This is a genomic window from Reyranella sp. (assembly GCF_044224635.1).
Lineage (GTDB): Bacteria > Pseudomonadota > Alphaproteobacteria > Reyranellales > Reyranellaceae > Reyranella.
Genome location: NZ_JBGAKA010000010.1, coordinates 57090 through 112973, shown reverse-complemented (window position 1 = coordinate 112973; position 55884 = coordinate 57090). Strand labels below are relative to the sequence as shown.

General features: G+C 66.3%; 55 protein-coding genes and 2 pseudogenes (2 of these 57 running past the window's edge). 20 read left to right on the top strand and 37 right to left on the bottom strand.

All coding sequences use genetic code 11. The annotated features are described in order from the left end of the window. The 5 genes from ACILR9_RS12070 to ACILR9_RS12050 form a co-directional block, all read right to left on the bottom strand. Positions 1-374 carry the beginning of an aldehyde dehydrogenase family protein gene (locus tag ACILR9_RS12070; protein ID WP_395710173.1) on the bottom strand. The gene continues 1123 nt to the left of window position 1, outside the view, so the window shows 374 of its 1497 coding nt (coding positions 1-374); the start codon lies at positions 372-374; its stop codon lies off the left edge, out of view. A 29-nt stretch (positions 375-403) separates the two neighbouring features. Further along, a complete protein-coding gene (locus tag ACILR9_RS12065; protein ID WP_395710172.1) occupies positions 404-1807 on the bottom strand; it encodes an aldehyde dehydrogenase family protein in 1404 nt (467 codons plus the stop codon). 242 nt (positions 1808-2049) lie between these two features. Continuing rightward, complete coding sequence (locus ACILR9_RS12060) at positions 2050-2883, bottom strand: extracellular solute-binding protein (protein ID WP_395710171.1); 834 nt, start codon at positions 2881-2883, stop codon at positions 2050-2052. After that, complete coding sequence (locus tag ACILR9_RS12055; protein ID WP_395710170.1) at positions 2880-4091, bottom strand: DUF2325 domain-containing protein; 1212 nt, start codon at positions 4089-4091, stop codon at positions 2880-2882. The genes ACILR9_RS12060 and ACILR9_RS12055 overlap by 4 nt, the downstream gene beginning before the upstream one ends. Before the next feature lie 369 nt (positions 4092-4460). After that, entirely contained in the window at positions 4461-4868 is a 408-nt protein-coding gene (locus ACILR9_RS12050; RefSeq protein ID WP_395710169.1) for a hypothetical protein, read from the bottom strand. Positions 4869-5006: 138 nt separating this feature from the next. Here ACILR9_RS12050 and ACILR9_RS12045 point away from each other — a divergent pair, with 138 nt between their 5' ends. From ACILR9_RS12045 to ACILR9_RS12035, 3 genes are all read left to right on the top strand, one after another. After that, the gene (locus ACILR9_RS12045) at positions 5007-6437 is read left to right on the top strand and encodes an aldehyde dehydrogenase family protein (RefSeq protein ID WP_395710168.1); all 1431 of its coding nucleotides are present in this window, start codon (positions 5007-5009) and stop codon (positions 6435-6437) included. Positions 6438-6554: 117 nt separating this feature from the next. After that, the gene (locus ACILR9_RS12040) at positions 6555-6956 is read left to right on the top strand and encodes a winged helix-turn-helix domain-containing protein (RefSeq protein ID WP_395710167.1); all 402 of its coding nucleotides are present in this window, start codon (positions 6555-6557) and stop codon (positions 6954-6956) included. A gap of 103 nt (positions 6957-7059) precedes the next feature. Further along, positions 7060-7464: a hypothetical protein gene (locus ACILR9_RS12035; RefSeq protein ID WP_395710166.1), complete on the top strand. Its 405-nt coding sequence runs from the start codon at positions 7060-7062 to the stop codon at positions 7462-7464. On the opposite strand, the gene ACILR9_RS12030 is transcribed toward ACILR9_RS12035, so the two are convergent. The 8 genes from ACILR9_RS12030 to ACILR9_RS11995 form a co-directional block, all read right to left on the bottom strand. After that, positions 7458-8222, bottom strand: coding sequence for an ABC transporter ATP-binding protein (locus tag ACILR9_RS12030; RefSeq protein WP_395710165.1), 765 nt, complete (start codon positions 8220-8222; stop codon positions 7458-7460). The two genes, ACILR9_RS12035 and ACILR9_RS12030, sit on opposite strands and share 7 nt — an antisense overlap. Positions 8223-8224: 2 nt before the next feature. Next, complete coding sequence (locus ACILR9_RS12025) at positions 8225-9226, bottom strand: FecCD family ABC transporter permease (RefSeq protein WP_395710223.1); 1002 nt, start codon at positions 9224-9226, stop codon at positions 8225-8227. A gap of 28 nt (positions 9227-9254) precedes the next feature. Continuing rightward, positions 9255-10298: an iron ABC transporter substrate-binding protein gene (locus ACILR9_RS12020; RefSeq protein ID WP_395710164.1), complete on the bottom strand. Its 1044-nt coding sequence runs from the start codon at positions 10296-10298 to the stop codon at positions 9255-9257. After that, on the bottom strand, positions 10295-10795 hold the full coding sequence (gene tsaA / locus ACILR9_RS12015; protein WP_395710163.1) for a tRNA (N6-threonylcarbamoyladenosine(37)-N6)-methyltransferase TrmO: 501 nt from the start codon (positions 10793-10795) through the stop codon (positions 10295-10297). Before tsaA ends, ACILR9_RS12020 begins: the two co-directional genes overlap by 4 nt. 26 nt (positions 10796-10821) lie before the next feature. Next, on the bottom strand, positions 10822-11031 hold the full coding sequence (locus ACILR9_RS12010) for a molybdopterin-binding protein (RefSeq protein WP_395710162.1): 210 nt from the start codon (positions 11029-11031) through the stop codon (positions 10822-10824). 100 nt (positions 11032-11131) lie between these two features. Next, positions 11132-11710, bottom strand: coding sequence for a VOC family protein (locus ACILR9_RS12005; protein WP_395710161.1), 579 nt, complete (start codon positions 11708-11710; stop codon positions 11132-11134). 141 nt (positions 11711-11851) lie between these two features. Continuing rightward, a complete protein-coding gene (locus ACILR9_RS12000) occupies positions 11852-13660 on the bottom strand; it encodes an AI-2E family transporter (protein ID WP_395710160.1) in 1809 nt (602 codons plus the stop codon). Between the two features lie 49 nt (positions 13661-13709). Next, complete coding sequence (locus ACILR9_RS11995) at positions 13710-14759, bottom strand: putative zinc-binding metallopeptidase (protein ID WP_395710159.1); 1050 nt, start codon at positions 14757-14759, stop codon at positions 13710-13712. Here ACILR9_RS11995 and ACILR9_RS11990 point away from each other — a divergent pair. Then, entirely contained in the window at positions 14758-15180 is a 423-nt protein-coding gene (locus ACILR9_RS11990; RefSeq protein WP_395710158.1) for a hypothetical protein, read from the top strand. The two genes, ACILR9_RS11995 and ACILR9_RS11990, sit on opposite strands and share 2 nt — an antisense overlap. A 78-nt stretch (positions 15181-15258) precedes the next feature. On the opposite strand, the gene ACILR9_RS11985 is transcribed toward ACILR9_RS11990, so the two are convergent. The 3 genes from ACILR9_RS11985 to ACILR9_RS11975 form a co-directional block, all read right to left on the bottom strand. Beyond that, on the bottom strand, positions 15259-15987 hold the full coding sequence (locus tag ACILR9_RS11985; protein WP_395710157.1) for a hypothetical protein: 729 nt from the start codon (positions 15985-15987) through the stop codon (positions 15259-15261). After that, positions 15984-16376, bottom strand: a complete 393-nt coding sequence (locus ACILR9_RS11980) for a phage holin family protein (protein WP_395710156.1) — start codon at positions 16374-16376, stop codon at positions 15984-15986. Before ACILR9_RS11980 ends, ACILR9_RS11985 begins: the two co-directional genes overlap by 4 nt. A 482-nt stretch (positions 16377-16858) precedes the next feature. Beyond that, positions 16859-16996, bottom strand: a complete 138-nt coding sequence (locus ACILR9_RS11975; RefSeq protein ID WP_395710155.1) for a hypothetical protein — start codon at positions 16994-16996, stop codon at positions 16859-16861. Between the two features lie 126 nt (positions 16997-17122). Between ACILR9_RS11975 and ACILR9_RS11970 the strand changes: the two genes are divergently transcribed. After that, on the top strand, positions 17123-17278 hold the full coding sequence (locus tag ACILR9_RS11970; protein ID WP_395710154.1) for a hypothetical protein: 156 nt from the start codon (positions 17123-17125) through the stop codon (positions 17276-17278). Positions 17279-17425: 147 nt separating this feature from the next. Here the strand turns inward: ACILR9_RS11970 and ACILR9_RS11965 are convergent, their stop codons facing one another. The 3 genes from ACILR9_RS11965 to ACILR9_RS11955 form a co-directional block, all read right to left on the bottom strand. Beyond that, positions 17426-17641, bottom strand: a complete 216-nt coding sequence (locus ACILR9_RS11965; RefSeq protein WP_395710153.1) for a NepR family anti-sigma factor — start codon at positions 17639-17641, stop codon at positions 17426-17428. A 144-nt stretch (positions 17642-17785) separates the two neighbouring features. Further along, positions 17786-18376, bottom strand: coding sequence for a sigma-70 family RNA polymerase sigma factor (locus ACILR9_RS11960; protein ID WP_395710152.1), 591 nt, complete (start codon positions 18374-18376; stop codon positions 17786-17788). A gap of 101 nt (positions 18377-18477) precedes the next feature. Further along, the gene (locus ACILR9_RS11955) at positions 18478-18945 is read right to left on the bottom strand and encodes a sigma-70 family RNA polymerase sigma factor (RefSeq protein ID WP_395710151.1); all 468 of its coding nucleotides are present in this window, start codon (positions 18943-18945) and stop codon (positions 18478-18480) included. A gap of 151 nt (positions 18946-19096) precedes the next feature. Between ACILR9_RS11955 and ACILR9_RS11950 the strand changes: the two genes are divergently transcribed. From ACILR9_RS11950 to ACILR9_RS11935, 4 genes are all read left to right on the top strand, one after another. Beyond that, positions 19097-19294 (top strand): CsbD family protein, encoded by a 198-nt coding sequence (locus tag ACILR9_RS11950; RefSeq protein WP_395710150.1) that lies wholly within the window; start codon positions 19097-19099, stop codon positions 19292-19294. 129 nt (positions 19295-19423) lie between these two features. Next, positions 19424-19657: a glycine zipper family protein gene (locus ACILR9_RS11945; protein WP_395710149.1), complete on the top strand. Its 234-nt coding sequence runs from the start codon at positions 19424-19426 to the stop codon at positions 19655-19657. A 195-nt stretch (positions 19658-19852) separates the two neighbouring features. Further along, positions 19853-20647, top strand: a complete 795-nt coding sequence (locus ACILR9_RS11940) for a response regulator (protein WP_395710148.1) — start codon at positions 19853-19855, stop codon at positions 20645-20647. A gap of 12 nt (positions 20648-20659) precedes the next feature. Further along, positions 20660-21916, top strand: a complete 1257-nt coding sequence (locus ACILR9_RS11935; protein ID WP_395710147.1) for a sensor histidine kinase — start codon at positions 20660-20662, stop codon at positions 21914-21916. Positions 21917-22094: 178 nt separating this feature from the next. Here the strand turns inward: ACILR9_RS11935 and ACILR9_RS11930 are convergent, their stop codons facing one another. The 7 genes and pseudogenes from ACILR9_RS11930 to ACILR9_RS11900 form a co-directional block, all read right to left on the bottom strand. Further along, a complete protein-coding gene (locus ACILR9_RS11930; protein WP_395710146.1) occupies positions 22095-22226 on the bottom strand; it encodes a hypothetical protein in 132 nt (43 codons plus the stop codon). Positions 22227-22591: 365 nt separating this feature from the next. Beyond that, positions 22592-24552: pseudogene (gene ligD, locus ACILR9_RS11925) on the bottom strand (DNA ligase D). Positions 24553-24701: 149 nt separating this feature from the next. Beyond that, entirely contained in the window at positions 24702-24872 is a 171-nt protein-coding gene (locus ACILR9_RS11920) for a hypothetical protein (RefSeq protein ID WP_395710145.1), read from the bottom strand. Between the two features lie 451 nt (positions 24873-25323). Next, positions 25324-26742 carry a sodium:proton antiporter gene (locus ACILR9_RS11915; RefSeq protein WP_395710144.1) on the bottom strand — a complete coding sequence of 473 codons (1419 nt, stop codon included), beginning with the start codon at positions 26740-26742 and terminating at the stop codon, positions 25324-25326. Then, positions 26739-28001, bottom strand: a complete 1263-nt coding sequence (locus ACILR9_RS11910) for a M20/M25/M40 family metallo-hydrolase (RefSeq protein ID WP_395710143.1) — start codon at positions 27999-28001, stop codon at positions 26739-26741. Before ACILR9_RS11910 ends, ACILR9_RS11915 begins: the two co-directional genes overlap by 4 nt. Next, on the bottom strand, positions 28001-29236 hold the full coding sequence (gene hutI, locus ACILR9_RS11905; RefSeq protein ID WP_395710142.1) for an imidazolonepropionase: 1236 nt from the start codon (positions 29234-29236) through the stop codon (positions 28001-28003). The genes ACILR9_RS11910 and hutI overlap by 1 nt, the downstream gene beginning before the upstream one ends. A 199-nt stretch (positions 29237-29435) precedes the next feature. Next, the gene (locus ACILR9_RS11900; protein ID WP_395710141.1) at positions 29436-30044 is read right to left on the bottom strand and encodes a DUF1989 domain-containing protein; all 609 of its coding nucleotides are present in this window, start codon (positions 30042-30044) and stop codon (positions 29436-29438) included. A gap of 81 nt (positions 30045-30125) precedes the next feature. Here ACILR9_RS11900 and ACILR9_RS11895 point away from each other — a divergent pair, with 81 nt between their 5' ends. The 3 genes and pseudogenes from ACILR9_RS11895 to ACILR9_RS11885 all read left to right on the top strand — a co-directional run. Further along, positions 30126-31175, top strand: coding sequence for an HAD family hydrolase (locus tag ACILR9_RS11895; protein WP_395710140.1), 1050 nt, complete (start codon positions 30126-30128; stop codon positions 31173-31175). Continuing rightward, on the top strand, positions 31172-32128 hold the full coding sequence (locus ACILR9_RS11890; protein WP_395710139.1) for a formylglycine-generating enzyme family protein: 957 nt from the start codon (positions 31172-31174) through the stop codon (positions 32126-32128). The genes ACILR9_RS11895 and ACILR9_RS11890 overlap by 4 nt, the downstream gene beginning before the upstream one ends. Before the next feature lie 20 nt (positions 32129-32148). Then, positions 32149-32343, top strand: a pseudogene (locus ACILR9_RS11885) (arylsulfatase); the annotation flags it as partial. Positions 32344-32437: 94 nt separating this feature from the next. Here the strand turns inward: ACILR9_RS11885 and ACILR9_RS11880 are convergent. Beyond that, on the bottom strand, positions 32438-32815 hold the full coding sequence (locus ACILR9_RS11880) for a hypothetical protein (RefSeq protein WP_395710138.1): 378 nt from the start codon (positions 32813-32815) through the stop codon (positions 32438-32440). 370 nt (positions 32816-33185) lie between these two features. Between ACILR9_RS11880 and ACILR9_RS11875 the strand changes: the two genes are divergently transcribed. Together ACILR9_RS11875 and ACILR9_RS11870 are read left to right on the top strand one after the other, a co-directional pair. Next, positions 33186-33857: a TetR/AcrR family transcriptional regulator gene (locus ACILR9_RS11875; RefSeq protein ID WP_395710137.1), complete on the top strand. Its 672-nt coding sequence runs from the start codon at positions 33186-33188 to the stop codon at positions 33855-33857. Continuing rightward, positions 33824-35044, top strand: a complete 1221-nt coding sequence (locus tag ACILR9_RS11870; protein ID WP_395710136.1) for an MFS transporter — start codon at positions 33824-33826, stop codon at positions 35042-35044. The genes ACILR9_RS11875 and ACILR9_RS11870 overlap by 34 nt, the downstream gene beginning before the upstream one ends. A gap of 45 nt (positions 35045-35089) precedes the next feature. Here ACILR9_RS11870 and ACILR9_RS11865 read toward each other — a convergent pair whose 3' ends face one another. The 5 genes from ACILR9_RS11865 to ACILR9_RS11845 form a co-directional block, all read right to left on the bottom strand. Then, positions 35090-35890: a DUF2182 domain-containing protein gene (locus ACILR9_RS11865; protein WP_395710135.1), complete on the bottom strand. Its 801-nt coding sequence runs from the start codon at positions 35888-35890 to the stop codon at positions 35090-35092. Next, entirely contained in the window at positions 35874-36497 is a 624-nt protein-coding gene (locus tag ACILR9_RS11860; protein WP_395710134.1) for a DUF1326 domain-containing protein, read from the bottom strand. The genes ACILR9_RS11865 and ACILR9_RS11860 overlap by 17 nt, the downstream gene beginning before the upstream one ends. 76 nt (positions 36498-36573) lie before the next feature. Beyond that, a complete protein-coding gene (locus ACILR9_RS11855) occupies positions 36574-37344 on the bottom strand; it encodes a gamma-glutamyl-gamma-aminobutyrate hydrolase family protein (RefSeq protein WP_395710133.1) in 771 nt (256 codons plus the stop codon). Positions 37345-37398: 54 nt separating this feature from the next. Then, positions 37399-38271 (bottom strand): urea carboxylase-associated family protein, encoded by an 873-nt coding sequence (locus tag ACILR9_RS11850; protein WP_395710132.1) that lies wholly within the window; start codon positions 38269-38271, stop codon positions 37399-37401. Between the two features lie 4 nt (positions 38272-38275). Next, on the bottom strand, positions 38276-39421 hold the full coding sequence (locus ACILR9_RS11845; RefSeq protein ID WP_395710131.1) for an acetamidase/formamidase family protein: 1146 nt from the start codon (positions 39419-39421) through the stop codon (positions 38276-38278). A gap of 169 nt (positions 39422-39590) precedes the next feature. On the opposite strand from ACILR9_RS11845, the gene ACILR9_RS11840 reads away from it, so the two are divergent. Further along, positions 39591-40766, top strand: a complete 1176-nt coding sequence (locus ACILR9_RS11840) for an LLM class flavin-dependent oxidoreductase (protein WP_395710130.1) — start codon at positions 39591-39593, stop codon at positions 40764-40766. A 235-nt stretch (positions 40767-41001) separates the two neighbouring features. On the opposite strand, the gene ACILR9_RS11835 is transcribed toward ACILR9_RS11840, so the two are convergent. Next, the gene (locus ACILR9_RS11835) at positions 41002-41907 is read right to left on the bottom strand and encodes a LysR family transcriptional regulator (protein ID WP_395710129.1); all 906 of its coding nucleotides are present in this window, start codon (positions 41905-41907) and stop codon (positions 41002-41004) included. A gap of 21 nt (positions 41908-41928) precedes the next feature. Here ACILR9_RS11835 and ACILR9_RS11830 point away from each other — a divergent pair, with 21 nt between their 5' ends. After that, on the top strand, positions 41929-43473 hold the full coding sequence (locus ACILR9_RS11830; RefSeq protein ID WP_395710128.1) for a sulfatase-like hydrolase/transferase: 1545 nt from the start codon (positions 41929-41931) through the stop codon (positions 43471-43473). 22 nt (positions 43474-43495) lie between these two features. Here the strand turns inward: ACILR9_RS11830 and ACILR9_RS11825 are convergent, their stop codons facing one another. Beyond that, positions 43496-49576 carry a DUF4214 domain-containing protein gene (locus ACILR9_RS11825; RefSeq protein WP_395710127.1) on the bottom strand — a complete coding sequence of 2027 codons (6081 nt, stop codon included), beginning with the start codon at positions 49574-49576 and terminating at the stop codon, positions 43496-43498. A 283-nt stretch (positions 49577-49859) separates the two neighbouring features. On the opposite strand from ACILR9_RS11825, the gene ACILR9_RS11820 reads away from it, so the two are divergent. Continuing rightward, positions 49860-50834: an aldo/keto reductase gene (locus tag ACILR9_RS11820; protein WP_395710126.1), complete on the top strand. Its 975-nt coding sequence runs from the start codon at positions 49860-49862 to the stop codon at positions 50832-50834. Positions 50835-51003: 169 nt separating this feature from the next. Here ACILR9_RS11820 and ACILR9_RS11815 read toward each other — a convergent pair whose 3' ends face one another. The 3 genes from ACILR9_RS11815 to ACILR9_RS11805 all read right to left on the bottom strand — a co-directional run bounded on the left by ACILR9_RS11815 (position 51004) and on the right by ACILR9_RS11805 (position 54373). Continuing rightward, a complete protein-coding gene (locus tag ACILR9_RS11815) occupies positions 51004-52140 on the bottom strand; it encodes a cupin domain-containing protein (RefSeq protein ID WP_395710125.1) in 1137 nt (378 codons plus the stop codon). 176 nt (positions 52141-52316) lie between these two features. Further along, entirely contained in the window at positions 52317-53594 is a 1278-nt protein-coding gene (kynU, locus tag ACILR9_RS11810) for a kynureninase (RefSeq protein ID WP_395710124.1), read from the bottom strand. Then, positions 53591-54373, bottom strand: a complete 783-nt coding sequence (locus tag ACILR9_RS11805; RefSeq protein WP_395710123.1) for a tryptophan 2,3-dioxygenase family protein — start codon at positions 54371-54373, stop codon at positions 53591-53593. Before ACILR9_RS11805 ends, kynU begins: the two co-directional genes overlap by 4 nt. 98 nt (positions 54374-54471) lie before the next feature. On the opposite strand from ACILR9_RS11805, the gene ACILR9_RS11800 reads away from it, so the two are divergent. The 3 genes in view from ACILR9_RS11800 to ACILR9_RS11790 are tightly spaced (at most 8 nt apart) and all read left to right on the top strand, a layout consistent with a single transcriptional unit that may run on beyond the window. Then, positions 54472-55191, top strand: coding sequence for a GntR family transcriptional regulator (locus ACILR9_RS11800; protein ID WP_395710122.1), 720 nt, complete (start codon positions 54472-54474; stop codon positions 55189-55191). A gap of 8 nt (positions 55192-55199) precedes the next feature. Then, positions 55200-55562: a TIGR04076 family protein gene (locus ACILR9_RS11795; RefSeq protein WP_395710121.1), complete on the top strand. Its 363-nt coding sequence runs from the start codon at positions 55200-55202 to the stop codon at positions 55560-55562. Further along, positions 55559-55884, top strand: partial view of an aldo/keto reductase gene (locus ACILR9_RS11790; protein ID WP_395710120.1) — the 5' end (the start) only. Its footprint extends 754 nt past the window's final position; the window shows 326 of its 1080 coding nt (coding positions 1-326); its start codon is at positions 55559-55561; its stop codon lies beyond the right edge, outside the window. Before ACILR9_RS11795 ends, ACILR9_RS11790 begins: the two co-directional genes overlap by 4 nt.

Genomic DNA, 55884 nt, shown 5'->3' with positions numbered 1-55884 from the left:
ATGCCCAGCGCGCGCTGGCGGTTGTTGCGCGTGCGGCTGATCGGGCCACCCATGTCGAGCGTATCGAGCGCCGCCAGCTCCTCGAGGTGCTGATCGACCAGGTCGGCCAGGCGCAGCAGCAGCATCTGACGTTCCGCCGGCTTCCACTTGCTCCACGGGCCGGTGAACGCCTTGCGGGCAGCCGCGACCGCCCGGTCGATATCCTCGGCATCGCCTTCGGCGACATTGGCCAGCAGCTCGCCGGTCGCTGGGTTGCGCGTCTCGAACGTCTTGCCCGACGCCGCCGGCACCCATCGGCCGTCGATCAGCATCAGCTTGGTCTTGCCGTCGATATAGGCCGGGCGCTGGGCCGGCCCCTTTTCCAGGACTGTCATGGAACTTCTCCCTACGAAATCGGCGCGGCTCAGCGCGCCATGTTGATGACCTGCAATTGGGTGAACTCGGCCAGGCCCTCCTCGGCGAACTCGACGCCGAGGCCGGACGTCTTGGCGCCGCCGAACGGAATGTGCGGCGCCATGTCGAGATGCTTGTTGATCCACACCGTGCCGGCCTCGAGCTTCGAGGCGACGTCGTGCGCCCGGTCGAGATTCGACGACCACACCGACGCGCCGAGGCCATAGCTCGTGTTGTTGGCGCGCCGGATCGCCTCGTCGGTGTCGGAGAATTTCAGGATCGGCAACACCGGGCCGAACTGCTCCTCGTCGACCAGGCGGCTGCCTTCGGCAATGTCGCGCACGATGGTCGGGCGGATGAAGTAGCCCGGCCGATCGATCACCTCGCCGCCGGCGACGATCTTGCCGTGCGCCCGCGCGTCGTCGAGAAAGGCCTTGACCTTCTCGTACTGCATCTTGTTCTGCAGCGGGCCGAGGTTGGTGCCCTGCTTCAGCCCATCATCGACGATGGCGGCCTCGCAGAGCCGCGCCAGCTCGTCGCACATCTCGTCATAGATCGATTCGTGCACGAACAGGCGCTTGATGGCGAGACAGACCTGGCCGCTATTCTGGAACGCGCCATCGAAGATTCCCTTGGCCACTGTCTTGGGCTTGGCATCGTCGAGCACCACGCCGGCGTCGTTGCCGCCGAGCTCGAGGGTGATGCGCTTCAGCGTCTCCGCCGCGCTCGCCATCACCTTGCGGCCGGTCGCGGTCGAACCGGTGAAGGAGATCTTGCGCACGTCAGGATGGTGCGTGAGGGCGTCACCGAGATCGTTGGCATCAGTGACGAAGTTGAGGACGCCGGGCGGCAGGATGTCCGCGACCAGCTCGGCGAACTTCAGGCTCGCCAGCGGCGTGGTCGGCGCCGGCTTGACCACCAGCGTGTTGCCGGCCAGCAGCGCCGGCGGCAGCTTGAAGGCGAGGATAAGCAGCGGGAAGTTCCACGGGATGATGGCGCCGACGACACCCAGGGGGCGGCGATGGGCCTCGACCTTGCGGCCGGCGCTGTCCTCGATCACGCGCATCGGCAGGTCGAGGCTGGCGAAATAGCGGAAGAAGCCCGCCATGCCCAGGGTCTCGGCCGTGGCATCGCCGATCGGCTTGCCCTGCTCCTGCGTCAGGATGCGGGCAAGCTCGCCGCTGTTCTTCTCGATCACCTCGGCCATGCGAACGATCGCCTTGCGCCGCTCGCCGATCGGCGTCGCGGCCCAGCCGGGGAACGCAGCCTTGGCCGCCGCGACCGCCTTGTTGAGCTGGTCGACCGAGGCGCGCGGACACTGCACCAGCACCTCCTCGGTCGCCGGATTGACGACCGGCATCGTCGCGTCGCCGGCGACCAGGCGGCCGTCGATCAGCAGATTGAAACTGTCCATGGTTTCCTCCTCTCCCGGGCGCGATGATAGCGCGATATAGTCAATTCTATATAACGACATGAATGAGCGTCAATTGCGCCCGGCCACGGCCAGTTAAGGTGCGTAACCAAACAGTCGATCCAGTTGTGACGACAAGGCTGTCATCCCGAGCGCAGCGAGGGACCTTTCTGCGGCCTCAAAGATCCCTCGCTGCGCCCGGGATGACCGACATTTTTTAGCGATTATTCTGCGACAGGCCGATGCTACCGCAGGCTGTCGCCGGGCAGGGTGACGGGCTTGAAGCCGGCTGCCGCGAGGATCTTCTGGCCTTCGGGCGACATGATGGTCAGCGCCAGCAGCATGGCGCCGGGACGTGCCTTGTCGATCACCGCCAGGCCGTATTGCGGTCCGACCGCGAGGTCGGCCGGGAACGGCATCATCACGAGGTCGGGCGCCAGCGACGCAAAGCGCGTCTTGCCCGAGCAATAGACGATGGCGAGGTCGACGCGACCGGCGCGCAGGGCGTCGAGATAGTAGTCGCCGCTTTGCGGCGCCGGTGACCCGGGCGGATTGTCGAGCGTGACGGCCCGGCTGCGCAGGCTCTGGCCGGCGCCCGGCTTGTGCCGCTCGATCAGGTCGAAGAGCTGCACCGTATAGTCGCCCAGCGGATCGATGCGCGCCGGAGAAACGCCGATCTTCGTCCCCTCCTTCAGGAGTGCATCGAGCACGCCCGTGCTGTCGGCAGGCGTCCTCACCGGCGGCGCCAGCAGGCAGAGATCGTTGCGGGCAAACATCGCCATCACGGTGGCCCGGCCGTCGGCCACCAGCTTGGCGGCATGGCCGATGTCGGCCGAGGTGAACACGTCGACCCGGTCGCCGGATTCGATTCGCTCGCGCATGCGTCCGGAGGCCGCGAACTGGGTGCGCACGGCAATGCCATGGCGGCGCGTGAAGGCTGCCGCCATCTCGGTCATCGCCTCGCGCAGGCTGCCGGCCCCGTACAGGACGAGGCCATCGTCCTGGGCCTGCGCCGGAGCCTGCGCGCACGCGGCCACGATCAGGGCGGCAAGACCCGCGACGGCCCGCAGAGCCTTCACGCCGGCGCGCCGATCGGTGCTCGCGCGAGCGCCGAGACGAACGAGCCGAGCCCGGTGCTGCGCAGGGGCAGATACGGCTTCGACATCTGGCGGCACAGCCGCTTGACCAGGGTGACCGCCTCGTGGCTGACGCAGTCGACGGGAAACACGATCAGGTCGGCCCGGCTGACCAGGCCGGCGATGAGGCCGCTGCGATCATCGACGCCGCCATCATGGTGCAGGAAGCGGCCACCGCACCCTTCCGCCAGGGCCTTCAAATGACCGAGCTTGTCGGTGCGCCCACCGACATAGAGCAGCGAGCGACCGCTGAGGCTTGGCAGGGCGCTGACATCCTCCTCACCAGTCGTCCCGAACCGGGTCTCGACAGCCTCGAGCTCCTCTCGCAACGCCGCTTCCCGACGCTCCAGCTCCTGGCTGCGCGTCCGTTCGCGCTGGACATCCTCCTGAGCACAGTCCAGCCGCTCCTCGACGCCTGTCCGCCGGCTGGCCTCCAATTGAAGCCGCCGCTCGAGATCGGCGATCACGCCTTCGAGAGCCTTGCGATCGGCGCACGTGTCGTCCGGGCCGCTGCCGCGGCCGGCCTCGGCGATGTGCCGGGACAACAGCGCGCTCAATTCGCGAATCTTGCCGTCGCGCGACGCAATGCCTTCGCGCAGATGGCCTTCCTGGCGCGCGAGCTTTTCGCGCAGGCGGTCGTTCTCGATCTCGAGCTCGCGCAGCCGGCGGATATCGGCGCGATTGGCGGCGCCGACCATATGCGAGAGCATATGGACTTCGCCGAATATCTGGCGGATCAGCTCGTCGTTGGCGACAGGATGGGTCACCGCCGCCCAATAGCCGCCGGGTATGTCGCCATTCTTGAGGTCGCACTGCCAGAGCGCGCGGATCGCGTCCACCGTCGAGGCCTTGTCGTAGCGGCCGATCGCCGCCTTGTGGCGCTTGTCGAGCGCCTTGTTCAGGAGCTTGCCGAGCTTGTCCCGCTCGGAGGCGAGTTGGACACCCTTGCTGTGCAGCTCGTGGTCGGAGGCGCCGTCGACGGCCAGCCCTGCCTTGAAGAGGACCAGGCGAAGCTCGCCGGTCGTGAGGCAGGTTCCGACGATGGAGCAATGGACATGGTGGGAGAGGTCCCAGATCCTGGTGCGGCGCGTCGGCTTGGCGAACTCGGGCTCCGGCGCAAGATCGAGCAACGGCGAGGGCGCCAACAGCATGGGCGGCCGCCCGATTACGGGCGGGACGAGGCGATGCCGAAGCGGCAGTAGAGCGAAACGAGGCGTTACGGGCATGGGGCTGACGATCGATCGCTATAGTCTGATGAATATAGCGACCATGCCAAACTGCCGGCCGCGAGGCAAGCGGCCTACTCTCGACCCACCGCAGGGCATTCGCATATGGCAAAAACCGTCATCCCGACCGGAGCCGCGCGCAGCGAGGCGTAGTGGAGGGACCTTTCTACCGCGGCACCGGCAAGAAAGGTCCCTCGACTGCGCAACCAATGGCGCTGTAAACAGCGCCTAATCGGGCGGCTCCGCTCGGGATGACGGCATTTTCCAAATGCGATAGCCCGGCGGCCCGCAAGCTCAGCCCGGCGCACCCGGACCGGTCAGGTCGAAGATGGTCTGGCCGATCTCGGCCATCGAGTGCTTGCTGAGCGAAAAGGACAGCACCGAGGCACCGACCTCGACGGTCAGGATCGCATCGCCGCCATCGACCCCGAGCGATACGCCATGAAGCGGCAGCGGCTTCGGCCAGAAGGTCTCGCTGTTCGCGGCAAACCGGCCGTTGAGCGCCGCCTTGCCGCCCAGGATCAGCAACAGCGTGACGAGATGCTGAAGATCCTGAGTGGGAAGCGCGAGGTCGATGTCGCCACCCTCTTCCGTGTGCACACGCAACAGAATGCTGCTGCCATTGGCCGTCACGTCGCCGGTGACGAACGAGATGCGCGAGAAGGGCCGCGGATCGGCATATGGCCCGGGACGTTCCGGCATCGGTGGCCACTCGGTTCTCATCGGGTCACGAACCCTCTTTCACCGCGATATATTCGATTCTATACATCGACTGTCGCAAAAGGAGGCGCGATTGCCAAGCGCAATCGGGCTCCGGCCGATCAAACGAGGGGATGTCCGATGGCACACGAAACGCAATTCTACATCGACGGGAAGTGGGTCGATCCGGTGACCCCGGCCCTGCTCGACGTGATCGATCCGTCGACCGAGGAGGCCTATACGAAGATCGCGGTCGGCAGCCCGGCCGACGTCGACCGGGCTGTCGCGGCGGCGCGCGCCGCCTTTCCGCGCTTCGCGCTCACCGCCCGCAAGGAGCGGATCGAGCTGCTGCGCGCCATCCTGGCGGAATACGAGAAGCGCCGCGCCGACGCCGGCGAGGCGATCTCGCGCGAGATGGGCGCGCCCCTGCAGTTCGCCCGCGACATCCAGGCCGGGCGTGGCAACGCTCATCTCGAGCGCATGATCGAGGTCCTCGAGACCTTCCCGTTCGAGTCCATGCAGGGCAACACGCTGATCGCCCGCGAGCCGATCGGCGTGTGCGGCCTGATCACGCCGTGGAACTGGCCGATCAATCAGATCGCCTGCAAGGTCCTGCCCGCGCTGGCGGCCGGCTGCACCATGGTGCTGAAGCCCTCCGAGGAGGCGCCGATCGACGCCATCATCTGGAGCGAGGTCATGGACGCCGCCGGCGTGCCGAAGGGCGTGTACAACATGGTGCAGGGCTCGGGTGCGGTGGTCGGCGAGGCGATGTCGGCGCATCCCGGCATCGACATGATGTCGTTCACCGGCTCGACCCGCGCCGGCATCCGGGTCGCCCAGGCGGCGGCGACCACGGTCAAGCGCGTCGCCCAGGAACTGGGCGGCAAGTCGGCCAACATCCTGCTGCCCGACGTCGATTTCCAGACTGCCGTCACCAAGGGCATCAACAGCATGATGGTGAACAGCGGCCAGTCCTGCACGGCGCCATCGCGCATGTTCGTGCCCCAGGAGCGGCACGACGAGGTCAAGGCGATCGCCAAGGCCGCTGCCGAGCGCTTCGTGGTCGGCGACCCGCGCAATCCCGAGACCAGGCTGGGGCCCGTGGTCAATGCCACGCAGTACGAGAAGATCCAGCGCCTGATCCAGGCCGGCATCGATGAGGGCGCCGAGCTGGTGACCGGCGGCACGGGCCGGCCGGAGAACCTCAACCGCGGCTACTACGTGCGGCCGACCGTATTCGCCGGCGTGCGCAACGACATGACGATCGCGCGGGAGGAAATCTTCGGCCCGGTGATCGCCATCCTGCCCTACAAGAGCGAGGCCGAGGTCATCGAGCTGGCCAACGACACGATCTACGGGCTGGCTGCCTACGTGCAGTCGGCCGACCTCGAGCAGGCCCGCCGCGTCGCTGCCCGGATGCGGGCCGGCAACGTCCACATCAACTACCCGATGGGCGATACGGCCGCGCCGTTCGGCGGCTACAAGCAGTCGGGCAACGGCCGCGAGTACGGCAAGTGGGGCCTCGAGGAGTTCCTCGAGACCAAGGCCGTGCTCGGCTTCCAGGCGGCGTAGCCCGCAGACCGGGTCTGCGGTGGATCCATCCGCTCGGCTGCCTCCGGCCGAGCGGTGGACTGCGGTTGTGCACCGCCGCCTCTGGCATCGCGCCGCCTCCCATCGCATAGTGGCGGCATGGGACGCGGCACCACCAAGGCACCCGGCAAGGCTGGAGACAAGACGTCGTTGCATCTGCGCATCGACTTCGGTGGCGAGCGCTCGATCGGACCGGGCAAGATCCGGCTGCTCGAGCTGATCAACGAGACGGGCTCGATCTCCGCCGCCGGCCGCGCCCTCGAGATGTCCTATCGCCAGGCTTGGCTGCTGGTCGACGAGCTCAACCACATGTTCCGTGAGCCGGTGATCGTCGCCCAGACCGGCGGCGGTGGCGGCGGCGGCACGGTGGTGACCGAGACCGGCAACGACATCGTCCGCCTCTACCGCGAGATGGAACGGCGGGCCTACGGCGCCTCGACTGCCGAAATCCGCTCCCTCGCCCGCCTGCTGACGCCGGGCAGCGGACACAAGCCGCACTGATCGTCCTCCTCCCCAGCTCCGCTGGGGAGGAGGATGAAGGTCAGTTGCCGCCGTCTGCGTTATATTCTAGAGACTACAGCGCAGCAGCCGCAGGAAACCGCGCTTGGACGTATTTCCCGACGCCCCGATCGACCTGGCCGAAGCGTGCGAGATCAACGGCGAAGCGCATCCCGATCACGATGCGGTTTCGCTGAATGTCCTGCATCGCGACGGGCGGCACGCCACGGTCAGCATCCCGGCGGCGGACCTCGGGCGACTTGTGCCGTTGCTTCTGCTGCTCGGCCGAGATCTGCCCGCACGGAAAACCGACAAGGATGAACCGCTCTGCCTGGTGCCGACCGACGGCCTGCACGTCGGGCCGCTACCGTCTGGCGAGACGCTGCTCGTGGTTGCTGTCGGGCCGGCGACAATGGGCCTCTCGATGCCGGCGGCTGTGGCCGAGAAGCTCGGCTACTCCCTGATCGCGGCTGCCGCGCAACCGCCCAAGGGATCGACACCCCTTCAGTAGCGCGACGCCACGACGTAGCGGCCGCTCTCGGTGCGCTCGACCATGACGGGCACGCCGTAGATCGAGGAGAGAATGGGCCCGGTGAGCGTGTCCTGAGGCGTGCCCTGGGCCGCGAGGCGTCCCTCGGCAATGACCGCGACCTTCGTTGCCAGCTCGCGCGCCTGATCGGGATCGTGCGTCGAGAAAACGATACCGAGACCACGCGCGCTCAGGGTCCGCACTCGTTCGAGCACCAGCAGGCGATTGCCGAGATCGAGGCTCGCTGTCGGCTCGTCCATGACAAGGAGCGCAGCGTCCTGGGCAATGGCGCGCGCAATCAGGCAGAGCTGCCGCTGCCCGCCGGAGATCCGGTTGGCATCCGCGTGGGCAAGATCGGCAATGCCGAGATCGGCCAGCGCCGCCATGGCACGCTCGTGATCACGCACGCCGGGCGCCGCGAACGGGCCGAGATGGGCGGTGCGGCCCATCAGCACCAGATCGAGGACTGTGTAGGCGAACTCCATGATCTGGGCCTGCGGCACATAGGCAATGCGGCGGGCAAGCTCCCGTCGCGTGAAACCATGCAACGATTGCCCATCGAGCGTGACCGCGCCTGCGAGCGCCGGAAGGAGGCCGAGCAGGGTCTTGAACAGGGTGGTCTTGCCGGAACCGTTGGGGCCGAGCAGGCACAGCACCTCGCCGGCCCCGACCGAAACGTCGATGCCGCGTGCCACGGTGCGACGGTCGTAGCCGATCGCGAGGCCGCGCGCGGCCAGCATGGTCAGCTCCACATGCGCCGGCCGCGCGCCAGGAGCCAGACGAAGACCGGCGCTCCGAACAGCGCGGTCAGCAGGCCGAGCGGGATCTCGATGCGTGCCGCCGTGCGCGCCGCCGTGTCGATCAGCACCAGAAACGCCGCCCCCATCAGGACCGCCGCGGGCAGCACGCGGTCGAAACGGGGACCGACCAGCAACCGCGCCATGTGCGGGATCACCAGGCCTATCCAGCCGATGATGCCCGCTACCGACACCGCGGTCGCGGTGACCAAGGTTGCCGCGGCGATCACGACGCCGCGAACGACGCGTACGTTGACCCCGAGCGCCTTCGCCTCATCGTCGCCCAGCGAGAGCACGCCGATACGCCAGCGCAGCAGGACGAGCGGGACCAGACCCAGGATCACCAGCGGCGCGAGGGTCTGCACGTCGTTCACCCTGATGCCCGACAAGCTGCCGAGCAGCCAGAAGGTGATGGCGGGCAGCTGGTTGTAGGGATCCGCCAGAATCTTCACCAGCGAGATGCCGGCACCGGCCAGCGCACCGACAACGATGCCGGCGAGCACCAGCACCAGGATCTCGTTCTGGCTGCGCAGCGCTCGGGCAAGCATGTAAACGACGGTAACGGTGATGAGGCCGGTCGCAAAGCCGAGCGCCTGGATAACAAAGACCGGCAAGGAAAGCAGGATGCCGAGCACCGCGCCGAAGCCAGCACCGGCCGACACGCCCAGGATGTCGGGTGACACCAGGGGATTGCGGAACAGGGTCTGGTAGCTGGCGCCCGCCGCCGCCAAGGCGCCGCCGACCAGCAGGGCCGCCAGCACGCGCGGCAGGCGGATCTGGAACAGCACGGTGCCCACCGGCGCCGGCGCGGGCTGCCCGAGCAGGCGCATGCCGATCGCTTCCAGCACCTGGCCCGGCGACAGGGGATACGGGCCCATCATGGCAGCCAGCAGCACGGCAGCCAGCAGGATGGCCACCAGCACCGCCGCGGTCGTGACCCTGGCTATCCCCTTGCGGGGCAGAGGCAGGGCATGGTCAGCGGGCGACGGCGCCACCGAGCAACCGATCGAGTTGGGACGCATCCACCGATACGCCATAGAACAACTCGAAGAAAGCGGCCGTGTCGGCGCGCAGGTCGAGGCCCGCTTCAGCTGGGTAGAAGGTGGTGAGCAGCCAGCGCAGGCCGATCAGCCGATTGACCGAGGGTGGGGCGTCGATCCAGCCCCACGGCAGGCTGGGCGCGAGATAGACCCTGCCCTCCTTCACCGCTTTCACGTCGTTCCAGCCCGGTTTGGACTTCACGGTCTGGAAGAAGCTGCGGTCGAGGGTCACGATCGCGTCGGGATGCCAGGCGATCAGCTGCTCGAGCGAGGCGTTGGCGGTGTTGCCGCGGCCACCCAATCCCTCGGCGACGTTGATTGCGCCGACGCGCTCGATGATCTCGGTGTTGATCGAGCCTCGGCCGCCGGTCTCGAGCCCTTCCGGCCCGCGGGCCAGGTAAACGCGCGGGCGCTTGTCCGCCGGCACGCGGCTCAATGTCGAATCCACCAGAGAAAACGTCTTCTCGGCATAGGTCGCGAGCGTTGCACCGCGTTCGGACTTGCCGAGAATATCTGCGGTGAGCCGGAGCGACGCGGGGGTCGCGGCAAAGGTGCCGTCGATCAGCACATAGGGAATGCCGGTCTGGCTCTGCACGCGCTCAGCCAGCGAGACATAGGTCTCCGTCACCGAGCCGAAATCGAGCACCAGGTCGGGCTTCGCAGCAATCAACCGTTCGAGGCTCAGCGTGTCGCCTCGTCCGGTGAGGCGCCCGGTTTCCGGAAGGTCGCGGACGGCAACGATCAGAAATTCCTTCTCTGCCGATGAAGGCGTCCGGATCCAGCCGACCATCTCCCGCGGCGCCAGCACGTAAGCCACCACCGAGGCCGGCGGCCCGGCGGCAAGCAGGCGGGTCACCTTGCCGGGAAGGGTGACGCGACGCCTGGCCGAATCGACGATCGTGCGTCCCTGCGCCTGTGCGCGGCCAGCCAGCAGGCTCGCGCCGGCGAACCCCAGCAGCGAACGCCGGGTCGCCTTCACGATTTGTCGCCGACCTGGAAGTCACCGGCCTGGGCCGGCGCCAGCGGCTTGAACAGGCTGCGGTCAGGCTTGAGGTCGATCAGCGGCGTGCCATCCAGACAATCGAGACCCCGTACGATTAGGGTCGAGCCCTCGACCTTGACGAGCTCGACGATCGACGTGCCGATCGGATTGGGCCGCACCGGCGTGCGCAAGGAAAATACGCCACGCGCGTTGCCGTCGCTGCGCGGGCTCTGCATCACCAGATCGCGTCGCGACTCGTGCAGCCAGTACAGGACCTCGAGCCGCTCGAACTCGGCAATACTGTCGAGGCCCCGGTTCCATGGCGCGAACACCTCGATGCGGCAGGTCGGCCCATCGGGCCGCCCCTGGCGCGGGCAGGTCAATCGATCTGTCCATGGCGTATGGATGCGCCCGATGAAATACAGCGCGGCGTCGCTGCCGGCGGGCAGGTCGATCGCCTGCTCGCCGGCGCGGACCTCGTTCAGGCGTACCATTTGTCGTTCCCGATGCGGCAGAGCGCTCAGTCGTCGAGGCCGACCATGACGTCGGAGGCCTTGATGATGGCATACGCCGTCTGCCCGGCCGCCAGCTTCAGGTCGTCGACCGCCTCGTTGGTGATCGACGCCGTGACGATGGCGCCGTTCACGTCGATCCTGACATGAGCCGTGGTCTGGCCCTTCTTCACCTCGACGATACGGCCCTTGAGCCTGTTCCTGGCGCTGATCCTCACGACTGCCCCTTTCCCGACCTGCCGGTCGTTCTATCGGGCCGACTATAGCGTCCGGGGCGCCGTATGCACCAGAGTATAACGGTGAGCCGCAGGAAAGCGCCTAGGGCGTGAGAGCACCGCGGATCGGCGAGACCGGCAGATCGCTTTGCCGCGCCAGGAACGCCGAGCCGGGCATGCCGGCACGGACCTTGGCCAGGACCTCCTCGGGATCGTACTCGACGCCGATCGGGTTGGTCGCGAAATGCGGGCCGTTCATGTAGTCGTTGGCGGCATCGCTCGAGCCGAAGGCGTCGACCTGCATCTCCATCTGGTTGCCGTCCGGATCGGCGTAGTACATCGACATCGTCACGCCGTGATGGATGCACCAGTAGGGCAGGATGCCCTTCTCCTTGAGCTGGGCGTAGTTCTCCACCAGGTCCTCGACCGAATTGTAGGTGTAGGCGACGTGATCGACGCCGATGACGCCGCGCCGCTCGCCCGCATCGGCTTCGGGCTTGACCGCCGACAGGTTGACCAAGGCGATGCGATGATGCTCGTCGTCGTAGGTCAGGAACGCCAGGACGGGGTTCTGGTACTGGACCTTGCAGTCGAAGACGTCCCGATACCACTGGATCATCTTGTCGAACTGTCGGGTGCGATAGACGACGTGGACGAAGCGCGACGGGCGAATGCGTGACATGACCGGCTCGGTTGCTGGAGGTCGGGAGGGCGCAAGCCTACCAGCCCGGGTCAGTCGCGCCTACCGCGAACAGGTGCGCCGCGATGCGTAGCGCTCATGCTCTTCTGGACCGCGGGTGTCCCGCCCGCGGTCCAGAAAAGCTCAATTCCCCGCCGCGACCGAGACAGCGAGCGGTGTCGTGACGGCGACGGCGTGCTGGGTCATTGCCCGGCAGATCGTGGCGATGTCGCCCGCCAGGACGTCGCGTGCCGCGACGATATCCTCGACCGGCCGCGTCGACGTCGTCGGCACGTCGTAGTCGATGACGGCGTGGCAGGCACGATCGCCGCCCTCGACGCCGAGCTTGCGGGACGTGTAGCGCCGTACTGCCGCAGATGGCCGCGAGGCGTAGCAGACCACGGGAAGCACCTGTGCGCCCTGCGCCTTCGGCTCGATCGGCGCATTGTCGCCATGGCGCTGCCGGACCGCCTCGAAACCTGTCCGGCGCAAGGCGTAGGCAATGATCGCCGCGGCGGCATCGTCGATCTGCCCGCGTCCGCCGACACAGACGAAGCGCACGCGGCCGACGGCGTCCGCGGCAAATGGCGCCGGCGGCGCCCGCTCGTCGGGGTCGACGTCGAGGAAATCGAGAATATCGTCGGTGCCGTCGACGATCGCATCGATCTGCGCGGCACTCAGCCGATCGAGTCCGCGATCCGCTTCAGCCAGCACCACCATGCGGCCCATGGCGTCATCGAGGCCCTTCTCGGGGCCCTTCTCCTCGATTTCGGCGAGGGCGACGCTGGACGCGTCGACGACGGCACGCCGGATCAGGCGTCCGTAGATCCGCTGGTAAGGCGTCAAGGCCGGTTCATGGCCGAGCAGGATCTGGAGGAAACGCAGCTGGGGCACGTGCCGACCGAGAACCAGCAGGCAGATGGTTAGCGGCGTCGACAGCAGGATGCCGATCGGTCCCCACAGCGTGGCCCACAGGATCGCCGACAGCACGAGCGCCAAAGGCGTCACCCCGACCGAATCGCCGAACAGCACGGGCTCGATGATCTGCCCGATGATCACGTCCCACAGGACGATCCATCCGAGCACCATCAAGGGGTGCAGCCATCCCGGCATGATTGCGAAGGCGATCAGGGTGGGCAGGAGCGCGCCGACCGCGGCGCCGATATAGGGGACGAAGCGAAAGCCGCCGGCCAGCAATCCCCATAGCGCGGCATTGGGCAGGCCGAGCGCGAACAGGCCGACGCCGACGACCGTGGCAAAGCCGAGGTTGGTGATGACCTGCAGGGAGAGCACGCGACCGAGGCGGCTGGCCGCATCGGCGATCGCCTCGGAGGTGGCGTGAACGTCGTTGGCCCCGAACAGCCGCACGATCTGGTCGCTGAGATGCTCACGATCGAGCAGGATGAAGACGACCAGGATGACGACGATGCTGATGCTCAGCACCGGATGGAGCAGCGGCGCCAGCAGGGCGGCAATCCGCTCGAATCCCGAATCGGTCTGCAGATGGACGACGCGTTCAGGCGCGGCTTCGACGTTCGCCGTAAACTCCTGGCCAAGCGATACGAGCATCGCCATGAAGCGGCCGAGCGCGCCGCTCCCCTGCAGGATTTCGCGTATGTCCTGGACCTTCTTGTGGAGGTTGGCCTGGTAGCTCGTCAGGCTGCCGGCCACCTCTGCCAGCTGCACCGTGATCAGCACGGCGAGCAACCCGATGAAGATGACGGCGACCAGGACCACGACCGTTACCGAAAGCGGCAGCGGCATGACCCGGTTCAGGAGCGATACCAGCCGGCCCAGAACGAAGGCCAGCAGCACGGCGACCGCGCAGGGCAGGAGGACGTCACGACCGAAATAGAGGGTGAGAAGCGCCATGCCGCCCAACAGGCAGAGCGCGGTCAGCCTGAGCAGCGATGCCTCGGAGCGATCGGCCGTCGAACCGGGCATCATGCTCATGGCAGTCTCTCCCGAGCCCGTCATGCCGGCGACGCCACCGCTGCGCGCGTCAGGCCGGATGAACGAGGCCATGGACGAACGCCAGCTTGTCGATCGCCGCTTCCGACAGCACGAACGGATAGAGGTCGGGCTGGCCCATCGACCGATTGAGGCAGTTGAGCGCCACCGACAGCGGCAACCAGCTTTCGATCAGCTGCGCCATGGTCTCGGCCCGATAGGGCGCGAAATCGACCGCCGCATCGAGATTGTCGTCGCGGGCCAGGGCGGGACGGGTCGACACGCCGAATGACTCGGCCATCTCGAGAGTGTCGACGATGTGCAGATAGTGCGCCCACGTCTCGGCGAAATCCTCCCAGGGATGGGCCGTGGCATAGGCGCTGACGAACCGCGCCTGCCAGTCGGCCGGCGCACCGTCGGCATAGTACGCCTGCAGCGCTGCGCCATAATCCTGACTGTCGTCGCCGAAGATGGCGCGGCACTCGTCCAACCGCTCGCTGTCGCGGACCAGCCTGTTCCAGAAGAAGTGCCCGGACTCGTGCCGGAAGTGGCCGAGCAGGGTGCGATATGGCTCGTGCATGGCGACGCGGTGGCTTTCGCGATGAGCATCGTCCGCCTCGGCGAGCGCTATGGTCACGATGCCGTTGTCGTGGCCCGTCAGGACCTTTTCGCCGGGCAGCTCGGCGAGAAAGTCGAAGGCCAAGCCGCTCCCGGGATCCTCGGCGAGCGTCGGCATCGGCAGGCGCAGTTTCAGGAGAGAATAAAGCAGGCGATGCTTGGCCATTTCCATCTTGCGCCACGCCACGAGATTGTCGGCGATCGAGAGATCGGGAATCGTGCGATTGTGCCGGCACGACAGGCACAGCATCTCGGCGGCCGACGCCTCGATGAGCCAGTTGCAGGCCTGATAGTCGGCGTTGGCGCAAAAGCGAAAGAGCTCTTCGCGCGCGGAGCGAAGCCGTCGCCAAGTGACGCCGACACTTTCCAGAGCTGTCAAAAGGCCCTCCGCCGGCACGTAGCCCAGGCGACTCGAGCACTTTTCGCAGAGCGTGTTCTCGAAGTGAATGATCTGATGGCAGTTCTGGCACTTGAAGAGCTTCATGAAGTCACGCGATGCGAAGCGGCAATCATCGGCGCCGCATTGCACCGACGCTGGGCATCGGGCCCGCCGATTCGGCCGGGTCGGGCTTGGCGCGCTTGAAGGAAGGCGGCCCCGCGACATGGGCGATCTCGAACAGAATCTCGTCGTCGAGCTCGACGAAATGGCGCGATGCCTCGCCCTCCTTCGGCGTCGTCGACTCGCCATGTATCGAGGCCGCCAAGTGCTCGGCGTCCGCCCTTTCGACAAAGGTGCAATGCACCTCAGGGACGCCATCCTGCCGCATGATCAGAATCGAGAAATCGCCTCCTGGCGGCTGCTTGCGAAGATAGCGGATGAACAGGTTCTGCAGATCGCGCAACGGCAGCAGGAGGTCATCGTCGCGCACCGGCACGCGCACGACGACAACATGGCGTATCGCTGACATCGCAGTTGAGAATGAATGCTCGCGCATTTCCATGGTGCCCGTTTCCTGAGTCGTGCCGACCGTCGCACGCGCCCGTCAGGCGCGTGCGTCGTCGGATCGAGAATGTTTGTCGGCCATTTCGTCCACCGTCGACGCACGCGGGCGGTCCCCCGTCTTGCCAATCGGCAAGGCAGCGCCGATCGCCGCACCGACCGCGATACCGAGCGCCGCGACCAAGATCGGCTGCTCGTGGGCGAGGCGGACCATTCCGCCCGTCGTCATGTAATGGCGGTTCTCCTCGACAAGGTGCGACGCTTTTCCCTGAACGTCGTTGGCAAGCTCGCGAGCCTTGTCCATGCCGTTCCCCAGGGACTGCCGCGCACGATCGGCGACGTGTGCCGCCGTGTCTTCCAGCTGGCCAGCGGCGTCCTGGGCAACGCCACGCGCCCGATCGGCCGCATTGCGCGACATCTTGCGCGACGCCGACACGGCATCGCCTGCAACGCCGCCCGCAATCGACGTCGCACCCTTCACGGCGCCGGTCACCGACCTGGTGACGCGCCGCACGAGCTGTCCAGCACCTTCCCTGTCGTAATGAAGCAGCATCATGACACCGGCACCGATGAGCAAGGCGGCCAACGGGTTGGCGCGCGCGCGCTCGACGGCAACGCGCGCCAAGGTCGAGCTGCCCTCCTTGGCGATGGTCATCGCGCCATTGGTTATCGCGGCGGTTGTCAGGCTGTTGCGCAGCTCGTCGAGAGTTTCGGAAAGGCCGGCGCGCGTGCTTTCGGCTTCGCGCTGAAGATCCGCAGCGCTCTCACTCATGACAGTTTCTCCTTGGCCATCGCGCCGTCTTGCGCGATCTGGTTGAGCGTTCGTTCGGGAAGGACGGAGCCCGGTTCGAGCTTCTGCCTGCCCGCGAGGATGAGGATCAAACCGACGAGGGAACAGGCCACCGCGACCACGAAGGTTGCCATGGTAGCCGGCAAACCCGCCTCCACGAGGGCGACGACCGCCCACTGCAGCAACAGGAACAAGGCTCCGATCAGGAACACGGCGCCGGCGACGATGAATACAGCGCCCGTCCGAAAACTGGCCACTTTCTCGGCCAGCTCCGCGCGGGCCAGTCGAAATTCGACCCGAATCAAATCGGCCGTTTGCGCCATCGCCTCGCCGGCGACGCCGAGAACGCTTCGCGGATGGTCGGCGCGCATGGTCAGCTCTCGGCCCTCTGCGGGGACCGCGCACGCGGGTTCTTCGAGAGCTGCGAGGGAGCCGCATCTCCGTCTTTTGCCTGCATCTTCTGCGGAAGATCGAGCATCGAGCGCTCCTTCGATCGGTGATTGCCAAGGGCAGTTGCATCCTGCACCCGCGACATCTCTGAAACGCCGCTGCACCGTGTCCGTTCCGGGCGGACAAGGTCTTCCCGCGAGCAATCAGCGTGACGCCAAGCCGCAGGACAGGCGCGAATGGTCCGAAGCGTTGCGGGTTGCGGAAGCGGCAGTGGCGGTCGCCGCGACTGCCGTCACTTGCGCGACTGTCGTTCCGATTGCACCGACCATCGTGACGACGGTGCCAGAAACAACCAGCGCCGCAACGGCGCCGAGAAGTATGGGGCGCCAATTCGAATCGGCCAGCCCGCCGGGCCGGCCTGGGTCGATGGGCGCAGACTGGAGAACGTCCATCGGGATTTTCCTCAGCGCAGGCCCAGGAAGGACAGGATCGCGGCGACAATCACGACCAGACCTACAACATAGACGATGGAGTTCATCGTTCGTCCCTCCTCCAGCTTGTGCGCGGTCAACGCGGGGGCCGTCGGCCCGTTGCCGAGCACGGCAAAATAAAGGCGGCGAGAGGCGCCGACCGAACCAAGTCAGGATGCGCAACCCGCTTCCGAGACGGGGCGTTGGGAGGTCAGCGGCACCCATCGTGGATGTCGCGACAACATGGAGAAACAGCCATGAACGACCCCAACAAGCCGAACCAGACCCCTCAGGAGCGCGAGCGCCAGCAGCGCGAGCAGATTCAGCGCGAGCAGCAGCAGCGCCAGAAGCAGCAGAGCGAGAAGCCGGGCGATCGGCGCCCGCCGCAGCCTCCGCACCAGAGCGACGAATAAGTCGTTGGCCCAAAGAAGAATGCCCGCCAGCCGGCGGGCATTCATTCGTTCAGGCAATTCGCGGCCTACTGCGGGCTCGGTCTTGGTCGAATTCGATCAGCATCGCCGTCCCAGGATCGCTGCAGCTTTCCCAACCATGCAGGCCGCCTAGACGGGCTTGTCCTTGTCGTCATTCCCTGCGGCAGCATCCTTGTCGATGAGCTTGACGAGCGAATCCGGGAGAGGCTCGCTGACGATCTCGTCGTACATCGTATGCAACTGCTTTTGCAGCCAGGACTCGAAAGGGTCTTTGTCGGGCATCTTGGCTCGCGGCAAGATCGTACGTCCGCTTCGATCGCCGTTGGATTTGTTATCGTTGTTCATGACGCGTGTTCCCGGGAACGGCGAATCGTTCCACGGGCCTATACCCCTTGCATCAATGCCTTCCCACCTGTCCGGATACTAGCAAGCTCCGTCCTCCACGACACTGGAAAAGCCGCCACCCAACAGTCAAAACTACCCTGTCGATCAGGCGGGGCGAGACTCCTCGGCTGCGCGCGCCTCAAGGCGCGAGAGAAGCGCCTTGGCTTCCACAGAAGGCGAGGTATCCCCTTCCATGAGCAGCCGCTCGAGGGTGTCGCGGGCTCGCGAAATTCGGCTCTTCACCGTCCCCACCGAGACGCCCGTGTGGGCAGCAATCACTTCGTAACGCAGGCCTTCCAGGACGGCGAGGACAAGCGCTTCACGCTGGGCCGACGGCAGCTTGCCGAAGGCCGACATGAACTCGCGCATGATGAGGCGGCTTTCCTGGTGCGCCGGATGCGAAATCGATTCGGCGGCGGCATCGACCGGCACGGTAGGGCGTTGACGACGCAGCCCGGAGATGAATTCGTTTCGCTGAATGCGAAAAAGCCACGCGGCCAGATTGGTGCCCGGCTGGAAGCTGTGCCGTCCAGCCAACGCCTTCACAACCGTATCATGCACCAGATCCTCGGCGCTGTCGCGATCCCGGGTCAACGAGCGCGCATAGATGCGAAGGCGCGGCAAGACGGCTTTCAATTGGTCGTGGAAATTCATGTTGTCGCAATTCGGATCGAGGGTCTTCGCTTCGGTAGACATCACTTACTCCCACATTGGCTACAGGAAATAACTCTCCCGCAGCCAAATGGTTACATTCAGTTCACTGTTATCCGATAACCCGTTGAAATCACACGCTTCTTCTATCCGAGCTTACACGCCAACCGCTTGCGGGCGCGCGATACTCGGGCCTTCAGAGTACCGACGGAACAGTTGCAGAGCGCCGCGGCTTCCTCATAAGAGAAGCCGCCGGCACCCACCAGCACCAGGGCTTCCCGCGACTCGGGGCTGAGCTCCCAGATCGCCGACGACAGCTCTTTGAGCGCCAGCGCAGCTTCCGGATTGTCAACCGCAGGAATCGGCTTGGCGATGTCGTCGTCCATCGAGATCGCCTGGCGACGGAGCGCCCGCAGATCCGAGTAGAAGCGATTACGCATGATGGTGAATAGCCAGCCTTTGAGGTTGGTGCCGGGCGTGAACTGCGCCTGCTTGTTGAGGGCGGCAAGAATCGTGTTCTGGACCAGCTCGTCGGCCGCTTCGCGATCTTGGCAGAGAAATCGCGAGAAGGCACGCAGCTCGGGCATCAAGGTCACGATGTCGTCCTTCATCATTGGAGAGACACGCTCCTGACACCCGGCAGTTCCCGCCTGAAGCACTCTATGTGGGCGAGCAATCGAGCCGACGCAAAGAAAAACTCGCATCGGAACCGCATGCCACAAACAAGCGTTGGATGGGCGTGAATTCAATTGAAAGGACGTCGACATGAACTGGGATCGTATCGAGGGCAATTGGAAGCAGTTCTCCGGCAAGGTCAAGGAGCAGTGGGGCAAGCTCACTGACGACGATCTCACCGTGATCAGCGGCAAGCAGGACCAGCTCGTCGGTCGCATCCAGGAGCGATACGGCATCACCAAGGACGCAGCCGAACGCGACGTCGACACCTGGATCAACCGGCTCTAGCAGGGCTCCACGGAGGACGATCGATGGGACGGGCGGCCGTGTTGTGGTTGTTGGGCGTGCCCATCCCGGTGCTTCTGCTGATGTGGGCACTGGGATGGCTGCACTGACTGCAGGCATCAGGAGGCAATCGTGCTAAATCGCACAATCAAGATCGCATTCCTCGGCGTCGCCGTCGCCTTGGCGACGGCTGCGTGCGGCGACCGGCCGGTTGATCGCGCCTTGACGGGCGGCGCCATCGGCGCAGCCTCCGGCGCGGTCGTCGGCTCGACGGTGGGCGCCCCGGTTGGCGGCGCCCTCATTGGCGGCGCGGCGGGCGCCACGATCGGCGCCGTGACCGCACCGGAGAGAACCTATTACTACTGAGCCTGCACCACCCAGCTGGATTGCGTGCGGGGAAGAATACGTGCTGTAGTGCGAGTGAGCGCCTGGAGGGCGTCATGACGGTCAGGCGGATCGTCAGGGCGTCCCGAAGGGCGCGTGGAGTTTGCGGCAGGCTTTCGCTGCTGTTGTCCGGGTCGAGGTATCGCCATCCGGAAATCCTAGATAGGGAGAGTCACCGTGACGGAGTCGGCAGGTCCACCCATTTCGGACGCTCTGGCATGGGCGCTTCCGTTCTTGCGGCGTTATGCGCGCGCGCTCACCGGCTCGCAGAAGCTGGGCGACGAATGGGTGCGACTGTCGGCCGAAGTCGCACTTCAGCAGCCGGACCTGGTCGCCGAGGCCAAGGGCACCAAGCTCGGGCTATTCGCGCTGTTCCACCGGCTGCGCCAGCCGTTTGGCAATCTCGAGAGCAATGAGGGCGAGGACACCGTCAAAGGTCGCCTCAAGGATTCGCTGACCGAGATGGCGCCGCTCCAGCGGCAAGTGCTGCTGCTGACGGTCCTCGAAGGGTTCTCCCTGAACGATGTGGCGCACATTCTCGATATCGACGTTGCCCAGGTCTCGCGCGCCTTCGAGGAAGCGCGGGCCGAGCTGCAACGTGTTGCCGGCATCCGCGTGCTGGTCATCGAGGACGAGCCGATCATCGCCCTGGATGTCGCCGAGATCGTTCGCAATTCCGGCCATCAGGTAGTTGGCATTGCCGCCACGGAGAAGACCGCTGTCGAGCTCGCCAAGCGCCATTCGCCGCATCTCGTGCTGGCCGATGTACAGCTGCGCGGCCTCGACAGCGGCATCTCGGCGGTCAGCCAGATCATGAACTCGATGTCGATCCCGGTGATCTTCGTGACAGGCTATCCTGAGCGGCTGCTGACGGGCGAGAAGGTCGAGCCGGCTTTCATCATCTCCAAGCCATTCAATCCCGATGTCCTTCGCGCGGCGATCGCGCAGGCTCTCGATACCGTCACCATCTAGGGCGCAGTCCCAATGTTGGCCGCCTGGTGGGCCAGCCGGTCGCTGCGCACGAAGCTTCTGACCGTTGTCGCGCTGGCGTTCCTGCCGGTCATCGCCGTTTCGGCGACCTATACGATCGCCAGCGAGCGATACGGCTTTCATCGCCTGCCGTCGACCGCCATCGTCGTCGCCCGCAGCGGCATCCCCGTCGGCGCACAGGATCCGCCGGGAATTTTGCCCTCCGATTCGCGGCTCGCCAAGGCAATCGCGGCCGGTCAGATGACCTTCGTCGAGTACGGAACGGACGGACAGCTTCGCCAGTTCCACCTCGTGCCCATCCCCGGCGCCGATACGCTGGCGGTGCTTGTGCGGCCTTTGCCGGTATCGACGTCGATCGGCAGCTGGGCGGTGCTGGCTGTCGCAATCGCCTCCCTGGTCATTGCCCTGCTTGCCGTCTGGTTCGGCGCCGATCGCTGGTGCATCCGTCCGCTCCGCTACATCGAGGACATCGCCGGTCGCATCGTCCGTGGCGAGCCAATCGAGATCGCCCGGCAGCGTCCGCAAACGCTGGAGCTCGGCCTGATGGCCGATCGTGTCGCCGCCATGGCGAGCGCCCTCACCAGGCGCGAGACGGATCTGCGGGCCGGTCTCGAGCAACGCGATCATCTGCTGCGCGAGCTGCAGCACCGGGTCAAGAACAACCTGCAGATGATCATGAGCCTGCTCAACCTGCAGGCCGGCGAGATCCGTTCGCCGCGCATTCGCCGGCTGTTCAGGGATGCGCAGCATCGGGTGTTGGCGTTGTCGATTCTGCACGTCCATCTCTACGAGAGATCGAACTGGTCGCTCGTCGACTTCCAGGAATTCATCGGCGACGTCGTCCGGCAAGTTACGCTCAGCCGTCAGAACGCCAAGGCACCGCCGCTGCGTTATCACATCAGGGCATCCTCACTGACCGCCGGTCCCGACGTCGCCATTCCCGTCGGGCTGATCGTCACCGAAACCGTCAACGCCATCCTCGACAGCGACGCCTCCGGTGCCGCCGCTCCCGAAATCGACATCGAGATGTCCGAGAAGGGCGGCATCGTCGAGCTCTCGATCGCCGACATCGCGTCGAGCACGCGCGATGCAGGCAGAACGGAGAAGCTTCGCACCTTTGGCATGACGTTGATCCGCGGGCTTGCCATGCAGCTTTCCGGCGAACTGCACATTTCCCCGGGCGACAAGGGCGGCCTGCGTTTCGCGGTGATCTTTCCCATGCCGCCCCCTCCCGGGGAAGTCGCAGCCTAGACCGCACCGCAACCTTCGCCTGCCGAGGTCGTTCCGACGACCGAAGCGTTTTGCTCACTTTTCAGCGAAGGGAGTTTGGCCATGCGTCCCATTACCCTCTTTGCACCTTCAGCCTGAAGCGGCTGCCGCCGCTCCCAGCCCTAACTCTTTGGTTGTTTCGACCAAACACGAGCACGCCCTACGCGGCCAGGGTCAGCCACAGGACGCCGAGCGCCAGAATTGCCCCTCCCAGGGACACGATGAGAACGGTGATGACGCGACCGCTGATGACGCCGCTGCGCGCCTCGGTCGGCGTGAGATCGGCTTTCATGTCTACCTCCAGCCTCCTGAATGATTCGAGGACATCCGCAGGACAACGCCGTCAAAGCAGAGCGGGTTGCGCCATCACGCCGCGCGCGACGACGCCAGGCGTCTGCTGCGGCGAGGCTTCGATCCGCCCCGGCGACGGGTCGCGGCAAAGCGCTCGGCCTTGTCGCGGGGGATCGCGCCGTGACCCTTGAGGCTTTGGCTCAGCGCCGCCATCAGGTCGACGACGGTATCGTCTTCCTTCGGCTCTGCGCTGCTGACCAGCTTCTCGCCCTTCTTCTTGCGGGCGATGAGATCGCGCAGCGCGTCCTCGTAGCGATCGTCGAATTTCGTCGGATCGAACTTCGCTTTCTGCCATGGGGATGTCCTTCAGCTCTTCGATTTAATCAGCCGCTCGATCGCGCCGCGCAACGGACGCGCGGCCACGGCATATCCCCCCCACGGCTTGCTCCGGCGCAGCAGCTTTGCCGCCGTGCGCAGCGTGAAGCGCTTGGGATCGAGCCCCTTTTTCACCTGGGACCAGCCGAGCGGCATCGACACGGTGGCACCCTGCCGCGCCCGCGGCGAGAGCGGCGCGACGGCCGTCGCGGTGCGATCGTTGCGCAGGTAGTCGAGGAAGATCCGGCCGCTGCGCTCCTTCTTGGCCATGGTGAGGACGAAGCGGTCGGGCGCCTGCTCGGCCAGCCTGCGGCAGACCTCCTTGGCGAACAGCTTCGCGGCCTCCCAGTCGGGGCTCCTGGCATCTTCGGTCAGCGGCACGACGACGTGGAGGCCCGTGCCGCCGGTCGTCTTGCAGAAGGTCTCCAGCTCGAGGTCTTCCAGGCGCTGACGCACCATCAAGGTCGCGGCAACGACCTCGCTGAAGGCTACGTCGGGCGCCGGATCGAGGTCGAACACCAGCCGCCCTGGCAGCTCGGGCCGGCCGGGCTGACAGTTCCAGGGATGCAACTCGAGCGCGCCGATCTGGGCCGCTGCAATCAAGCCTTCGACCGTATCGATTTGCAGGTAGGGCTTGCGATCGCCGTTCACCTTCACCTGTTCCAGCAGATGGGACATGCCCGGCATCGCATGGCGCTGAAAGAAAGTCTGGCCGCCGATTCCGTCGGGCGCCCGCACGATCGAGCACGGCCGGCCGGCCAGGTGCTCAATCATCCACGCGCCCGTCGCCTCGTAGTAGCGCGCCAGCTCGAGCTTGGTGATCGGCGGCGCTTCCCCCGGCCACAGCGCCTTGTCGGGATGGGAAATCGACACGCCCAGGACCGTCGAGGGCGATTGCGCCGCACGCGGAACGCTGCGGGTCTTCGATCGCTTGGATGATGTCACGTCGGATGGCGACATGGGCGCATCCACCCTTTCGGCCGGCGTCTCGATCCCGATCTCGCGCGGAAGCTTGTCGTCGCGCAAGCCCTTGAACACCGCCTGCCGCACATTGCCATCGGCAGTCCAGCCGGCGAACTCGATTTCAGCGATCAGCCTGGGCTCAGTCCAGTGGATGGTGAACGCGCCTTGTCGCCGCGGGGCCCCGCTGTCGAACGGACTGCTCTTGCGGGCGACCTTGCGCAACCGCGCCAACAGACGGCTCGCCGTCGCCTGACCGAAGCCAGTGCCGACCTTCCCGACATAACCGAACTTGCCGTCGCGGTAGATGCCGGCGAGCAGGGAGCGCAACCGGGTGCCGCCCTCGCTGGTCCAGCCACCGATCACCACCTCCTGCCCACTGCGGCACTTGGCCTTGGTCCAGCTTCCGGTGCGCCCGGAGCGGTAGGGCGCATCGAGCTCCTTCGAAACGATGCAGGGCGTCGACGGCTTTCGGGCGCGCCTTGCCTTTGGGCGGCACCTTTTCTGGCGGCCTAGATCAGCAGCCAGTTGTTGCGCTTGCCGCCGAAGCGGTCCGAGCGCATGCGCACCAGTACCCAGCCGCCGTGCAGCCGCTCGCCCTCAAGGACGAACTTGAGCTCGCCCTTTTTCAGGCCGTCGTGCGGATCGCCCTCGGCAAGCCAGTGCCCACGGTCCCACAGCTGCACCGTCCCGCCGCCATATTGGCCCTTCGGAATTGTGCCTTCGAAGTCGCCGTATTCGAGGGGATGATCCTCGACCTCGACCGCCAGCCGCTTGTCATGCGGATCGAGCGACGGCCCCCTGGTCACCGCCCACGACTTGAGCACGCCGTCGAGCTCGAGCCGGAAGTCGTAGTGCAGCCGCCTCGCCTCGTGGCGCTGGACGACGAACCGCAACGCACCCTGGGCGGCCGCCGGCCGGGCACCGGCCGGCTCGTCGGTCACGGCGAAGTCGCGCTTGGACCGGTAGGTCGCGAGACTGTCCCTTCCCATCGATCACACCTCTTGACGTCCGCGCCCCCCAAAAAAAATAGGCGGCCCATGGACCGCCGCTTTCCCCTTGGGGGAGTCCCGACCCGGCAGAAGCAGGATGGCCCTTCTGCCGGGTCTGCGCATTCTATCGCCTCGTATGGCTGGCAGTCCTATCGAGTCGTATAGACCGTCGTGGTCGTTGCCGGCGGCACAACCGCAGGATCGGCATAGACGACGGTTTGCGCCGGCACCGGCTTCTCGACGACGCGCTCGGTCGTCCTGACGGCGCATCCGCCGACCAGAACGGCTCCCAGGACAACGATCACAGGAATGTGCTTCATGGCCTCAACCTCGCTTTCATGCCGGGGCAACGGCCTTGCGGTAGCAAGGTTGCGCAACGGAGGCAGGCCGCATGCAGCGGGGCCGGCGCCGACATTTGTCAAAAAATGGATAGGCCCGCTCGTCGCGGGGGCGGACGAGCGGGCCTGGTGCAGCCCGCTAGGGAGAGACCAGTACGGGCTGCGGGGGTACTGCGTGAGGACAACGACTAGCCGCGCAACAGGTTGCGTCGCGGCCTCCTGATTTGGCGGAAAAAATCGATCTCGCCAAAGGGCTGCCTGCACGAGGGCTGCAGCGCCCAGCGAAGGCTGCAGCGGTGCCCGCGGGTGGCTGTCGTTGTTGCCAGCCGCGGATAACGCAGAGCCGCGTAGCATGATCAGGGTCGGACCATCAGCTGATCGATCTCATCGACAGGGCGCTGGCCGCGCCGCAGTGCGGTTCTCGCGGATCGGGCTATGCAACGAACAGGAAGGTCAGCAGGATGAAGAGGGGAACAAGGATGCCGCCCGACCAAGCCATGTAGCCAAAGAAGCTGGGCATCCGGATACCGGCTTCCTCGACAACCGCCTTGACCATGAAATTCGGGGCGTTGCCGATGTAGGAGTTGGCGCCCATGAACACTGCGCCGCAGGAGATCGCGGCCAAGGTACCTGCCGACGCCCCCATCAACACGCCAGCATCGCCGCCGGCCAGGTTGAAGAAGACCAGGTACGTCGGCGCGTTGTCCAGGAAACTGGAGAGAATGCCGGTCAACCAGAAATACCAGACATCGTTTGGCTGGCCGCTGGCGTCCGTAACCAGCGCGACCAGCGGAGCCATGACGCCGTCCTTGCCCGCGCGCAGGATGGCCAGGGCGGGCGCGATGGTGATGAAGATGCCGGCAAAGAGCTTGGCGACCTCGGCCATGGGTGCCCACCCGAAGCCGTTGTCAGATCGCAGCCGGGCAGGCGTGAGCTTGAGCGACAAGGCGCAAACAACGATCAGCGCCACGTCGCGCAGGACGTGCTGCAGCTCGAGCGTCACATGCCAGATCGAGAAATGGATGCCGGGAGTCCAGGTGCCGCTTGCCAGGATCACTCCGACGATCCCCATCAGCAGAATTATGTTGGCGCCGCCTTCCAAGCTGATGGTGGAATCGGGCGTCGGATCGGGCGCGCTATCCCCTTCCTTGCGATACCAGTAGCTGTCGATGGCGTAGAATACGGCGAGCAGGACGATGCTGCAGGCCAGCACCTCGCCGAGCAGGTTCGTCGTGGTCCAGAAGAAGCTCACGCCCTTGAGGAATCCGAGAAAAAGCGGCGGATCGCCGAGCGGGGTAAGAGCGCCGCCGATGTTGGACACGAGGAAGATGAAGAAGATGAAGACATGGACCTTGTGCCGGCGCGAATCGTTGGCGCGGATCACGGGACGGATCAGCAGCATCGATGCGCCCGTCGTTCCCATCCACCCTGCGAGGACGGTGCCGACCGCCAGCAGCGCCGTGTTCATAGACGGCGAGCCGTGCAGGTTGCCCTTGATATGGATGCCGCCCGTGACGGTGAAAAGCGCCAGCAGCAGCACGATGAAGGGAATGTAGTCGAGCAGCAGCAGATGGACGATCTCGTAGGCGGCCGTCGGAACGCCATGGACGATGGCGAAAGGCACGATGACGAGGGCAGCCCAGACGGCGGAGACCTTGCCAAAATGACGATGCCAGAAGCGCGGCACCGCCAGCGGCATGACCGCGATCGACAGCAGGATGCCGATGAACGGCACAACCCAGATGAAGCCGAGCTCGCGTCCGTCGATCGCCGGAGCATCGGCCGCCGCGAGGGCGGGAGCGGCGAACCAGGCCGCTGCGACCGCGCCGGCCCAGACAAAGCGCAGTTTCACCGTACCCCGGTCAGATAGTCCCATGCCGATAGCGCATGCACGCGGAGCACGTGGTGGAATTCCTCGATGCTCACGCTTTCGTCGATGCCGCCCATGCCGGCAGGCGAGCAGCCGTAGACGAAGGCCGGGACGCCAGCGACGCGCCAGAAGCGCGTATCCGTGCCGCCCAGGCTGACGATCGGCTTGGGCTCGTAGCCCAGCCGCCCCGCGGCATTGCGCACGAGGTGGCCGACCATCTCGTGGGTCGGGTCGGAATGGTTGGCCTCCGGACCGCCGGCGAGCAGCTCCTCGCAGGTTACCGCGGGGTGGCGCGCGACGATCGCCTGCACCGCCTTCAGCAGGCGGGCGCGCGAGAGGCCGACGGGCAGGCGAAAATCGACGTCGAGCACGCACTCAGCCGGCAGCATGTTGATCTTCACGCCGCCTTGCATCACGCCGATATTGACCGACACCCGGCGCACCACGCCGGCCGCGCCGGCACCCAGCGACCGGTCGATCGCCGTCTGCACGTCGGGCCGATCGAGGGTGCGGCGCACCACCTCCGGCTCCTCTGGCGCCAGGCCCTCGATCGCTTCCAGGTCCTTGATCAGGCTGGCCGCGATCTTGTTGGCGCTCGGGCTGGTGTGTGGATAGGCGCTGTGGCCGCCCGGCACGGCAATGCGAAAGCGCAGCCAGTAGATCGACTTCTCGCCGAACCGCACCGTCTGCACGCCGCTCGGCTCGGTGTTGAGCACGCAATCGCCCAGAACCTCGGCGGCGCAATTCTTCACCAGCCAATCCGAGCCCCAGCGCCCGCCCGTCTCCTCGTCGGACACCACGGTCAGGGTCACCCGCCCCCGCAGCTCGGCGCGCAGGCGATGCAGGTAGGCGTGCACGAACAGCAGCGCCGTGGTGCCGCATTTCATGTCGACCGTGCCGCGGCCGTGCACACGGCCGTCGACGATGTCGCCCGACAACGGCAAGCGCGACCAGCGCGACGCGTCGCCCACGGGAAACACGTCGAGATGGCCGTTCAGCACCAGGTGGTGGCCGTCTTTCGCGCCGGCGAAGCTGCTGATCAGATTGGGATTGGCCGCCTGCGGCGCCTCGGTGCGATGGCCGATGCCCTCATCATCGAGGAAGCGGCGGAACAGGTCGGCCGCCTCGGTGGTGTCGCCCGGCGGATTGCAGGTGTCGATGCGTGTGAAGGCGCGCAGGAACTCGAGCTGGCGATCACGCTCGCGGTCGAGCCAATGGACCAGCCGGTCGCGCCCGCCCATCAGCGGTGGAACTCCGGTGCCGGAACGTCGTGGATGACGACGCCATCCTTGACCACGGCGAGGCAGGGCGCACCGCCGATCTGGTAGACGATGCCGCGCGGATCGTCGGTGTCCCACACCGCGAGGTCGGCGGCGCGGCCGACGGCGATGCGGCCGGCCGTGTCAGCGAGGCCGAGCGCGCGCGCACTGTTGACGGTGAAGCCTTTCAGTGCCTCCTCGGCCGTCAACTTGAACATGTAGCAGGCGAGATGCATCTGCGATGCCGGCGACACGGTGGGCGAGCTCACCGGGTTGGAGTTGGTGGCGAGCGCCATCGGCACGCCGAGCTCGCGGAACATCTCTACGGGCGGCTTGCGCGTCTCGTGCAGGGTGAGATGCGCGCCAGGCAGCAGGGTCGCCACCGTCCCCGCCTCCGCCATTTCGCGCAGGGTCGCCAGCGAGCCGTATTCCATGTGATCGGCCGACAGGCCGCGATGGCGGGCAACCAGCGCGCCGGCGCCGAAATCGGTATATTGGTCGGCGTGCGCCTTGACTCCCAGCCCATAGGACTGCGCCTTGGCGTACAGTCGGCCCATCTGCTCGTGATTGAAGCCGACCTTGTCGCAGAACCCGTCGACCTGGTCGACGACGCCCTGGCGCACCGCCTCGGGCAGCACCTCCTCGCACATGAAGGTCACGTAATCGTCGCGCCGACCGGCGAACTCGGGCGCGAGCCCGTGCGCGCCGAGATACGTCGAGACCACGGTGATCGGCAGATCGCGTCCCAGCGCGCGCGACACCCGCATCGCCCGTAGCTCGGTATCCTTGTCCATGCCGCAGCCCGACTTGCTCTCGACCGTGGTGACGCCGTTGGCGATCAGCCGGCTCATGCGCTTGCGGCTGGCCTCGTAGAGCGCCTCCTCCGGCAGCACGCGGGTGCGCCGCATCATGCCACCGACGCCGGCGCTGCGCGCCTCGAGGTCCCAGCGCCCGCCGCCCTGCGACAGCACCTCGAAATCGACCAGCCCTTCCTCGCCGTAGACGATGTGGGTGTGCGGATCGACCAGCCCTGGCGTCACCACCCTGCCGCCGAGATCGCGCACCTCGCCCGCATTCCCGGCCGGCGCCTGCGCCATCGGTCCCACCCAAGCGATCTTGCCCTTGGCGATGCCGATCGCCCCGTCAGGCACCAGGCCGAACGGCGTGTCGCCGTCCATCGTGGCGACGGTGGCATTCTTCAGCAGCAGATCGAACATGTCATCTCCCCCAAGAGCTCATCCTCCTCCCCGGCTTCGCCGGGGAGGTGTCGCGTCATACGCGACGGAGGGGTCATGAGCAGCGTGACTGTGACTCATGACCCCTCCGTCCGCGTCGGCATTTTGGCCGCGCAGCGGCCAAAAGCCTTTAGACGCGGACACCTCCCCAGCGAAGCTGGGGAGGCGAATGGTGTCTCCCTCACTCGACAATCTCGAACGCGACATCGCGCGGCGTGACGCCGCCTTCGCCGTTGATCGGGGCGATGTCCTGCGGGCAGGCCGAGAACACCACGACGCAATCCATCTCGGCGCGCAGCACCACGAAGTCGCCGGCCTTGCAGCGCGCCGGCTGGAAGCTCAGCGAGTTGCGGTCGTCGCCGACCGGGATGTTCATGAAAATGTTGAGCGGCGAGGGCGCGCGCGGCGGCGGCGTGACGCCGAGCGCCAGCATGCCCTCGACCAGATTGTCCTGGCAGTTACGGTGATAGCCGACGACGCCCAGCAGCTCGTAGCGGCGCTGATCGCACGCCGCCATCAATGTGTCGTGGATGCCGGGCGAGGTGTCCTGCTCGAGGGTCACGATCGGCCGGCGCTGGTTGCTCACCAGCGTGTCGCCGAGCTTGGGATTGATGCGCTGGTTCCACACCCGTGTGCAGTCCATCGACAGGTGCTCGCGAACGTCGTTGGCGTTGAACGCCCAGCAATCGACCACCTGCCCGCCATGGGTATTGACGAGCTTGACGCGCTGTCCTGCCCGGAGGCGCAAGGCCTTGCCGTGGCCGGCTGGAACGGTCTCGATTGCTGGCATGGGCGCCCCCCAAGTCTCGGCCGACTCTGCTGCCGGGTGGTTCTAAACTCAACGGCTATCTGGCAGAACGAGGGCTCGATCATGTCGAACGACAACGCTCCGGCTGCAGCCGGCCATGGCCGCCGCCCCTTGCTCCGTCGGACTGTCCTGGGCGCCAGCGCTCTCCTCCTGGCGCAAGGCGCTGCGCGGCCAGGCGCGGCACAGGGCGATCCCTTGCCCTCTTGGAACGCCGGCGCGACCAAGCAGGCGATCGTGGATTTCGTGACCCGCGTGACCTCGCCCGGCAGTCGCGAGTTCGTCGACATCCCGCAGCGCATTGCCTGCTTCGACAACGACGGGACGCTGTGGACGGAGCAGCCGATCTATTTCCAGGTGATCTTCGCGATGGACCGAGTGAAGGCCCAAGCCGAGCGGCATCCGGAGTGGAAGACCCTCGAGCCGTTCCGCTGGGTGCTGGAGGGCGACCGCGCCGCCCTCGCCGCCATGGGCGAGAAGGGCATCCTCCAGATCATGGCTGCGACCCATGCCGGCATGACGACCGAGGAATTCACCGCGACGGTCGTCGAGTGGATCGCCGCGGCGCGACATCCGCGCTTCGATCGCCCGTACACCGATCTCGTCTATCAGCCGATGATCGAGCTGCTGGCTTTCCTGCGTGCCCATCATTTCAAGACCTTCATCGTCTCGGGCGGCGGCATCGATTTCATGCGCCCCTGGACCGATCGGACCTACGGCATACCGCCCGAGCAGGTCGTGGGCTCGTCTGGAGTCACGAAGTACGAGATGCCCTCCCCCGATAAGCCGGTCCTCGTCAAGGAAGCCAAGGTGGAGTTCATCGACGACGGCCCGGGCAAGCCGGAAGGCATCAATCGCTTCATCGGGCGGCGGCCGATCTTCTCCTTCGGCAATTCCGACGGCGATCAGCAGATGCTGGAATGGACCGCCGCCGGGGCCGGGGCGCGCTTCATGGGCCTGGTCCATCACACGGACGCCGTGCGCGAGTATGCCTACGATCGCAACTCGCCGGTCGGCCGGCTCGACAAGGCGTGGAACGAAGCGATCCGCCGGCACTGGGCGCTCGCTGACATGAAGAACGACTGGAAGGTCATCTATCCGTTCGAACTGAAATGAGTGTCGACGTCGATCAGCGGACGAGTCCGGCCACCGGCATGATCTGGATCCCCGGCGGCACGTTCCGCATGGGTTCGGACAGGCACTATCCGGAAGAAGCGCCGGCGCACAGCGTCTCGGTCGACAGCTTCTGGATCGATGCGACGCCGGTCACCAACGCGCAGTTCCGCGCCTTCGTGCAGGCCACCGGCCATGTCACCTGGGCCGAGATCGCGCCAGATCCCAAGGACTATCCCGGCGCCCGGCCGAACATGCTGAAGGCCGGCGGGCTGGTCTTCACGCCGCCGACGCGCGCCGTCGACCTGCGCGACTGGAGCCAATGGTGGCGCTTCACCTTCGGCGCGACGTGGCGCCGGCCTTACGGAAAGGGAAGCCATATCGGCGGGCTCGACGACCATCCCGTGGTCCAGATCGCCTATTGCGACGCCGCGGCCTATGCACGCTGGGCCGGCAAGGAGTTGCCGCGCGAAGCCGAATGGGAATTCGCCGCGCGCGGCGGTCTCGACGGCGCCGAGTTCGCCTGGGGCGACGCGTTCACGCCGGATGACCGGCACATGGCCAACACCTGGCAAGGCGCATTCCCACTCGAGAACCTCAAGACGGACGGCTGGGCGCGCACCTCGCCGGTGCGCACGTTTCCCGCCAATGGCTACGGCCTCTTCGACATGATCGGCAACGTCTGGGAATGGACGACCGACTGGTATTCGACACGGCACGAGGCCGATGCCGGCAAGGCTTGCTGCGTGCCCCAGAACCCGCGCGGCGGCCCGATCGAGGACAGCTACGACCTGCACCAGCCGTCGATTCGAATCCCCCGCAAGGTGCTGAAGGGCGGCTCGCATCTGTGCGCCCCCAACTACTGCCGGCGCTATCGCCCCGCCGCGCGCCATGCCGAGCCTGTCGACACCTCGACCAGCCACGTGGGGTTCCGATGCGTCGTCAGGCCCGGCTGACCGTCGTCGTGATTGAAAGCCACGACGATGGCGAGCTGGCCGGCCTGCGCTACGAGAACCGGAAGGTCGTGTTCATGGAGCAGCGCGCACCCGGAACCTTGCGCATCTGGGCAGAACCCTCCACGACCCTGCGCCTGCCCAAGCTGTTCGACCTCAGGGCCGATCCCTATGAACGGGCGGATGTCACGTCGAACACCTATTACGACTGGCTGATCGCCGCTGAAGAGGCCTCGCTTCAATGGACGGCGCCCGGCCGCAGGTCGACACCCTGCACGAAGTGCCCAGCCACTCAGACTGTCCTGACGGGCGTCAGAACTTGATATCGACCCGGCGGTCGTTCGGCGAGCTGATCCCGTCGTTGACGCGCATCAGCGCCGGCCCCGTGTCGCTGTACACGAAGATCGAGGTGGCGGGGATGCCGTCGCGGATCAGTTCCTGCTTCACCAGTTGGGCATGCTCGGCCCGGCCGCTAACGTGAATGGCCTTGCCGGCGGCGGCGCGCGCAGCGGTCCGCACGGTGGCGACGGCAGCGGGGGGGAGCGGACCGGTGCCCTTGTCGAGGAACACCATGTATTCCGAGCGCGGCTGCCCACTCGCGTAGGCGAGGTTGGTGCTCTGCGCCATCGTCGAGAAAGGTGCCAGGAACAGGCCGCCGATCAGCACAGCGGCAGTGCGCCGAATCATCATCCTATCGTCTCCTTGACGCAGCATCGCGTCGATATCCGTACGAAATACAACTCAAATCAATCGCTCTGGTTCCCGACACCCTTTGGGAAAACGCACGTTGTGCGCGAAAACATGGGCAGCCTGTGGCCGCAATGAGGGAGTGCGAACAGGATGTCGACACGGAGTCGCCGCGCTCGCCACCCGGTATGAATGAATCTTGCAATTGAGATCGAAGCCCTCGAAGCTCCCACGTCGGCTGGCGACCCGCGCACAGCAGGGTGCCGACCGTACTCCTCAGTCTTGGGGGCGCACCCGTGCACGAGCACATGGCGGATGATGGTGACCGGCAGCCTGCAGGCGCGATTCCCTTGCGCTTGCGACCTGAACCACGGTGGCTTCGCATGTTTCGACGAATGACGGGGATGACGAGAGTGACCTAGCGATGTCGGACGCGCCCCGCCGCCCAAGGAACGCCGGCGGCGCGCCATCAAGGGTCGACGGCCGGTTCCTGCGCACCGAGCGGATGCGTCAGCGCATCATCGAAGCCTACCTGGCCCTGCTGCGCTCGGGCGGCAAGGATCCGACGTCCAGCGAGATTTCCGATCATGCCGGTTGCTCGGTCCGCTCGGTGTTCGAGCGCTTCCATGACATGGCCGCGCTGCGAGTCGCGGCCGCCGATTACCTGTTCACGGACATCGGCTCGGCGTCACCAAGTGCCCTCGCCGGTGACCGGCAGGCCCGGCTGCACTCCCATATCGGGGTCCATGCCGAGCTCTGCGAGCGCATCATGCCGCTGTGGCGTACCATGCACGCTCACCAGGGCGAGTCCCCGTCGTTGCGCCGGCACATCACGCAGACGCGTGCGGCCGCCCGCACGATGACCGAGCAGACCTTCGCCGCCGAGCTCGCTCCCCTGGCGGCCGAGCATCGGCGGCAGCTTCTGATCGTGATCGAATCCATCATCGACTTCGACAACTGGTCGCATATGCGCGACCATCACGGCTTGTCGGCCGAGGAAGCCCGCGCGGTGTGGATCTCTGCTGTCGATCGACTGCTGCCGTAGACCGGCGCGGCCGACAGAGTGAAGGTAGCAGGGGATTGGAAAGCCACACAGTCCCGGGGCGGCGGATCGAGCGGCGATGGCCGCTACTTCGCTGGTCCGTCTCATCGGCCACTCTAGGGGTGCCGCAGGCCGCAGGGCCTATCACGTTCGCGCTGGTTGCCTTGAGTCTCACCGGCAACACCAGTGGCGGCGCGGCCATGATCCTCGCAATGACGCTTGCCCAAGTGATCGGTGCCATCCCGATAACCAGGCTCGCCAGGAACTTGCCTCTGGCCACCGCCTTGAAGCTGCTGGTGGCCATTCGCACCCTGGCCCTGATTTCGATCGGCTTGTTCGCAGCATATGAAGCCCCATTCGCCTGGCTCATCGTCCTTGCGGCCGCTGCCGGATTGGTCAACGGCGCGGCCTACGGGTATCTGCGCGCCGTGCTCAATCACCTGGCGCCTGGATCGCGGTTGCCACGCGCTCTCGGTATTGCCGCCACGCTCAACGAGACAACCTTTGTGCTGGCTCCCGTGGCAGCTTCCGGTCTCGGCACCCTCTCGCCGATCCTGGCCGTCCTGGCGCTCGCGGCTGTCGGCGCTGTGCCGGCATTGTTGGTTCCGAGCATTGGCCCGGCCCATGGCGAGGGCGTACACCGTGCCAGGGGCTCGGTTATCAGTCCTTCCATCTTGCCGTGGCTCATGTGTGCCGCCGCGTCTGGCGCCACTGTTGCCGCCATCGAGATCGGTGCCGTCGCGCTGGCGCTGAACTTCGGCTACGAACCTGCCTCGGCGATCATGTTCACGGTTCCCCTGTGTTTGACGTCGGTGGCGAGCGGCATATGGGTCAGCGTGCGCAACCGCATGGCGACGCGGAAGACCGTCCTGGCCCAACTGTCGATCATGACGCTGGGTTCTGCTCTCGCTGCGCTCGATCAATCCGTCACGACGACCGTCATTGCAACCGTCCTCATAGGCTGCGTCATGGCCCCCTTGAGCACCTACTATTCGCTCATCCTCGACACGCTCGCTCCGCCGCAGAGACGACCCGAAGTGTTCGCCCTGCTGCGCACCGCGAACGCAACAGGCGTCATCTTTGCCAGTGCGGTGCTGACCATGGTTTCTCTGTCGATGGCGTTGATCGCGGTAACTGGCCTGATGATCATCGCGACCACGACAGCCGCAATCGCTTCAGCCAGACGATAGGCGCCGGCCCCGACGCATGCGCGTCCCAACGATTTCGGACGACGCTCACGGTGTCGTTTGACCGACGCTCAACACCCAGACGCCCCACGCCATCAGTGCGACGCCGCTCACGCGGGCGATCCACAGGCCGGCCGACAGCAGCTTCTCGACCAGCACCAAGGCGGCGAAGCCGGCCACCCACAGAAGGTCCATCGCGCCGACGACGAACAGCAGGGCCATCAGGATCCAGCAGCAGCCGAGGCAGTAGAGGCCGTGCGACCAGCCCATGCGCCAGGCGCCGCCGGCTCCGTCAAGCCAGCGGTTGAGGAGGAAGTCGAAGGGCGAGCGGCAGTGGGTGAGACAGACCTGCTTCAGCGGCGTCAGCTGGTAGAGACCGGCGGCCACCAGCAGCCCGCCTGCCAGCACTGGGCTGGTGGTCTTCATCGCCATCGGCGCCAGCAGGGCGAGGCGTTCGAGTCCCCACTGCGCCAGGGTCGCGGCGATGCTGAAGGCAGCCCAGGCGGCGAGATAGCCTGCGGTGAACAGCGCCGTCGGGACATAGGGCTGGCCGCGCTGGCGCCGCCGCTGGTTGATCGAGGCGAAGGTCAGGATCATCGGCGCCGCGCTCGGCAACATCATGCCGACCATCATGACGCACCACATCGCCAGCAGGAGCACGAGGTCGCGCGCGCCCATCAGTGGCATGGCCATGTCGGGGTCCATCGCCGCCATGTCGCGGGCGAGCCCGGCGAGATAGAGCCAGCTCAGCCCAACCAGGCCGGCAAGCGCGGCGGCAATCAGCAGCCGCGGCTGCCGAAGGGGCGCGAGAAACGGCCCAGAAAGCGGCAGGTCAGGCAGCCCAGGCAAAAGGCGCGAAGTGACCGTTGTTGCCCTTGCCGACGAGCGCGAGGTCGAGGCCGAAGCCCTGCACCTCGGTCCTGCTCGAGCGCGCCAGCGCCAGGCGGCGGTTGGCGGGATGGGCGGTGTTGTCGATATAGAACGGCTCGCCGGAGCGATTGCGCGACGCCACGCCCTCGATGGCGAAGGCGGCGATGCCGGGGATTTCGGCGGCGCGCTTGAGGCCATCCATGGTGAAGTCGATGCTTCGGTACTCGATGCCGCGGAAATCGCTCACCAGATTGTCGCGGATCATCTGCGGCGGTCCTCCCGCCGTGCCGCCGACGATCGCCGCCAGCGCCCGCCGCTGCGCCTCGTTCGCCGCCTCGTCGACCACGACGCCGAACACCCAGCCGCCATCGGCCATCACTCGGCCCGACCGGATCACCAGCGCGAACTTGAGACCATCCAGCACGATGCCGTCATGACGGCCGCGGTCGATGCGATAGACCATCAGCGCCGTGCAATGCTCGTGCGTCGCCGGCGCCTGCGGGTTGGTGAAGATGCAGGGGCAGAGATAGTCGCAGTTGCAGCTCTCCATGTACTCGCCGCTGAGTACCCAGGTCTTCTGCGCCATGGCGGTCTCCATGTGAGACGATCAGTCTAGCACAAGCGCTCACCCACTCCTCCCCAGCTTCGCTGGGGAGGAAGACTCAGGCGGCCTCTTTCCGCGCCCTCAAAGCCGTGCCGAAGGCCTGGAACAGGGCGCGGTTGATGGGGTTGATCTGGGGGTCGTACTCGGCGTGCCATTGCACCCCCAGGGCAAAACCCGGCGCGTCGGCGATTCGGATGGCCTCGATGGTGCCGTCCTCGGCAATGCCCTCGCAGACCACGCGCTTGCCGGGCTCGAGGATGCCCTGGCCGTGCAGGGAATTGACCCGGATGGTGGCCTGGCCGAACAGCTTGGCGAACACGCCGTCCGGTGTCAGCCGCACCTCGTGGCGGTCGGCGAACACGACCAGCGGGTCGGGATGGACCTCGCCGTTCTCGAGCCGCGGCATGCGATGGTTCATGCGGCCGGGCAACTCGCGGATCTCCGGATGCAGGGAGCCTCCGAACGCCACGTTCATCTCCTGGAAGCCGCGGCAGATGCCGAACAGGGGCACGCCGCGCTCGACGCAGGCCTCGATCAGCGACAGCGCCATGGCGTCACGATCCAGGTCGTAGGGCTCGTGCTTGGGATCGGGCTCGACGCCGAAGCAGGTCGGATGGACGTTGGCGCGCGCGCCCGTCAGCAGGATGCCGTCGACCGCGCCCAGCAGGGCGTCGATGTCGGTGATCTGCGGCGTGCCGGCGAACATCAGCGGCAGGGCCTCGGCGACCTCGGCAATGGCGCACAGATTGCGCTGTCCCACGAGCTGCACGTTGTGCCGGTCGTTGACGACGGATGAGTTGCCGATCACGCCCACTACCGGTTTAGTCATTCCTGCGACTCACGCTCACCGTTCAAATCCCCACAGCTCCTTCGCTAACGCATTTCACGCTGCGGGCAAAGTACCATGCGAACGGGAGTATGCGCTTCTTTGCGGGGCCTGCCATGCCGCGAGGGCGCCCTCCCGGGGCCGGTAGACCTCGACCTTGAGGGGATGGCAGCGTGCCGCGTCGCTCGAATGGGTGGCGCTGCAGTCGCCGCCTGGACAGGCCGACAGCCCGCCCAGCAGGTCGATCTCGGCAAACATCTCGAGGAAATCGCCCGGCCGGACCGGGCTCGCCTTCATGAAATACTGGTGGGTATCGCGGGTGAAGCCGGTGCACATGAAGACGTTCAGCACGTCGTGGATTTGCGGCTCGGCGTCGGCCAGGGCGAGCCCCCGGCCCGCCGCCAGCGCCCGGGTCAGGTTGGAATGGCAGCAACGGTGATACTCGGTGCCGGCCAGCAGGAGCTGGGTATAGGGGTCGCAGCGCGTGCCGATGACGTCGTGGACGCCGCCGCCGTCGGCGTCGAAGCCGTACCAGTCGAGCGTGTCGGCGGTGATCGTCGCCATCGGCCGCAGGTGCGGCAGGCAGCTCCACAGCCGGTCGCCGGTGCCGACATGGGTGCCGTGCAGGGCCCGCGTCTTGCCGCTGAAGAAGCGCTCCGAGAGATCGTGGGCGTGCCACAGATTGAGATCGCCGACCTGCGGTCCCTCGATGCTGACGATGCGGAAGAAATGCCCGGCCGGCACCTCGAAGGTCCGCGCCTCGCGCGGCGGCACGATGGTCTCGCAGACCTTGCCCATGCCTTGCCGCGCCGCCTCGTAGAACGCGCGGTCGTAGGCCGGCATTCCCTTGCCCTCGTAGACGACGACCGCCGGCGTGGCGCGACGGCTGCCGGCATCGTCCGGTGCGGCGTGACGCGGCGCAGGCTTCATCCGGCTAGCGCCCGAAGATGTCGAGCGGCAGCACCGCCGACACCGTCATGTTGGGCACGTCGACGACCTGGCTGATGCGCAGGTCGACGGCGACGCTGGCCAGGCAATAGGCCTGCTCGCGCGACAGGCTGTAGGCGTCGGCGATGTAGTCGATCATGTTGATCAGCGCATTGCGCGCCGCCAGGGTGAGGTTCTCCGACTCGGCGCGGCCGTCGGCGGCGACCGACATGCCGGTGGTGGCATAGTAGCCCTTGCTCGGCGTCGCGCCGTGGGCGCCGTGCACGCCCGCCGCGCCGTGATGGGCGTGGCCCGGCAGGGCATAGGACGGATCGCGCTGGCGCCGGCGCCGCGCCTCGCCCTTCATCACCTCGAAGCGGGCGACGAAGGTGGCCGAGGTCTCGACCGCGGTGCCGCACGATTCGCCGTCGCCCTGGGCGAAATGCGCGTCGCCGACCGAGAACAGCGCGCCCGACACCTGCACCGGCAGATAGAGCGTGGCGCCCTCGGTCAGCGACTTGATGTCGAAATTGCCGCCGGTCTCGTGCGGCGAGATGGTGCGCAGCGCGCGGCTGGCAATGCCGGCGATAGCGGGAATGGCGCCGGCGGAATCAGGCGGCATCACCATGCCGCCGCGGCCGGCGAGCTCGGCCTCGCGCGCCACGATGCGGTCCAGCAGCTCGTGCGAGGGCGCCACGCCCATCACGCCCATGAACGGCGCGCCGGGAATGCGCACGCCGGGAATCTGCTTCGACACGGCGAAGCCGCCGGCCATCTCCCAGTGCACGACGAACGGCGTCGGGAAGAGATCGCGCAGGAAACCGAAGCCCGGCATGATGACGGTGAAGCCGTGATTGGCGGTGACGATCTTCTCGATCTTCACCGCCAGCAGGTCGCCCGGCTCGGCGCCCTCGACATGGACCGGCCCGGTCAGCGGATGAACTCGCCCCATGTCGAGGCTGGCGAGGTCGGCGGCCTTGGTCCTGGGCGTGATCTGGCCGTCGACGCCGTCGATCGTCTCCATCTCGACGGTCGAGCCCGAGGCGATGCGCACCGCCGGCGCGATGTCGGGATGCCAGCGGTTATGGCCGCCCTTGTCGGCCTGGCGCGCGAGGGGCACCGCCGGATCGAGGTGGATGTGACTGTGCGCCATGCTGCTCCTCACGAGACGAGTCAGTGCCGCGAATTCCCGTGCAATTGAGGTGCCAGGGAACCGCCTGTCAATCGCGGCCGGGGTCCGGGGACTTCCGCGGCCTGCCGGTCAACCGATATGATTCCGTCCGAGTGCCCGTCCGACCAACGCCCCTCGGCAAGGAGGCAGCATGATCAGCAAGTTCGTGACCGTCTATCCCGGCCATATCGACATGCCCGATCTCGGCCAGCAGGCGACGCCGGCCAACGAGCGCAACTTCACCAACGACCAGTTGGCCAGCGTGTTCGAGAAAACCGAAGCCGTCGCCCGCCAGATGGACAGGTTTGGCTGGGACACGCTGTGGCTCGCCGAGCACCACTTCCAGCGCGAGGGCTACGAGGTGCTGCCCAATCTCCTGATGGTGGCGGTGCATCTCGCCCATCTCACCGAGCGGCTGAAGATCGGCTGCGGCTTCAACATCGCGCCGATGTGGCATCCGCTGCGCCTGGCCGAGGACTACGCCGTCGCCGACATCCTGACTAAGGGCCGCACGGTGTTCGGCGTTGGCCGCGGCTACCACACGCGCGAGGTCGAGACCTTCGGCAGCCCGTTGCAGGACCAGGCCGCCAACCGCGAGCTGTTCGAGGAGCAGGTCGAGATCCTGTTCAAGGCCTTCCACAGCGACCGCTTCTCCCATCGCGGCAAGCACTACACCCTGCCGCCGGACGTGCCCTATCGCGGCTACCAGCTCAAGGACATCACCCTGGTGCCGCGGCCGGTCACCCAGCCGGTCGAATGCTGGCAGCCGATCGTCTCGGCGACGCCGCGGGCGATGGATTTCATGGTGAAGTACAATATCAAGGGCGCGGTCGGCGGCGGGGCGGCGACCATGGCCGAGGGACCGATCGCGGCCTATCGCGACGCCGCGGCGCGCGCCGGCAAGCACTGGCAGCTCGGCCAGAACCTCACGGTCGGCATCTTCTTCCACCTCGCCAGGACGCGCGAGCAGGCGATCAAGGAGATGACTCCGTTCTTCGAGGAGCACGTCAAGATGTTCGCGCCGCTGGGCTTCGTGCCCGGCATCACGCCCGACCAGGTGACGGCCACTCAGGGTCGCGGCGGTTGGGCCGCGGCCGGCGTGCCGACCCTGGAGCATTTCATGAAGCTCGGCTCATGGTTCGCCGGCACGCCGGACGATCTGATCGAGCATGTGAAGAAGCTCGAGGCGCGCTTCCCCGGCATGGAGCACATCAACTTGTCGACCAGCCTGTGCACGCCGCAAGCGGTCATGCTCGAGCAGTTCCAGTGGGTGGCCGAGGAAGTGATGCCGTCGTTCGGCACCACGCGATCGCTGGCGGCGCAGTAGACAAGAAGCCTCACACATCTTACTCGCCTCCCCCGTAATGGGGGAGGTGCCCTGCGTAGAGGGCGGACCGAGCTTCAGCGCGTCCTTCACGCCCTGCGTGGAAATCGGCTGGGCTGCAACGCTGCTGGTATGAAGTGCTTGCTCTTCGCCATCTGACCCGCGCCACCGGAGGTCCGGTTGTTGAGGATATCCGGGACGTTGCCCGGATGAAATGCCGCCGCCGGGTATCAGCCCGTCAATTGTCTCGTCTTCTGGCGGCGATGCGGCGCAGCTCGGTGGTCAGCAGGCGCAGCGCCGGCGACGGCTCGAGATGGCGGCTGCGCACGATGCCGGCTTCGCGGTTGAAGCGCAGCTGGTCATGGTCGACGGCCGCGATGCCCCATCCCTCCTCCTGCAGCAGCAATTGCGAGGTCGTCATCGCAAGGCAGTCGGTGAGGCGCAGGGTCGCCAGGATCATGGACAGCGAATCGACCTCGACGACAACCACCGGCTCGGGCAGGCCGCGCGCCCGGAAAGCCTGCGCCAGACGCTGGCGCACCAGCTCGTTGCGGCCCGGCAGCAACCAGCGCTGGCCGGCGTAGTCGGCCAGGTCGCGTCCGCTCCTGGCGAGCAACGGATGGCCGGTGCGGGCCACGACCTGCAGGGTGTCGCGGGTCAGGCGCAGGAAGTGCAGGTCGGGATCGATGCGGTTGTCGGGCAGCGCGCCGATCACGACGTCGAGCTCGCCGCGCCGGAGCTGCCAGATCAGCTGATCGGCGAAGCCGCCCCTGACGCTGAAGCGGATGCGCGGATGGCGCGCCATGATGGTGGCGATCGAATCGGGCAGCAGGCGGCTCAGCCACGACGGACCGGCGCCGATGCGGACATGCCCCAGGGCGCCGCTGGCGATTCCGGCCATCTCGGCCTGCGCTTCCGCCATCTGGCTCTCGATCAGCTTGCCATGGCGGTAGAGCGCGCGGCCGGCCTCGGTGAGCTCGACCCCGCGGCCGCGGCGGTGATAGAGCCGGGCACCCACCTCCTGCTGCAGGCGATGCATGCTCTTGGACAGGCCGGGCTGGGTGATGCCCTTGGCCTCGGCGGCCTCGCTGACATTGAGACGCTCGGCGATGGCAAGGAACAGCTCTATCTGCCGATGATCCATGTCATTCCCTGGCAGTCATGATTGGCACTACTGTCGATCGATTGCCGGCGCGCGGCAAGCCGGGCATCGCTGGCCGTCCAGAAGAAGGGGAGCGAGGCGATGGGGCGAGAGCACAGGCCGCGGAACATGCTGTTCATCATGTCCGACGAGCACAACAAGCGCGTGCTCGGCGCCTCCGGTCATCCGATGATCCGCACGCCTCACCTCGACCGGCTGGCCGCCTCCGGCGTGCGCTTCACCGACGCCTATTGCAACTCGCCGATCTGCGTGCCCTCGCGCGCCGCCTTCCAGACCGGCCGGTACGTGCACGATGTCCGCTTCTGGGACAATTGCATCGCCTACGACGGCAGCGTGCCGTCGTGGGCGCATCGCCTGCGCGCATCGGGCCATCGCGCCGAGTCGATCGGCAAGCTGCATTACCGCAGCGCCCAGGACGACAACGGCTTCACCCGCGAGCACATGCCGTTGCACATCGTCGACGGCATCGGCGATCCGATCGGCATGCTGCGCGATCCGCCGCCGCGGCGCGTCGCTGCGTTGCGCCTCGCCGCCGATGCCGGCCGCAGCGATTCGACCTACCAGGGCTACGACGACCGCATCACGGCGGCGGCCGAGGAGTGGCTGCGCGCGCAGGCGCGCCAGCCCGACGACAAGCCGTGGGCGCTGTTCGTGTCGCTGGTCTGCCCACACTTCCCGCTGAAGGCGCGGCCGGAATGGTTCGATCTCTATCTCGAGGCCGAGGTGCCGTGGCCCACGCAATACGCCGCAGCCGAGCGGCCGCATCACCCCTATCTCGAGGCGATGCGCGCCTGCCAGGTCTACGACGAGGCGTTCGATTCGCCCGAGAAGGTGCGGCGCGCCATCACGGCCTATTTCGGCATGGTGAGCTTCGTCGACCACAATGTCGGGCGCCTGATGGCGGCGCTCGAGGAGACCGGCCTCGCCGGCGACACCCGCGTCGTCTACACCTCCGACCACGGCGACAATCTCGGCGCGCGCGGCCTGTGGGGCAAATCCAACATGTACGAGGAGGCGGCCGGCGTTCCGATGATCCTGGCCGGCGCCGACGTGCCGCAGGGCGTGGCGTGCGCCGCCCCGGTGTCGCTGGTCGACGCTTTCCCCACGATCGTCGACTGCGTCGGCCTGCCGGTCCATGCCGACGACCGCGACCTGCCGGGCGCCTCGCTGCTCGATGTCGTCGCCGGCCGCAACCCGCCGCGCACGGTGCTCTGCGAGTACCACGCCGCCGGCGCCATCACCGGCGCCTTCATGATCCGCCGCGGCGCCTTCAAGTACGTCCACTATGTCGGCATGCCGCCGCAGCTCTTCGACCTCGCCGCCGATCCGCTGGAATTGCGCGACCTCGGCCAGGACGCGGGTCATCACGGCGTGATCGCCGACTGCGAGGCGGCGCTGCGCCGGCTCGTCGATCCCGACGCCGTCGACGCCCTGGCGCGGCGCGACCAGGCCGCCAGGATCGCGGCCCTCGGTGGCCGCGAGGCGATCCTGGCCAAGGGCAGCTTCGGCTACTCGCCGGTGCCGGGGGCCCAGCCGGTCTACAATTGAAACGCGCTGGGGGTCTCCCTCGTCAGGTGAAGTTGTCCGACGTCAGCGTGTTGACGCCGACGCTCGAGAGGATGCCGATCAGGTCGATGTTGGCGGTCGCCGGATTGTCGGCATTGACGATCTCCACCCCCATGATGTAGGCGCCGCTGGTGGCGCCGGCGAAGTATGCCGTCATGGTGTAGGTGCCGGTGGCGATCGTGCCGATCGCTTCTTTCAGAAGGGTGCGCGCTTCGCCCTGGTCCCACGTGTCGTCCATCAGGATCGAGCTCGAGTTGATGACCACCGTCGTCTGCGCGACGTTGGTGTTGTCCGCCGTGATGAGCTGGAAGCTGCCGCTCGAGATCGAGTTGCCGTTCAGCTGAATCTGCACGAGGTCGCCGCCCAGCCCCGAGCCGAAGTTCGTCAGGGTCGAACCGAGGTTGAGGCCGCTGAACGACGCTCTGGTGTCGTTCAGGACGATGAAGTCAGTGCCGCCGCCCGACAGGTCGACGGTGGCGACGTACACATTGCTGACGTCGATATAGTTGGTGTTGACCCGCAGGAAGTCATCGCCGGGATTCGACAATTTGTAGCCCTCGATCCCGGTCAAGGTCGAGCCGGTCGTGCCCGAATACGCCGTGGTGATGTTGAAGTGGGTCGTCGTCAGGTCGATCGTCTCGGGGCCGTTGAGACTGGTGCCTTGCACCGACTTGGACAGCGAGTTGACCTTGCCGTTGGTGCCCACGAACTGGTCCCACAGGTCGGCATTCAGCCTGACGCCGTCAGCGACATAAAGGTGCTCGAAGTTGGAGAACGTCGCCTCGCTGATGTCCGCTCCCTTGAACGGTCTCAGGGAGTCGTTGGTCGTGGCACCGCCATTCAGGGTTCCAGCAATCTTGCTGTCCGCCGCGATGATGAGATCATCGGAGTCCTGGCTGAGCTGGACGGAGAGGCCGGTGTGGACACCTCCGAGCTGCAGCGTCGTGAAGGTGAACAGGCCGCTGCCGCCGGGGACTGTTATGGTGTGATTGATGCCGCCGCCGAGGTCGTTGATGAACATGCCGACGCCGCCACTCACAAGCAGGGTGACCCCCGTCAATCCCGCGGCAATATTGGCGACATTCCGGTCTATCTCCACATTGCGCAGGTCGGTCACGAACTGGTTGTCGCCGGTGATCGTGTAGGTGCTCATCGGGCCGTCGAGCAGGACCCAGTTCTCGATGTCTGCGAACAGGACCTTGTTGTCGACCCCGCCACCGGTCGTATCCAGCGTGACCGTGTTCACGCCCGGGGCGGCCGAGCTGCCGGTGAACTGGGCATACTGCGCCGCCGTCATCTTGACCGAGGCATTGCTGGCGAGGACGAGGTTCTCGAAATTCACGACCGTCGCGCCGGTGATGTCGTCGCCGTTGGCCAGCGACAGCGTGTCGAAGCCCGCGCCGCCATCGTAGATGCCGGTGAGGGCTCCTCCCACCAGCGACGTCACGGTATCGTCATGATCTCGGGTGCTGATGTTGGTGCTGCCGACGTTGGAGGTCACCTGATCGATCCCGGCCTTGCCGCCGACGCCTCCGATATAATTCTGGGACGCGCCGGCGCTGCCCATCGTGAAGATCGTGTTGCCGGTTGCGCTGACCGTGACGTTGTCTCCGTTGGCCCCGACGACGTTCTTGGTCGAGCCGGCAAGCAGGTGAAAAGTCCCGATGGCGGTCGTCCTCGCCTGCAGGTCGACCTCCCTGGCGTCGGTGGTGATCATCAGCGTGTCACCGCCACCCTTGGCGTCGATCTTCAAGCTCGCCACCCGCATCTGTTCGCCAGTGGCCTTGATGATATCGCCACCAAGACTGCCGGTGATCGTACCGGTCTGCGAGTCGCTGAGCGTGAACACGAGCGCTCCCGTCGAGGCCTCAAGCGTGTAGTTCTCGATGTTCTCCAGGCCGATGACGTCGGCCGTGAAGTCCGACAGGATGACCGTGTCGTCGCTGCCGTTCGCGAACACCTTGTTCGTGATCTCGTTGTGGGCCTTGACGTTCATTCGCACTGTCGGGCTTCCGGCCGCCGCCGCCAGCGTCAGGTTTTCGAACTCGCCGCTACCCGCGGTCAGGTCGGTGTCGACCGCCTGCAGCACCAGCGTGTCGCCCTGCACGTTGTGGGCGCCGCCAAGCAGGATGCCTGTCGGGCCGCTGAACGGGTTGATCACGGTGTCATCGTCCGACCGGCCGGTGACGTTCTGGTCGGCCACGCCGATCGTGAACCTGTTCGAGTCCGAGTCATCCTGGCCCAGGATATACTGCTCGATCCCCTTGTCGCCCGTCGTGGTGCCGTCGGTCGTCAGCGTGATGATCTGAGTCTTGCCAGCGCCGCCGGTGTCCAGGAAGTCCTTGGCGAAGTCGTTGTGCTGCACGAGCGTCATGCTTGCCGACACGTCGGTGTTGCCAAAGCTCACGCTTTTCGGGCTCATGGCGCCGCCACCGTTCACGCCGGAGACGTCTGTCGTACCGCCGGCGAACCGCACCGTATCGCCAACGCCGCCACCAATCAGATTGCCGCTGAATGTGCCGGCTCCGAAAGTGAGGATGTCGTTGCCACCCGCGCTGATGTCGACATTCTGCGTGAAGCTGCCAAAGTCGGCCACGACGGTGAAATCGTCATCACTGCCGCCCAGGAAATAGTTCTCGATCCCCGTGTCGCCCGTGGTGACGCCCGAGTTGACGAGCGCGATGGTCTGAGTGCCATTCGTCTGGTCAAACGGCGAGCCTGCTGCCACGAAGCCCTGGTGCTGGGCCACTGTCATGGCCACCGTGACCGGGCTGTTGTTGAAGTTCGCCTTGCCGTTCAGCGTGGCGCCGCCATTGACGCCGCTGATGTCGCTGTTGACGCCCACGCCGCCGACGAACTTCACCGTGTCGAGCCTCGTGAGGCCCATCACGTCGCCGCTGAAGGTGCCGATACCGAACTTGATCACGTCAGCCGCAGGGCCACCCGCGGCGGTGACGTTCTGCTTGCCGCCGGCGAGCTGTGGATCATTCTTGGCCACAGTAAAATCCCACGACCCGCTACCAGCCAGCACATAGTTCTCGATTCCGCCATCGCCGAGGATTATCGTCGCGAGGGCGCTTGTCAGCGTGATGGTCTGCGCATTCCGAGTGTTGATCAGCAACGGCTTCAGCGGACCGTTGTACTGCAGCGCTGTCATGCTGACATGGATGCTCGAGTCGGCGAAGTCGAGCTTGCCGGCCCCGGTAGCCCCGCCCACGACGTCGTTTGTGTTCTTCAACCCGGTGATATCGACATCGCCGCCGCCCGCGACAAACCGGTAGGTATCGTCGGCGGTGACGCCCTTCATCTGGCCGCTGACCGCGCCGGCGAACACGAGCACGTCGCTGCCACCGCTCGAGACGTCGACTGTCTGCGGCGGGTTCGCCATCTTGTTGTCCGGCGCCGCCGTGAAAGTGTCGTCGCCTTCTGCCAGGACGTACTGCTCGATCCCGACATCGCCGATCGCAGTACCCGAGGTCGCGAGCTTGATGGTCTGCGTGCCGCCGGTGTTGCCAAATGGTCGGGTGAATCCGTTGTGCTGCGCCAGCGTCATCGTCACCACGAGTCCGGCATTGCTGAAGTCGACGTTTCCGGCACCGGTGGCGTTGCCGCCGTTGATGCCGGCAACGTTGGCGTTTCCAATGAACTGCACCGTGTCGTTGGCGGCCGTACCGACCAGCCTGCCCGCGAAGGTCGCAGATCCGTAGATGATCGTATCGCCCCCGGATGACCCGGCGATGTCGACATTCTGGCTCGGCAAGGCGCTGGACACGGTGAACGTGTACGGGCCGTCGACCAGCACGTAATTCTCGACGCCACTATCGCCGTTCGCGTTGCCGTCCGTGCTCAGGGTGATCGTCTGGGTTCCACCCGTCTTGCCGAACGGCTGGGCGAAGCCGTTGTGCTGATCCGTCGTCATCGTCGTCGATGTCGACTGGTTGTCGAAGTCGACCAGCGAGGTGATCGCCTTGCCGCCATTCACGTTGGAGACATCGGCGTTGCCGGTGATCTTCGTCGTGTCGCCGGCGCCGAAGCCTGCGCCGTTCATCGTGCCCGAGAACTTGCCGGTCCCGAACACCACGATGTCGGTGCCGCCGTTGAAATCGACGCTCTGGCTGCCGGTCGTCAGCAATCCGTTATCGGCCGCCACCGTGAAGACGTTGTCGTCACTGCCCGGACCAGCATTCAGGATATACTGCTCGATCCCGGCATCACCCTCGGCTGTACCGGCATAGTTCAGGGCAATCGTCTGCGTGCCGGCCGTGTTCAGCAACGACTGCGCCAAGCCGTTGTACTGTGCAAACGTCACGATGACGCTGCGATTGGTGTTCATGAAGTCGGCCCTGCCGAACGTCGTCACCGCGCCACCGTTGATGCCGGTGATGTCGACATTGCCCGCAAACTGGATCGTGTCATTCGACGAGCCGCCCTTGAACGTCCCGTCGTAGGCACCGCCCAGGCTCAGGGTCGCCGTGTCGGCGCCGCCGGAGCTCACGTCGATGCTCTGGCTGTTGCTGCCCAGGGTGAACGCATCGTCAGCCGCCGAGAACACCCAGGAGCCCACGGCATCGTCGAGCACCGTACCGCCCGTCACCCGATCGGAGAAGGTGACGGTCGTGTTGCCGAAGGCCGAGCCGCCGCTGGTGATGATGCCGAAGATCGCACCGATCGCCGAGTTCTCGAACAGTTGGTACTGCTGGAAGGTCATCGTCGTGTTCGACGGGCCGCCGGCCGAGATATCGAGCGCGACGAAGCCACCCGTCGCCTGGATCGTGCCGACGCTGAGGTTGGCGACCTTGCTGCTCACCTGAATGATGTTGGTGGACACCCCCGAGCCACCCATCACATCCAGGAACCATGCACCGGCCAGAGTCTCCGGGCCGCGGATGGTGTCCTGGCCGGATCCGCCGATCACCTTGGTGAATTGCGTGCCGGCATTGAAGCCGACATTGTTCGCCGCATCGAGCAGGTTCAGGTTTTCGACGTTCAGCACCACCGCGTCGGTCGTCCCGGCATCGCCGACCTGGCCGAACGCGTTACCGAACGTCAGCATGACGTCGACATTCAGCGTGTCGATGCCCTTGCCGCCGTCGATCTTCAGGGCGTTGTCGAGGTCACCCTCGTCGACACTGAACGTGTCGTTGAAGTCGGTGGCGATCAGCGTGCTCCCGGCCTGCATCAGCGGGCCGGCTCCGAGGAAGGCTTGCGTGTTGACGGTGATGGCGCCGGTCAGCGCCGTCAACTTCGAGAAGTCGTAATGACCGATCTGGCTCACAATCGTAATCGTGCTCCCGAGCGGCGCCTGTCCATCGCGGAAGTACGCCGCGCTGTTGGCGCCGCCGCCGGTGATCGGGTGGAAGTCGTTCCACTGCCGGATCGACAACGTGCCGGCGAACCCGCTCGGGATGGCCAGCTGATCGAAGCCGATCAGGATGCCGTTGGCCACGTCGCCGTTCTGCAGCGTCAGCGTGTCCTTGTTGCCTGGACCGCCGAACAGGAACTCGCCCGGCAGCAGCACGCCCGAGAAGATCACGATGCCCGCCGAGCTGGTGATGCCGTCGATCTGCAGGATCGCCGCTGCAACCGTCGCCGGATCGTCGGTCACCGGCATCACCACATCGCGCGCGCTCTGAATGCTGGCGATGCCGATCCAAGGTAGGTTGTGGTCGACGAACTTCTGGGCGTAGTCGACCGCGACGTGCGTCCTGTTCTCGATCGTCGTCTTGTCGGCACCCTGCGCGCCCGAGATGATGTTCAGCACCATCTGGCCCGGCGGCGTGCCCTGCACCGTCAGCTGGTCCACCCAGTAGGCCACACCGCCGGCGTCGGGACCGCGGTTGAACAAGTCCTGGTAGATCGCCGTGATGAACGCCACGGGATCGCTGGCGGACGGCGCCGCCAGGTAGGGATACCGTGCCGTCACTTCAGGCTGCACCGCGAACGAGTTCGCGATCGCCACCAGGGACATGCCGCCGTTCAGCCGATCGACCCAGTAGCTGAGACCCTCAGGATCGGCCGCCCGGCCGCAGTACCCGACGTAGAGCTGGCCAATCAGCTCCTGCGCCGTGTCGATCGGAAATGCCATGGGGAAACCAACTCCTCAGATGACAGCGTTCCATTCGCGCGTGACAGCAGAGGAGATACAGGCGTGACGACGTCCTGCAGCAGCAGACCGAGAGTGGCCGCCATCGGCATCGGACGCTTAAATCTTGCCCTGAAAGACCCAATCCCACAGCCCACGCTACGCCACCCGCAAAACTTCATTGCCAGCACGCTAGCACATGGCGCAGCCAGCGGGGACTCCGGGTCACGCCAACACGACAGAAAAGCCCTCCCGGCAACCGCCAATATGCCGTAGAAACGCCACCATGAAGACAAAACTCCTGGGCCGCACCGGCATCTCCGTCTCCGAGCTTTGCTTTGGCACCATGTCGTTCGGCGGCGACGCCGACGAGGCGACCTCGGGCGCGCTCTATGCGGCGGTCCGCGATGCCGGCATCAACTTCTTCGACACCGCCAACGAGTACAACAAGGGCCGGTCGGAGGAGATCCTGGGCCGCCTGATCAAGGGCCATCGCGACGATCTCGTCATCACCACCAAATGCTTCAATCCGACCGGTCCTGACGTCAACGCGCGCGGCGCCAACCGCCGCCACGTGGTGCGCGCGGTCGAGGATTCGCTGCGCCGCCTGCAGACCGACCGGATCGACGTGCTGTTCCTGCACCGCTTCGATCCGGTGACGCCGATCGACGAGGCGATGCGCGCGCTCGAGGATCTCGTGCGCTCCGGCAAGGTGATCTACCCGGCGGTCAGCAACTGGTCGGCATGGCAGACGCAGCGCGCGGTGGACCTCCAGGAACGCCACAACTGGTCGCGCCTGCAAGTCATCCAGCCGATGTACAATCTGGTGAAGCGCCAGGCCGAAGTTGAAATCCTGCCGATGGCCGAGGCCAACGGCATCGGCGTCATTCCCTACAGCCCGGCCGGCGCCGGCCTGCTGTCGGGCAAGTATTTCGGCCAGGCCTCGGGCCGGCTCAAGACCAACAGGATGTACGAGGCGCGCTACGGCGATCCCTGGATGGTCGAGGTCGCCGAGGCCTATGTCGGCTTCTGCCGGCAGGGCGGCCTCCATCCGGTCAGCACGGCGATCGCCTGGGTCGCCGCCCATCCGGCGATCACCGCGCCGATCATCGGCGCCCGCAACGTCGAGCAGCTGAAGGATTCGCTGGCCGCGGTGACGGTCGACATGACCCCGGCGCTGCGCGCCGAGATCGCGGCGCTGTCGCGCACGCCAGCGCCGGCGACCGACCGCTCGGAGGAGCTGCGGACGGCGAAGGGCTGAATGAGGAAAGATCCCTCGCTCATGCTCGGGATGACAGTTTTTACGTCTGGATGACGGTCTTCATGTCATCCTGAGCGGAGCGAAGGATCTCATCGCCAGAAGTCACGAAGCACACCCGTGCTCGGCGGCGGTGAGGCCCTTCACTTCGTTCAGGACGACGGAATCACCCTCACCCCGCCGCCTGCTGGTAGCCGCCGTTGTCGCCGAACGCCTCCTCGCGATAGAGGCTGAGCGCCTGCATGACCGGCAGGTCGTTGAAGGTGAACAGGCAGGCGTCGTCGCGGTCGGACAGGTTGCCGTGCTCGTGCCACATCCAGGACGGCACGCAGAAGATGTCGCGCTCCTGCCAGTCGAAGCGCTTGCCCTCGATGATCGAATAGCCGCTTCCCTTGCAGCACTGGTAGATGAAGCTGCCGGTGTGGCGGTGCGCCTTGGTCTTCTCGCCGGGGCGTAGCATCTGCATCGCCGCACCGATGGTCTGCATCACCGGACCGCCCGACACCGGGTTGATGTAGTTCATCATCACCCCGTCGTAGGGCGATCCGTCGGTCACCTTGGCATAGCGGTTGAGCGCCTCGTAGGTCGGCGCCCATTCGTACTTGAGCAGCGGCGAGTAGGGCTTCGACCACGTCCCCGTCGACGGCACCAGCCCAGGGTTTCCGAACGCGTGGCGCATGTCGTCGACCGGATGCCCGACGGTCTGCTGCAGGTTGGGATGGACGACATAGAAATTCGCTTCGAGCGCATTGACCAGGGGAATGTCGAGACCGTCCTGCCAGATGCAGGGCGTGCCGGTGGCCTCGACGCCGTGCTCGTGCCAGGTGCCGTTGGGCGTCAGCACGAAATCGTTGGCGCCCAGCGTCATCTTGTGGCCGTCGACGACGGTGTAGGCGCCCTCGCCTTCCATGATGAAGCGCAGCGCCGATGCCGAATGGGCATGCGAGGACGCGACCTCGCCAGGATTCATCACCTGCAAGCCAGAGTACAGCCAGCCCACGGCGGCCGAGACGTCGCGCCGGCCTGGATTGTTGAGATAGATGACGCGCCGGCCCGCCTTCTCGGCCGTCACCAGGTCGAGCGAGCGCATCACGGGCTCGCGCAGGTCGGCGTAGCGCCACAGCACCGGGACCGAGCCCGACTTGGGCTGCCACGGCTCGATCTTGTTGGCGACGGTCCACAGCGCGCCGGCCTCGTATCGTTCGAGGTCGTCGTAGTAGGCCAGCAATTCGGGCGTGTCGCCGACATTGGCCCGTCCCGCGACATCCTCGCGGTACTCGTCGCGACGTCTTGGTGCTGTCGGTGCCATGATTGCCTCCTGCGTGCCGATCCTAAGGGCCTGTCACACGATAATCGCTACAAAATGTCTGTCATCCCGAGTGCAGCGAGGGATCTTTGAGGCCGCAGAAAGGTCCCTCGCGACGCTCGGGATGACAGCATTGTCGTCACAACTGAATCGACTATTTCGTGACAGAATGCACCGCATCAGGTCACGACAGTCGTGCCCCGGAACTCCGCGCGATCCCAGCTGCCGGTCTGCAGGATGCCGTGCAGCGCCTCCACGGCGCGCACGATATCCGCGTAGCCGATGTAGAGCGGCGCCACGCCGAAGCGCATCGTATCGGGCATGCGGAAATCGCCGATGATGCCTTGCGCGGCCAGGGCGCGCATGACCTGCAGCCCGTTCCGGTAGCCGAAGGCGACGTGACTGCCGCGACGGCTGGCGTCGCGCGGCGACTGGACCGTGACACCGAACGAGGCACACGCGCGCTCGACCAGGTCGATGAAGAACTCCGTCGCATCGCGTGACTTGTGATGAAGCTGCGGCAGGTCGACCTCTGCCCACAGCTCGAGGGCCGCGTCGAGGGCTGCCAGGCTCAGGATCTGCGGCGTGCCGCAGACGAAGCGCCGGATCGCCGCCGCCGGCTGGTAGTCGAAGCTGAACTCGAACGGCGTCTTGTGCCCCATCCAGCCCGACAGCGGCTGCCGGGTCCGCTCGATCAGCTCGGGCGACACCCAGCAATAGGCCGGCGCCCCCGGCCCGCCGTTGAGATACTTGTAGGTGCAGCCGATCGCGAAGTCGCACCCTGCGCCGTTGACGTCGACCGGCACGGCACCGGTCGTGTGCGACAGATCCCACACGGTGAGCGCGCCGGCGGGACGGGCGGCGCGATTGATCGCCGCCATGTCCTCGACCAGCGCCGTGCGATAGTGGACGTGGCTCAGGACGATGGCGGCGACGGACTCGTCGATCGCATCGGCAAACGAGTCCGTCGACTTCACCGCGCGCAAGGACACACCCGGCACCATGTCGGCGATGCCTTGGGCGATGTAGTTGTCGGTCGGAAAATTGTCCTCCTGGAGCAGCAGCACACGGCGCTCCGGGCGGAGCGCCAGCGCCGCGGCGATGCACTTGAACAGGTTGACCGAGGTGCTGTCGCCGACCACGACCTCGCCGGCCCCTGCCCCGATCAGCGGCGCGATGCGATCGCCGACGATCTCCGGCAGGTTGAACCAGCCCGCGCCGCCCCAGCTGCGGATCAGGCCCTGCGACCATTCGCTGCCGAGAACGCGCTCCATTCGCGCCGCGACGGCGCGCGGCATTGAGCCCAGCGAGTTGCCGTCGAGATTGATCGTACCGGCCTGCAGCACGAAGGCGTCGCGAAAGCGCGCCAGCGGATCGGCGGCATCGCGTCGTGCCGCCTCGGCGCGTGCCGCCGCGAACACATCTGTCCCCGCCGGTCTTGCCGCGACGTCACTCATGTCTTTGGCTCCGCAGCCACGACCTCGCCGCCGGCACCGGCCGACATGTCGTGGCGCAATTCCCACAGCTCGGGAAAGAACAGATGGCGCGTCGTGGCCGCCAGGTAGTCCTGGCCGACCATGCCGCCCGTACCGCGGGTGCGCATGCCGATCTGCCGGCGCACCATCAGGATGTGGCTCTGCCGCCAAGCGGCGACGCGGCGGTCGAGCTCGAAGATGCTTTCGAGCAGGGAGAACAGGTCGAACTGCTTCCAGCGGTTGCGATAGATGTCCTCCGGGCGATGGCCCGAACGGGCGATGGCGCCGAAGAAGGCGGCGCGCAGGGTGCGCGGCGTGCCGGCGATCATGCCCGGCCAGGCCTCCTCGACCCGTCGCGCATACTCCTCGCCGGCGATCTCGTGCAGGCCGCACAGCACCTCGAGCTCGCGGAACTGGCGCGACTGCAGCCCCGACGCCCCGGTGAGCTTGCCGCGAAACTCGAGGAAGTCGGCGGCAGACATGGTCTCGAGCACCGTCCAATGCGCTTCGGCCAGCCGCAGGATCTCGGCGACCCTCTTCAGCAGCCAGTTGGCCTGCGCCAGCTCATCGGCGTCGCAATGGGCGACGATGCGCTTGAGATCGAACAGCAGCTGCTTGAACCAGATCTCGAGCGAATGGTGCGTGGTGATGAAGACGTGCTCTTCGGGATGCGTGCTGAGCGGCTGCAGGCACGAGAGCAGCCGGTCGAGCTGCAGATGGCCGATGTAGCTCAGCTGGTTCTCGCTCAATTCCTTCGACATCCCACGACTCCACCAAAAACCGTTTGCCGCATCTGCCGTGCATCGATATATGATCAAATATTAAAGATAGCAAGTTGGTCAGGAGACGGACGAAGAGCATGGCCGTGTTTTCCGCCGAACCGCTGGGCGTCACGCCCGTCGATCGCGCCACCATCCACGAACGCGTCTACGAGCAGCTGCGCGACCTGTTGATGAGCGGCCATTTCCGCCCCGGGCAGACCCTGACCATCGGCGAGCTGGCCGAGGCCTTCGAGACCAGTGCCCAGCCGGTCCGCGACGCCATCCGCCAGCTGGTCGCCGAAAAGGCCCTGGTCGGCCGCCCCAATCGCAGCGCCGCCGTGCCGATCATCGATCGCGCCGGCCTGGAGGACGTTCGCCGGGCGCGCATCGCCGTCGAAGGCCTGGCGGCCGAGCTGGCGGCCGAGCGGGCGAGCCCGGCCGAGATCGACGAGCTCGAGCGATTGATCGAGCGCGAGATCGAAGCCGATGCGGTCAATCACGTCGACGGCTTGGTGGCGCAGAACCGCGCCTTCCACGCCCGGCTCTATGCCCTCTCCGGCTCGCGCGTGCTGCCGCCGATCATCGACAGCCTATGGCTGCAGGTCGGCCCCTACATCCGGCCCAGCGTCGAGCACCGCGACGTCGCCGGCGGCCGCTCGCTGCACCATGTCGAGCTGATCGATGCCCTGCGGCGGCGCCAGCCAGCCGACGCGCGCGCCGCCATCGAGCGCGACATCGACCGCTTCTTCACCATCGCCTTCGACGTGGTGAAGACCATGGAGAAGCGCACCGTCGAGCTGAAGAGCGTGATGCCATGAGCCGCGACATGAGCCGCGACGACTCCTTCGAGCTCTACGATCTCCGGGTCGAGGTGGTGGCGCCGCCCGGCGCCAAGCTGTGGTGCAACTCGACGGTCGGCGACTATTTCGAGCTGCGCGGCGAGGTGCTGCACCTGCCGTCCGGCCAGGGCTTCTCGATCTATGCCCTGGCGGCGATCCTGCCCATGCTCGCGGCCAAGCAGCGCGACACCCATCCCAACGACTGGATGAGCACCGACTCCGACGTGGCCTGTCCCGATCCGAACTGCCCCAGCCGCTTTCGTATCACGCGCATCGGCCGGCGCCGGTTCAGCCACGCCGAGACGACCGCCGTGCCGCTCGACCAACCCGCCGCAAAGAGTGAGACATGACGATCGAGCGCCGCGAAATCCTGCCCGGCTATTCCATCTCCCGGCTGCTGAAAGGCGGCTGGCATCTGTCCAGCGGGCACGGTGCCAGCGTCGGCGCTGCGCAGGCGATCGACGACATGGCGGCGTTTGTCGAGGCGGGCATCACCACGTTCGATTGCGCCGATCACTATCTCGGGGTCGAGCAGCTGATCGGCGATTTCCGCCGCGCCTATCCCGAGCTCGGCCAGCGCCTGCAGATCCATACCAAGTACGTGCCCGACTGGGATGCGCTGGCGACCCTGAGCCCCGCCGACACGGTCAGGATCATCGACCGCTCGCTGCA

Bases quoted from the DNA above. Each gene is read 5' to 3' on its own strand.
- ACILR9_RS12065 (WP_395710172.1), bottom strand. From the start codon at position 1,807: ATGGACAGTTTCAATCTGCTGATCGACGGCCGCCTGGTCGCCGGCGAC.
- ACILR9_RS12045 (WP_395710168.1), top strand. From the start codon at position 5,007: ATGGCACACGAAACGCAATTCTACATCGACGGGAAGTGGGTCGATCCG.
- ACILR9_RS11820 (WP_395710126.1), top strand. From the start codon at position 49,860: ATGAAGACAAAACTCCTGGGCCGCACCGGCATCTCCGTCTCCGAGCTT.
- ACILR9_RS11815 (WP_395710125.1), bottom strand. From the start codon at position 52,140: ATGGCACCGACAGCACCAAGACGTCGCGACGAGTACCGCGAGGATGTC.
- ACILR9_RS11850 (WP_395710132.1), bottom strand. From the start codon at position 38,271: ATGAAGCCTGCGCCGCGTCACGCCGCACCGGACGATGCCGGCAGCCGT.
- ACILR9_RS11935 (WP_395710147.1), top strand. From the start codon at position 20,660: ATGTTGGCCGCCTGGTGGGCCAGCCGGTCGCTGCGCACGAAGCTTCTG.
- ACILR9_RS12050 (WP_395710169.1), bottom strand. From the start codon at position 4,868: ATGCCGGAACGTCCCGGGCCATATGCCGATCCGCGGCCCTTCTCGCGC.
- ACILR9_RS11805 (WP_395710123.1), bottom strand. From the start codon at position 54,373: ATGTCGAAGGAATTGAGCGAGAACCAGCTGAGCTACATCGGCCATCTG.
- ACILR9_RS11955 (WP_395710151.1), bottom strand. From the start codon at position 18,945: ATGATGAAGGACGACATCGTGACCTTGATGCCCGAGCTGCGTGCCTTC.
- ACILR9_RS11920 (WP_395710145.1), bottom strand. From the start codon at position 24,872: ATGAAGCACATTCCTGTGATCGTTGTCCTGGGAGCCGTTCTGGTCGGC.
- ACILR9_RS11800 (WP_395710122.1), top strand. From the start codon at position 54,472: ATGGCCGTGTTTTCCGCCGAACCGCTGGGCGTCACGCCCGTCGATCGC.
- ACILR9_RS11895 (WP_395710140.1), top strand. From the start codon at position 30,126: ATGTCGAACGACAACGCTCCGGCTGCAGCCGGCCATGGCCGCCGCCCC.
- ACILR9_RS11980 (WP_395710156.1), bottom strand. From the start codon at position 16,376: ATGCGCGCCGACCATCCGCGAAGCGTTCTCGGCGTCGCCGGCGAGGCG.
- ACILR9_RS11890 (WP_395710139.1), top strand. From the start codon at position 31,172: ATGAGTGTCGACGTCGATCAGCGGACGAGTCCGGCCACCGGCATGATC.
- ACILR9_RS11900 (WP_395710141.1), bottom strand. From the start codon at position 30,044: ATGCCAGCAATCGAGACCGTTCCAGCCGGCCACGGCAAGGCCTTGCGC.
- ACILR9_RS11960 (WP_395710152.1), bottom strand. From the start codon at position 18,376: ATGTCTACCGAAGCGAAGACCCTCGATCCGAATTGCGACAACATGAAT.
- ACILR9_RS11950 (WP_395710150.1), top strand. From the start codon at position 19,097: ATGAACTGGGATCGTATCGAGGGCAATTGGAAGCAGTTCTCCGGCAAG.
- hutI (WP_395710142.1), bottom strand. From the start codon at position 29,236: ATGTTCGATCTGCTGCTGAAGAATGCCACCGTCGCCACGATGGACGGC.
- tsaA (WP_395710163.1), bottom strand. From the start codon at position 10,795: ATGGTACGCCTGAACGAGGTCCGCGCCGGCGAGCAGGCGATCGACCTG.
- ACILR9_RS11860 (WP_395710134.1), bottom strand. From the start codon at position 36,497: ATGGCGCAGAAGACCTGGGTACTCAGCGGCGAGTACATGGAGAGCTGC.
- ACILR9_RS11910 (WP_395710143.1), bottom strand. From the start codon at position 28,001: ATGGGCGGGCGCGACCGGCTGGTCCATTGGCTCGACCGCGAGCGTGAT.
- ACILR9_RS11795 (WP_395710121.1), top strand. From the start codon at position 55,200: ATGAGCCGCGACGACTCCTTCGAGCTCTACGATCTCCGGGTCGAGGTG.
- ACILR9_RS11880 (WP_395710138.1), bottom strand. From the start codon at position 32,815: ATGATGATTCGGCGCACTGCCGCTGTGCTGATCGGCGGCCTGTTCCTG.
- ACILR9_RS11970 (WP_395710154.1), top strand. From the start codon at position 17,123: ATGAACGACCCCAACAAGCCGAACCAGACCCCTCAGGAGCGCGAGCGC.
- ACILR9_RS12030 (WP_395710165.1), bottom strand. From the start codon at position 8,222: ATGCTGGCCGCGCGCGGCCTCGCGATCGGCTACGACCGTCGCACCGTG.
- ACILR9_RS12000 (WP_395710160.1), bottom strand. From the start codon at position 13,660: ATGAGCATGATGCCCGGTTCGACGGCCGATCGCTCCGAGGCATCGCTG.
- ACILR9_RS11825 (WP_395710127.1), bottom strand. From the start codon at position 49,576: ATGGCATTTCCGATCGACACGGCGCAGGAGCTGATTGGCCAGCTCTAC.
- ACILR9_RS12040 (WP_395710167.1), top strand. From the start codon at position 6,555: ATGGGACGCGGCACCACCAAGGCACCCGGCAAGGCTGGAGACAAGACG.
- ACILR9_RS11845 (WP_395710131.1), bottom strand. From the start codon at position 39,421: ATGGCGCACAGTCACATCCACCTCGATCCGGCGGTGCCCCTCGCGCGC.
- ACILR9_RS11930 (WP_395710146.1), bottom strand. From the start codon at position 22,226: ATGAAAGCCGATCTCACGCCGACCGAGGCGCGCAGCGGCGTCATCAGC.
- ACILR9_RS12055 (WP_395710170.1), bottom strand. From the start codon at position 4,091: ATGCTGTTGGCGCCCTCGCCGTTGCTCGATCTTGCGCCGGAGCCCGAG.
- ACILR9_RS12005 (WP_395710161.1), bottom strand. From the start codon at position 11,710: ATGTCACGCATTCGCCCGTCGCGCTTCGTCCACGTCGTCTATCGCACC.
- kynU (WP_395710124.1), bottom strand. From the start codon at position 53,594: ATGAGTGACGTCGCGGCAAGACCGGCGGGGACAGATGTGTTCGCGGCG.
- ACILR9_RS11995 (WP_395710159.1), bottom strand. From the start codon at position 14,759: ATGAAGCTCTTCAAGTGCCAGAACTGCCATCAGATCATTCACTTCGAG.
- ACILR9_RS11840 (WP_395710130.1), top strand. From the start codon at position 39,591: ATGATCAGCAAGTTCGTGACCGTCTATCCCGGCCATATCGACATGCCC.
- ACILR9_RS11990 (WP_395710158.1), top strand. From the start codon at position 14,758: ATGAAGTCACGCGATGCGAAGCGGCAATCATCGGCGCCGCATTGCACC.
- ACILR9_RS11855 (WP_395710133.1), bottom strand. From the start codon at position 37,344: ATGACTAAACCGGTAGTGGGCGTGATCGGCAACTCATCCGTCGTCAAC.
- ACILR9_RS11985 (WP_395710157.1), bottom strand. From the start codon at position 15,987: ATGAGTGAGAGCGCTGCGGATCTTCAGCGCGAAGCCGAAAGCACGCGC.
- ACILR9_RS11835 (WP_395710129.1), bottom strand. From the start codon at position 41,907: ATGGATCATCGGCAGATAGAGCTGTTCCTTGCCATCGCCGAGCGTCTC.
- ACILR9_RS11965 (WP_395710153.1), bottom strand. From the start codon at position 17,641: ATGAACAACGATAACAAATCCAACGGCGATCGAAGCGGACGTACGATC.